Raw genomic sequence first — 46,321 nt, 5'->3', positions numbered from 1 at the left:
AGTATGCGTGGCGCAGAGTTTGCTGAACTGATGGCCTTCATGGCCATCGCGGATGAGCGAAGTTTTCGAGGTGCTGCCCTGAGGCTGAACATTTCGCCCTCGGCGCTAAGTCACAGCATGCGATCGCTCGAGCAGCGTCTGGGCGCCCGTCTCCTCCACCGTACGACCCGCAGTGTCGCGCCAACCGAGGCGGGGCAAGCCTTGTTGGAGCGTCTAAAACCGTCGGTCGCCGAGGTCGAAGATGCGGTGCGTGATGTCGGCGCTTTTCAGCAGCATCCACGCGGACTCGTGCGGATCAACATGCCGCGAATTGCGGCACAATTGATCGTCATGCCAAAACTGGCGGCCTTTCGCGCCGCCTATCCCGACATCCGGCTCGATCTCGTGATCGACGATAGCATCATTGATGTGATTGGGAGAGGCTTCGATTTCGGGATCCGGTCGGGCTCGATCGTTCAGCAGGACATGATCTCGGTGCCCCTCACCCCGGACCTCCGCATGGCTGTCGTGGCGTCGCCGGTCTATTTTGCTGAGCGGCCGCCACCGCAGTCGCCCACCGAGCTAAACGGTCACGCCTGCCTAACGTACCGTTGGTACGAAACCGGTGCCCTGCATCCTTGGCACTTCGATGGCCCCAAGGGGCCAGTGGACGTGATTGTCGACAGCGTCATGACCGCAAACGATACCGACCTCCTGCTCGACGGCGCCTTGCGGGGTTGCGGCATCGCACTTTTAGTCGAAAGCAGGGTCGAGAAGCATATTGCAGACGGATCGCTTCAACGCGTGTTGATGAACTGGTGCAAGCCTTTCCCGGGCTTCCAACTTTACTACCCCAGCAGACGCCACCTGCCTGCCGCCATGCGGACCTTCATTGAGTGGATAAAGCTGCGGTGATGATGGACAGCGAGACCGCGCCCGGTAACAAAAGCGGGCTCTTAGTCGCCGATCATCAATTGTCGCGCAGCGTCTCAACTACGGCAGAGACCCACCTCCGGACGCTCAAGCCCTTTCCCTCGTTTCCCAACTTCGGACGTTGGTTCATATTTAAGAACGATCGATTTCGAAGCCCAGTTATCCGCGCGCGAATGTCGTAATGGGAGAGAAGTGCGGAATGCCTGCTTCTGCAGTTGGAACAGGCGCAGGGCCGATGATCGTGCATGCGGAGCGGACGGCGACTTAGCGCCGTCAAACGCCGGTTAGAGTTTAAGAACCGACGCCCAGAAGCAGCAGCGGATTAATTAGTCGTCGAGCGGCGAAAATGTACGTTACCGCACTTGTCCCATCCCCCTGCCAATTTTCGACGACAGCGTGTTTCGAAGCCAGTCGCCAACGATTGCCACAAGGCGAGGCGATCCGAGGTACGGGCCCAACTTCGACGCCTCATCCGACGCGCCAGTGACTGCGCCTTCCTGGAACGAGTGGCCGAGCCCGTCCAGCATCACAACTCGAGCGTGAGGGTTGCTCGCCAAGGCGGCACGTGCTGCGGATGCGTCATCCACCACCGTATCCTTGGTCCCGTAGACCGCTAGAACGGGTATGTGCAGGGCCTTGAGATCGGAGGCCGAGCGTAATTTGCTTCCTTTCCAGGCATCTGGAACGTCGATCATCGCGAGCGCTTGTTCCGCCTGTGGTCGTGGGAATCCCGCTGCCTCGAACCGGTCGACAGCGTTTGCACGAAGGCGTGAGATCGTTGCCGCATCTCTGCTGTCCACGCGAGCCTGGAGCAAAGTCATAGTCGCATCCGCCGCCGGACCGACGAGGGTGTCACGGCCGCCAACAACCATCTTCATCATCTGCCTGTAAAGCCCCTTCCTGACGTAAGGCAGCCCGTCGCCAACATTGCCCGCCAGCGTCACCACGGCGGCAATGTCGGGATCGGCAGCCGCTGCCGCAGGCGCGATTACACCGCCCCCGCTATGGCCGACCAACGCAATGCGGCTGCCGGCGATATCCGAGCGATGGCGCATCGTCGCAATAGCGGCGGCAGCGTCCGCGGTTAGCCGCTCGGGATCCTCCTCATAGGTGCCGGTCGACTGCCCGACCCCGCGCTTGTCATATTCTAGAGCAGCGATGCCGTCGGCGGACAGTTGTTTGATTAGCTCGGCAAAGCCACCACGTTTATTGGGTCCACTCCCCTGAATCATCACGGCCAAGGGATAAGGACCCTTACCGTGGCCTGCCGGCAGGTAAAGCGTTCCCGCAAGAGTAACACCCGGCTCGGATGAAATGCGAACCTCGGTGGCGATCGGCCCGGGTACGGCCATGCCAGCACGGTTCGGCGACGGTTTGCCGACCTTTGCCTGTGATTGCGCCTCTACGCGGCCGGCGATGCCTGTCGCGAGAAGCGGGAGAAGGGCCGTTAATAGCCGTATGGGGGACCCCCGGAACGTATTGGTCATGGCTTTCATTATTGCTCCATCTCCTCACCGTGCAGCACGGCAGGTATGCTGTGCCAAAATCTTCCCACCGTTCGCTGCCGAACAACCGCTCGTGGCATTCTGCAGCCTTCCCCCCCCCGCTATAAAAACATATATAGATTTAGTGGCAAGGCGAAGCTGGCGCGGGCCAATTCATTCGAACTGATTTACAGATCCTTCGAGATTATTTGCGAAGGTGTGGCGTCAGCCTTTTAAAGACGTAGGGCGTCAAACCCTCATGAAGCGTAAGCTTTGTCGCTGAAGGTAGCCTGTCGAGCCGTAGCTTCCGCACCGAGCGCGTTCCGTCCACGTCGAGCCCTTGATCGGATACGACGCCAACATCAAAGCGCGGCAAGATGTACGGCCCATCTGCATCTCTACCGACAATGTAGGATATGGTTTGCTGATCGTTGAGCAGCATCTCGCCGTCGGTAAGCTTTATCGTGCCGCAGAAGTCATTTGCGAACAGGCCGTTCGCGCTGGCATCAACGACAGGCTTACGGAGGAAGACAAATAAAGCGATGAGTAAGACAGTGCCGGCTGCAACGCCGCCTATACTAATCCCACGTCGCATCGTCGCTCCCTTTCGCACGTCGGACGCTGTTCCTCTCAGCGCGTACACGGCTTCTGCGTTTCATCGACCCTCAGCGTCGAACCTCGCCACCCTCGCGTTAGCCACAGAACAACATATGTAGATTTAAGAGTCAAGTAGGTCCGCGAAGGTCCAGCCAGTCGCATGGATCGTAAAGGCTGCCTACAAGCTACCGAGTAGGCCAATCGCGCGAAGCACCTGCAAGAACTCGAATGTGCCACTGCGACATGGATACCACCGCCACAAACTCGATCGCCAGCTCCGCGACTTGCGCCCTCAATGACGACAAATCGAGCATCAAGACGCCCATGAACAGCGAGAGCGTGATCATTGCCGCCGCTATCAGCGTGCCGCACTTCACGATGCGCGGCCAGTCCCCCTCCACGAGCATCCACGCAAGGCAAAGGTGCGCCATGCCAAGCAGAAGCCACGTGATCAGCAAGACCGGGATGGCGCTGTTCTGGGACCAGATCAAATACAGGTTCGGCCCGTCGCTGGCGCTTGGGTCGCCGAAAGGCGGACCGTCCGCCGAGGACAGGAAGCCGACCGCCTGCTGGAACTGCAGAGCTGCCATCGGGATGAGTACTCCCAAGGCGAGCGCGTAGGTCGCAACAATCAGTCGCCCTTCGCTGTGCTTCCCGATTTCGCGCCATGCTGCGAACAGGCAACCGAGAGCGAACAGGAATGGACGCCGATCGTCGACCGCGGCTTCGAACTCCGCTTCCATGGCCATCGCCCACGTTCGGCGATCCGAGCCGAGAGACCGACTGGCCAATGACAGCAAAGCCCGCGACACTGCTAATGTCATGCGAAGGAGCCCTTGGTGAAGGTGACCGGACCGGCAGGTGTCGCCGTCCGCGCAAATGCCACGCCGGCATTCGTTAAACGGTACGCATGGCGAGCAGGACGGCCAGGGTGTTCCGGCTCCCGCCACTCGGCCTCGACGAGCCCCTGGTCGGTCATGCGGATCAGTAGCGGGTACAGCGTTCCAGACAGAAGCCCTGTTTCTTTCATTAGATCGTAGCCGTGGCGCCACAGTTGCGTGTGCGCCGACAGCGCCTCCAACAAGAGCAGCATTTGCTTCGATGGTCGACGATTACGGCCCATGTTCCTACTCAACCTAAGTAGAGTTATCTGTCAATCGCCCAGTAGGTAGTATCGACCCGTATCCACCTTTTCGACTTTGGTAAGTGCCTCCTAGCAGTCAGCCAGGGGATCTGTGGACCGTATGTCACGCAGCGCCCAGCTTCGCGAGATGCGGTAACGACGTGAATCGACCAATTTGACCCGTTTAAATGGCTGAACTTGGTCGCGGTCGGCCATCAAAAAGCGAAATGAACAAATGGCCGAAGTTTGGACACCGAAGCCCAATGAATAATCGATCGGGCGTTTTGTCCGATCCGACTATCTCGCGAGGGATGGTCGATCGAGGATGCGGACCCGTCCTCGAAACCTAGGGCTGGTGATAACAGTTGATAGCGTTCAAATCTCGGACTCGCTGGGCCTTCCTGTCGGAGACATTGCCGACGAGGCGCATGGTGCGCGGTCATTTTACCGCGGGGAGCAGATGTCGAGGAAGCCACCCATCGATTAGGCTTAAGGTGGCAGGATCGGAAATGGGCCATCCTTGGTAGTCCTTTTTGCCTTCTGTCGTGGACACCAAGGGTTTGAAACCATGTTCGACGTCAGGCATCTCGACGATTTTAGCATCGCCGTTTTTGATCAGCGCACGTCGCGCTTCCGGTATGCTGAGTGCACTGGAAACGACCGTGTCATCAGCCGCGTAAATCGCGAGTACCGGCGCACGAACTCGCGAAAGGACATCTGAGGCGGCAACGGTGTACAGCGATGTCGTCGCAGGCTCCGACAAGGTCTTCACCGCGCCTTCAGCCAAAGTTTGCTTCCATCCGCCAGCAACGAACGCCCGGACCACCCCCGCACGATCAGCCGCGATCATTTCCTGCGACCCTCCGTTTGTCAGCGCGTCGAGATATCTTCCGGTCGCGCGGATGACGCGTTCGGTTGCTTTGGCCTCCATCCCGGCCGCGGTCATTTTGACGCGCATGGCGTCAAGAAACATCACACCTCGCTGCCCAGCCGGAGCTGCGAGCATGACGATAGCAGCGACGGCTGGATCGTCGGCCGCCAAAGCGGGGGCAATGACCCCTCCCTGGCTCAAACCCAAGATGGCAATGCGGTTCGTATTGATGATGTCGTGCCGGGATTTGAGATAGGCGAGAGCTGCACGCGCATCACGCGTCATTGGCTCCATCGCATCAATGAAAGTGCCGGTGGATTTTCCAACGCCACGTTTATCGAAGCTAAGCGTAGCAATGCCCTTCGCGTGGAACTTCGCCTCCAACAGCGGATAGATACCGTGTGGCGATGCACCACCCCCACCCAGTAACAATACCGCAGGAGCAGGCGCCTTGGCGGCGGGAGGAATAAACAGCTCACCGGCCAGAACAACGCCAAGTTCGGATTTGATCCAAACCGACTGTGAAGCGCTTGTCGATGCGGGGGCATGGCCTGCCCGGACGGGCCCCACCAGTAGAACACATAGCGCGGACGCTGCAAATGCTAGCGGACGTCTTTTGGCGATCATCACAAGTCCCTCCCATTCGATTGGATAGAAGAAGTGGTTTCTCGAATACCGTACGGGATAGATGCGCCGAATGCGGTCGTCGCAGAACTGCGTCAGCGCATCCTAGTTGCTCACGACAGTTCCACAAACCATACAATTGGGAACGTCCGGAATGTAAAGGTAAGCAGTGCTACTGCTTTCAGTGGTCATGCCGGGTGGAGCAGGTCTGCGTGGACCACCTACTTGCGAGATCCACGGAAGATCAGCCAATTTCCAGCAACCAAGATGGCAAATCCGAACGCTAGGCTAAGCATCATCCCTTGACTTTTAGCTGCGTGACAAGGGTTGCCCGGTACAGGGCCGATTACATCTTCGGCACAGTCGCCGATGACGCTGAAGCCCACAAGCACTAGAGTGACAGCCGAGGCAATAACGGTCCATGCTTCTGCGGCTAAAGTTCGCACTATGCTAGCTCGCCACCAGCCGAACAGCGCTACAGGCACGCATGGCGCAAGCCAGACTAGTAAGACCCAAATTTCACTTCGCATCAGTGCTACTCGCTAAGGATCATGACAAAATTCTTAGGCCGCATAGTGAGGAAGCTGAACGAACAACGGATCTCAGGCAAGCGCTCAGCCAAGAGGATCGCACAATGAGGGCGCACGTTCTTCAGGCCAACGGCTTTCGGACAGCCCCACACTCCGACATTCACGGCGTCATCGCCGCTTCCACAAACCGAACGCGTGTTCAGGTTAGGGGACCGGCTTGATATCCGGCAAGTAATCGTTCGTGTCGACACGGGGGCATTGACGACGCCGGTCGCGGAAGTACGCTTACGACAAAGATAGGGAGATGATGGTGAAACATTGGCTCGGCATGATAGCGCTAACGCTTGGTCCCGCGTTGGCTGCAATCCCGGCCGTGGCGACCGACGCTCCCGGCTCCAATCCGATCATCCGCGATACCTTCATCGCCGATCCGGCACCCCTCGTTGTGGGCAACACGCTTTACCTTTACGTCGATCACGACGAGGCCAAGGACGGCGAGATGTTCAATATGAGCGAGTGGCTGGTCTACTCGACGACGGACATGAAGCATTGGAGCCCTCATCCTTCGATCCTGAAGATCAGTGACCTTAAATGGGCAAAAAAGGACGCGTGGGCACCGCAGGCCATCGCCAAGAACGGGAAATTCTATCTGTACGTACCCGCCGAGCATGACGATACCCACCCTGGCAAAGCCATTGGTGTTGCGGTGTCGGACACGCCGACCGGCCCCTTCAAGGACGCGCGCGGCTCGGCGCTGATCACGAACGAGATGACGCCCAAGGGCCAGCATAGCTGGGAAGACATCGATCCCACCGTGCTGACCGACACCGACGGCACGACCTGGATCGCGTGGGGCAACCGCGAATGCTATATCGCCAAACTTAAGCCGAACATGATCGAGCTCGACGGACCGATCCGGGAGATTACCCCGCCCTTCTACGTAGAAGGCCCGTGGCTGCACCGACGCGGTAACCTCTACTACCTCACCTATGCCTCCATGGACCCAGCGGCAAAGCTGGGGGCCAAACCCGGGGACGAACACGTGTCCTACGCAACGGCGCCGGCAATCACCGGCCCGTGGACGTTCCGTGGCGAGCTGACCGGACCGGCGAAGAGCAGCTTCACCATCCATCCCGGTATCGCCGAGTTCAAAGGCAGCTGGTATCTGTTCCTGCACAATGCTGCGCTGACGATCGGCGCTCAGAAGGGCGCGCTTGGACGTCGCGCAGTTACCGTAGAACGTCTCTATTATAATCCGGATGGCACGATGAAACCGGTCGTTCAGACCGAAGCCGGGGTGTCTGGCCCGCAGCTCAAGCGTAAGCGGTGAAGTGTCGCGGAGTTTACTGGCTGCACGCTGCCGATCCTGCGTTAATTAAGCGAATGGGGTAGTCTAAGATGACGCGATCTGGTTTGACCTTGCTTTGTGCCATGGCTGCGATGTCGGTCCCGGCCGCAGGCGCGCCACCGCGCCCTACGGCTGCTCGGGCCGCCTCGGATCGCACGTGGGTTGCAGCGTGGGGGTATGTCGTCTCGCCACCACCGCCCGGTCAGCAGCCGGCCCCTTTCACGCCTCCCGCCGGAACGGTCGTCCCACTTGGGCCTGCTTCGGCACCGGCCAGCCCGCCCACCCCGCCTCGGCTGCTTGAGAACCCGGGCGAGGTGCCGGTCGACACCGGCACTGGCGATCTCGTCAACGCGACCATCCGGCAGGTGGTCCGCGTCTCCGTCGCAGGAAGCGCAGTTCGGCTGCGGTTGTCGAACGAAGGCGGCGTGGACGTGCTTGCGATTGGAGCGATGCACGTCGGCCTTGCGGGGCCGGACGGATCGGTTCTGCCCGGCACCGATCACATCGTCACCTTCGCCGGTCTGCCTGGCACCAACATCCCGGCAGGAGCGCCGTTGCTGAGTGATCCCATCATGCTCCCCGTGAAGGCGCTCGATAGGCTGGCAATATCGCTGTACGCGCCGGGTCGGCTGCCGGTTCGTAACGTGCGAGCGCTGTGGCAGTATGTCGCCGGCCCGAGCGGCGACAGCGGCGCGATGCCGGTCTTGTCTAAGGTCCGCTTGGTGAACGCACCGGTCATCCTCACGCAAGTCGAGGTCGCACCTACTCAGCCGACGAGTGTAGTCGTTGCACTCGGTGACTCGATCACTGAAGGCTATGGCTCAACCAACAATGCCTTCCGCGGCTGGACCGATCGACTAGCCGAGCGATTGGCGGCGCGGCCGGGCCGACAACGCTGGGCGGTGTTGAATGCGGGGATCGGCGGCAATCGCCTGCTCGGCTATGGTGCAGGTCCTAATGCACTCGCGCGGTTCGACCGCGACGTGCTGAGCGTGCCTGGCGTGAAGGCCGTCATCTTGCTCGAGGGAATCAACGATATTGGACGCAGCTTCAGCCCCCGCGGAGCAAGCGATCCTGTAACGGCGGACGCCCTGATCGCGGCGGACAAACAGATCATCGAGCGGGCGCATGAGCAGGGTATCCGCGTAATTGGCGCTACGCTCACTCCGTACAAGAACGCTGGTTATGCCAGCGAACAAGGCGAGGCGGTGCGACAGGCGCTTAACAATTGGATCCGAAGTTCAGGGGCCTTCGATGGCGTAATCGATTTTGCGTCGTCGGTCGCTGACAAGACCGATCCCCTAGCCATCGCCTCTGTGTTCAACGACGGTGACAAGCTGCACCCCAACGACGCTGGCTACAAAGCGATGGCAGATGCGGCTGACCTGCAAGTTATTACCGGTATGTGATCGGCTAGCTCGTGTCCCGTACGCCCATATCGAATGGTGCGTAGTTCAGCGCTTTGTCCCCCTCGAGCATCGGACAAGACGTCGGCCGCTACCATTCACAATCGCAGATCACCTGACCCAGTTTCGGCCATTAGCGACCACTTTTCATGTTTCCAACTTCGGCCATTCGTTCATCTCGTTCGTACGGCCGCACTCAGTACGCTGAACAATCTTTTTGGCGGATTCGGGCGAGAAAACGGGGAGTCCGATCAGGGAACGTCGCAACGCGCAACCAGACCTCAAATCAAGGCGGCGTGGTCTGTTCCGTATCATCAAGAAGATGGCATGCGCTTTCTGGTTCGCGCCGAAATTTAGCGTGCCAACGTCCAATTTGGTCGCATCTGTCGACCAAGGGTCGACAATCGTCAGTTGCGGCAACGTCGCTTAGGTATTCTTGAGACGCGGCCGCGATCAGCGCGCAAGAAGCCGGATTATAAAGTCACACCAGATATACCGCGACCGTCATCACGTCCGAGCCCAACCCGAGTACGATGCCTTTCCGCTAGACATATCAATCACGAATGTGTCGCCGTTCCAGCGGCTGGCGTAATAGTTTCCGTCCGCCTCGAACACGCTGACGAAAGGCTCGCTGGTCACGGTCGCGTGATCGAAAGGATGCGTTCTAGAATCGGTCGTCCCGGCCTCAGCTGCGATCTGCCACATAGGCGCGCCACGTACGCCGCAGCGGAATACCTCGCGTCCGACAATCGCCGATACCGTCGGGTCGTTCGCATTGTCCGACAGAAAGACTACCAACTGTCCGCCGTCATCGAGAAGCACTCGCGTGTTGATGGTCCACCGCCCATCCGCGATCGCAGCCGCAACGTCCGACGACGTGCCGTGGGACGGCGCGGCATCGACATGGTGCGCCGGCGCCGTCGACTCACCGATACCCCACCCCTCCGCTTTCGCGGTAAATGAGGTACTGAGCGGCTGGCCCAGAGTGACGATCCGCATCTCGGCGGTAAACAGGACACCGAGTCCGGTGAGCGACACGAGCAGCGTTTCCCATGCCTGATCATCGCCACCCCGATCGTATGGATGGTCGCGAAGATGCTTGAGGTGGGATGTCGACGTACGATCTCCACCCTCGATCGTCGCGAGACCTTCCCCGATTAGCGCCTCGACGAACCATAGAACCAGATCCTTCCAGTCCGAACGATCCTCGACGTCGTTGAGTAAACGGGCAGGTGCGCGAGCCGTCTGGGTAAGTATGAACAGGGTGTCCTGCACAGCGTAGAGGAGCCGGTCACGTTCGGACGGCCCCCGCCCGGCAACGTCGGTACAATTGCCTTCGTCGGTATTCGAAGGCGGCTTCGTCACCTCACCCTCGCGCCGTTGGCGAACAAGCTCATGCAGCGCGAGCAACGCAGCTTGCAGGGCGTGGTCGAAAGGAAGTCGCTCCGTGTTGCCTTGCGGCTGATAGGTACTGGCGCCGTCGAGCGTCATGACATGGCTGTCGAATTGATCCAACCATTGCTCGTCGCCCGGTTCCAGGGCGTCCCTCAGGCGGAGCAGCAGTTCGGTCGTGACGGCTGCCTCATCGGGGATGAAACGGCGTAGGGCGGACTCCATTTCCGACAGGATTGCAGCGCCCGCAACGCTCATCGCTGTCGCCCCGGGATCACCGTCACGACATGACCCTTTTTATTGGTGATGATCCGAAGATCGGCGTCCCTGACAGGGCCCATAGGTCGCACGTCATCCACGATCGCAGCTTCGCCGATCCTCATATCCGCGGTTATGCGGCGACCACCAGCTTGACGAGCGTCCCGGGCTTCAGCGGCTCGTCAGCCGGAACGCCGTTGATGACGATGAAGCGTTCGCGCTTGCCGTCGGCGACCGCCATGCGCTGGCTCAACGTATCGATCGTGTCCCTTGCGCTAACGGTGACGATCCGGATGACCTTGCGACCCTCCTTGCCCTCGCCATATGGCAGGCCATCGAGCATGCGGAGGAACGCCGTATCCTGGGTGGTCGCAATCTCCGGCTTGCCGGTGGCCTTCGCCAGTGCCTCTGCGCGCTGCACACGATCGGCTCCATTCGGATGCGTCGATGCCCATGTCGGCGCAGACCGTGCGGTGCCGCTGGCCTGCGCCGTCAGTCCGGTCGACTCATCGAGCGCAGCCAGGATGTCGGCCGAGGCATAGGGCGAGTAGCCCGCAGCGGTTATGTAGCGGACGCCAAGCGCGTCCGCCTGATATTCCTGATCGCGTCCGTACTTCAGCGTGTACAACTGCGCCCCCGTGCCGGCGAGGCGGGTCGCAAGATCGCTTTTCGTAGCCAGGCTAACGCCACGAGCAAGGAGGCCGCCGATCGTCGCACGCGTGTTACGCGAGGCGGCGTGGCGGGCGGCAACATGGCCTATCTCATGGCCCATCACGGAGGCGAGTTCCGCCTCCGAGGTCATCAGTGCGAGCAGCTGACGGGTGACGTAGATGTACCCGCCCGGGATGGCGAAGGCATTCTCGACCGGGGAGTCTAGCAGAGTGACGGTAAAGTCGCTGCCTGCATTCGACAGGCCAGACTGGACCGCGACACGCTTGCCGACGCGTTCGACGAATGTCGTCTGCGGCCCCTTGTACGCACCGCCGAACTGCGCGAGCAGTTGCGGATGAGCCTGAGTGCCCTGCGCCTTGTCAGTCGGCGAAATTGAGCGGCCCGTGTTCTGGGCAGTGAGAGGGGCAACGGGCGCAAGCACGAATGCGCCGGCTAGCAGTACAGCAATGTGACGGCGGATCATGAAGCTCTCCCGGTTACGACGGTATAAAGCGACCCATACGCCGTTGTTCCGGATGAGCATCGATACCGCTCTGCACTGATCTAGCGATCGTCCCGCCAGTTGCTGCTAAGCGGGGGAGTATCGCTGTGGTTTCTGGACGAGGGTCCGAAGTTGCGGGGGAGGAAGACCGACAGTCAGAGACCCGAACGGAGAGAAAAGCGGACCGGCGGCTTCCGGCTCCATGGATTGGATAACTAGGTCGTGGTTGATCGGTTATCTAAAAACAATCCACACTAGGCCGATAATGGAAATGCCAAGCGTGATGCACGAAGCCGGAATTGCCAGAAACGCATATAGTGCGTTCGAGGGCTTTTGGGCCGGTTCTGTTACAAAACCGGCCTTAGCCTGTTTGAGAATTACCAATATATCATTGGGCTCATGCGCATAGTCCTCGGCCGCTATGACTAGCTTGCCGCCGCTGCGTTGCGGCATGACTATCGAACGCGCAGCGCTTTTACCGTTTAAACGCCGCAATACGGGCTCCCCCAAAGCCGACCAAGAATGGTAAAGCCTCGTACCCTGGAAGTTCAGTTCTACGCCACCGGTGGTCACCCTTAGCCAATCAGGACGAGCTAAACGACGAAGCGTGCGCACTTGAAGCCACACGAAGAGAAGTGCGATAGGTGTAAAAATCGCGAGAATAGCAATATCGGCTAGTTGTACGCGATCTTTTCTGACCAGCGCATAGCCATAACTTATAGCCAGGCGCGCAAAGGGAAGCAGAAATGCTACGAGCACAATAGCTTGCGGCAGAAGCTTCGGCCTGCATGCCTTGAGCGTCACGGCACGGTTTTCGGCGTTCATGAACGCCACCTACCTCATAGTGGTTGCTGAAACCTTCGCTCGAGGATCGTGCCGATGGATAGGGCTTGACCCATTCACCGATCCAAATGAACGAATGGCTGTATCGGGAGCCCGGATCGCCGGCATGAACGTCCAGGTTTGGACGAACACGCCCTACTCTACGGCTTCCACCAGACCCACAGGCGGATACTCACGAGCCATTTCCGCTTTCCCCATGTCTGCCATTCGTTCAGCTTCCAGCCTGCAGACGGGGCGCCGATTTTTGATCTCAAAGAGGCTTTGTACGCGCAAGCCATGCCGCCCAATGGTCATGCCTGAGTGACGAACTCGATCTCTCAGCGGAACGGAAAACGATCAAAACGATTTAGTCCCGGCACGGAGTTCGGCTGGTCGGCACGCTCCACGGAGGCGTGATGAAGCAGCGGGACGATTGGCATCTGACGGAAGCGCTCGATTACGAGCACGGACGAGCGGACCCTTTTGCCGCGGCTGTTCGGGCTACCCGAATGCCTATGGTTATTACGGACCCCGCGCAGACCGATAACCCGATCGTCTTCTGCAACGAAGCCTTTCAAACGCTGTCGGGCTATGACCGAAGTGAAATCATTGGCCGTAACTGCCGCTTCCTGCAGGGTCCCGACACCGATCGAGAGCAGGTGGCTAAAGTGCGTCGGGCAATCGACGCCCAGACCGACATTGCCGTGGACCTCCTAAACTATCGAAAGGATGGATCTGCGTTCTGGAACGCGTTGTATCTGAGCCCTGTACGCAACGACGCCGGTGAGGTTGTATTCTTCTTCGCCTCCCAGCTTGATGTTACTGAACGCGTCAAGGCGCAGACTATCATTTCAAAGCAAAAGTTATTGGTCGAGCAGGAAGTCGAGGCGCGCACGTCAGACCTGGAGGCCGCGTTAGATGCAAAAACTCTGCTGCTTCACGAAGTCGACCACCGGGTAAAGAACAACCTTACGATGATCGGTTCGCTCCTGCGTTTGCAGGCGCGTAGCATATCAGACCCCGCTGTTTCATCAAAACTTGAGACCATGCTCGAACGGGTCGATGCGCTGGCGACGGTGCATCGCCGTCTTTATCAGTCGGACGATGTCACCCGGTTCGATGTCGGGGCGTTTACCGAAAATCTTATCGGCGACGTCGTTGGTGCCAGCCGACGCGACGACATCAAGCTGGTTTCGAACATTTCGCAAATAGAGGTGCCGTCCAGTAAGGCGGCATCGCTTGGGTTAATCCTCAACGAGATAGCGACCAACGCCATCAAGCATGCATTTGCCAACGGGCGAGCCGGTACGATTTCTGTCCGCACCGCCCTGGAAGGCAATAATGCCCTGATCGAAATCACCGATGATGGCCATGGGCTAGCCAGCAATGACGTTCAGCCGGACGGCATTGGCAAGATGCTTATCTCCCGCCTCGCCAAGCAAGTCAGGGCCGACGTCATGTGGTCCGACGCCGCCCCCGGGGTTCGTGTATCTCTCTCATTCCCGGTGGACGATTAATGAGTGTACGTGCCCAACCGCCGTTGAATGTGCTGATCGTCGAGGACGAAGCTCTTTTGGCCATGGATATCGAAGCGATGATCGAAGACGCCGGTCACCGTGTCGTCGGCGAGGCCGCGTCTCTCTACGAAGTTGAAGACCTGGCAAGCGATCTCCATCCGGACCTGGCTTTTGTCGACATACAGCTTGCGAAAGGCACCAGCGGCCTGGATGTCTGTGCACTAATCCGGAAGCGATGGGCGGACGCGATAGTCGTCTTCGTCACTGCAAACCCACTTAAGATCCCAGCCGACTTTGCCGGTGGCCATGGCGTCATACCCAAGCCCTTCTCCCGGAATGGTCTGATGTCTGCAATGCGCTACATCGAAGAGGGTGTCTGCGATCCGCCGCCCGTATCCCCGCAGCCGGCGAGCTTCATTGCAGCACCCGCGTTTGCCGCAGAGTGGTCCCAGACTAGCCGCTGATTTCCGGTGATAACCGACAATCGCATGGCCTCACGAGGTGGGACGACAGATGACAGAAGTTCTACATAAATTCGATTACGTTGATCCATCAACGTCTTACCGCTAGGACGTTCCTGCTTTGGACCGTCAGCCACTCCCGCCTTCGCCTATTCGACCGCACGATGCCTCAGGTGTCGTACGCGAGGCTGTCGACGCATTTGCGTCCCGCCTCAACGAGCATGACCCCTTCGTTGCGGCGTTCGATCACTGCATTACGCCGATGGTCGTCAGCGATCCAACGCTACCGGATAACCCGCTGGTTTACGTCAATCGTGCGTTCGAGGCTCTGACGGGGTTCTCGGCGGTCGAGGTCGTTGGCCGGAACTGCCGTTTCATGCAGGGACCGTTGACCGATCAGGCCGACGTCCAACGCATGAAGGACGCAATTGCTCTCCGTAAGCCGATCGATATCGACCTCCTGAATCACCGTCGTGATGGCACGCCGTTCTGGAACCGCCTCATGGTCGCGCCCGTGCATGACGCGACCGGCAGCCTACGCTACTTCGTGGCATCTCAGCTCGATGTCACACTCGAGCGGCACGGGCTGTTGCAGTTGGAACGCGACCGCGACACGCTGAGTGCCGAGCTTGCGAAGCGCGAAGTTGCGCTAGCCGAACGAGAGGCCCGCCTGGCACTTGCGCTCGATGCTGGCGGACTGGGCACTTGGACCATCGACCTGCCAGAATGGCGGCTCAGCTACTCGCCAAGTTGCCTGACGAACTTTGGAAGGCCGGCCGGAGAGATATTATCGGCGGAAGGCTTGTTGGCTTGCGTGCACCCAGAGGATCGCGAACTCGTCAGATCTTCGCTGAACAGCGCTATCGAGCATGGCACGCGGTATAACGTCGAATACCGCATATTGACGCCTGAAGGCGAGCAACGCTGGATCCATTCCCAAGGCTCGCTGCAGCGCCGTGCGGATGGCACGCCGTTGGCGGTTTCGGGCTTTTCGAGCAATGTTTCAGCTCGCAAATTCGCCGAGGAGCAACGTTCGGTTCTGGCCCATGAACTGACACACCGCGTGAAGAACACACTTGCGACGGTCAGTGCCGTTGTCAGTCAGACGCTACGCGATGCTGGGTCCCTTGCTGAGGCTCGGGAAGCGGTGTCGGGCCGCATCGCTAGCCTCGCGTCTGCGCACGAACTGCTGCTCAAGGACGAGATCGAAGGCGCGGCAATCGGTGAGATTGTCGAGCGGGTGCTGGCGCCGTTCATGGACAGCAACGGTCGACGTTTTTCCGCTGTCGGCCCGACGATACGGCTGACCCCGGAAGTGACACTTGCGTTGTCGATGGCGCTGCACGAGCTGGCGACCAATGCGATTAAATATGGAGCGCTCTCGGTACCGGAGGGGCAGGTGAGCATACGCTGGGATCTGAACGGCAATGCAACGGAACGCCGGCTTACCTTCTCCTGGGCAGAGCAGGATGGACCTATCGTTGCCATGCCAACACGTGTTGGATTTGGTACGCGAATGATTGAGCGCGTCCTGTCACGCCACATCCGCGGCAAGGCGGAAATCCAATATCTGCCGGAAGGTGTTCGCTTCGCAATCGAAGCGCCGATCTAAGCTTTCGACCTTGTCTGACATTTATTAACCCCGTGGCGGGCCCATTGCGTGACCATATTGGTTAAGAGCTCAGCTTATCGGGATCTGTCATATGTGCCATGTGCTCGTCATCGAGGATGATTTCCTCATCGCCGATCACATCATCCAGCTGATCGAGCGGGCTGGCGGCACATCCTTTGATCAGGCTGCCTCGCAAGATGAGGCAATCGATGCTGCGAGATTAAGGCCTCCCTCTATCATCATGTCCGACGTCAATCTCTCAGCCGGTACCGGCCCTGCCGCGGTGGAAGCCATCATCTTGGAGCATGGGCCAATGCCCGTGATCTTCGTGACCGGCACGCGCGAAGCATGCCATGTAAGTCGGCCATCGATGATCGTTCTCGACAAACCGATCAACGAACAGGCTCTTATCGCGGCGTTCCAAAGTCTGGCGCCCGCCTGAGTCAGCAATCGCCGACGGTCAGTGAAGCAGTCGCCCCATCGGCCTTACCGGTAAGACCGGGTACTTCATCAAGTTGTCTCAGGTCACTGAACCCGCCACGTTCCTCACGATAGCGGACGATCTCGAACCCGTGCCCCGCTAGCGCCGGGATGGCGTCCAACTCCGCCGCACTCGCCGCGTTGACGTTGATCGGCATCTCGTTCCTCATAGCTCTTCCTCTTTCGTACCCTTGGTGACGGAATGTTGGAAAAGGGCTTTGCTATCGATGACCGCCCTAGCCAGCTAGGCGGAAGGTTTGATTGATGTCCGCCTTCGACGGATAACTGCTTGTTTGATAAAGAAGATCAACCATCGTGGAGGGGCTTTCCAGTATCCGTGCGTTTCACCCACTCGATCAGGAGAGGGTTCGGCATGGATCAGAAGAGTGCGCCGTTGGCCGATGCGTTGGTGGCGATCGAGAAGAGGCCGGTCATCGGATTTGGAGCGCCGGGCCACAACCAGGGTGCAGCCATTCCTGGCGGGATGAAGGCACTGCTCGGCAAGCGCGTTTTCCAAGCCGACGTGCTGACGCCGAAGGGGCTCGACGACCGTACCGAAGGCAAGCTGGCCCTTCAACGTGCGCACGAGATCGCGGCGGAGGCCTGGAATGCCGACTTCTGCCGGTTTGTAACCGGCGGATCCACCCAGAGTCTTCACACGGTTATGGCCTCGGTCGCCGGCCCCGGTGACACCATTTTGATCGCGGCGAATGCCCACAAGGCCGAGCGTACCTATGCGCTCGCGACGGGGCTCGATGCCGCCATCGTGCCGGTCCAGATCGACGGGGAATGGGACATCGAGCATGGCGTCGAGCCGCAAGCGCTTAGCGCCGCACTAGCAGCCAATCCGACTGCCAAGGCATTCATCGTCGTCAGCCCGACCTACTACGGCGTCACGAGTGACATAGCGTCGCTCGCTGCTGTTTGTCACGATCACGGCATCCCCCTCATCGTCGATGCCGCCTGGGGCGGTGCCTTCGCGTTCTGTGAGGGGCTTCCGGACGATCCGCTTACCAAGGGGGCGGATGCCGCCGTCTACAGCGCCCATAAGACGATGGGGGCCCTCGCGCAGGGATCGGTGATCGTCGCCAAGGGCGACCTGATCGATCGCCAGCGATTGTGGATGGCCTATGAGCTGTTCGAGACCACCAGCCCATCGGTACCGATCCTAGCAACGCTTGACGCGACCCGCCGAGATCACGCGTTGAACGGGGAGCAGATGTGGAACGGCATCATTGCGCTGGCGGAGAAGCTTCGGAAGAAGATTGCCGGTATCGCGCCGCTACGCGTGTTTGGTCGCGACGATTTGCCGGCAGACGCCGATCTGGACGTCACGAAGGTACTGATCGACGTCTCGGCGCTAGGCGTGTCGGGGTATGCCATCGACGATTGGCTCTACAAGCATCACCGGATCAGCATGGGGCTATCCGACGCCCGGCATATCCTGGCCGTTCTGTCGCTGGGCACAACCAAGTCCGATCTCCGCAAGCTCGTCGGTAGCTTGCAGGATCTCGTGAAGCGGCTCGGTTCCGATCCCTCCATCCTGCCGGCAATCTCGCCTGTGCCCGGGATCGGCACCCTGTCCGTCGACATGGCGATGCCCGGGCCTGCGGCACTCTACGGCCTAGCCGAGATGGTGGCCTACGAGGCGGCTGAGGGAAGGATCGCAGCCGAGATGATCGCGCCCGCGCCGCCCGGCGTCCCCCGACTGGTGCCGGGCCAGCGCATCACTGCTGCACACGTCGCATGGCTTGTCGCGAACCGTGATGCCGGGGCTTTCGTGATGGATCCGGTCGATCCCACAGAAGCGACCGTCAGGGTGGTTCAGAGCTGACGCAGCAACCGGATCGACATGCCAAATCTAACAGCAACTGCAATTAGGTGGACACGCAATGCAGACCGATACCGACGAACACTGGATGCAAATGGCGATAGACGTCGCGCGCTCCAAAGGGTCCGACCCCTCAGCCTCCCCGCTTGGATGCGTCATCGTGCTAGACGGGAAGGTGATTGCCGCCGAACGCAATCAGACCAAGGAGTTGCCTGACGCAACCGCTCATGCCGAGATGATGGCGATCCGTCGGGCTTGTGAGCAAACCGGAGAACTGGAGCTGCGCGGGGCAACGTTATACTCGACACTCCAGCCCTGCGGCCTGTGCACGATGGCATCGATCTGGTCGAAAGTCGGCCGCGTCGTTTACGGTGCTGGTCGCAACGATGTCCATCCGATGTATTTCGAGGCAAAGCACGTCGACACCCTCGGCTTCATCGGGGACGCCTATCGGGACGATATCGAGATCGAGGGCGGCTGCCTGCGCAGAGCGTGCGCTGAACTCTATTACGGTCCCGATGCTAACTTAAACGGAGAGGAACAGGCCAACCTATAAGCACACAGCATGTCATAGGCGTCGACTGTTTGCGGCTATCAGCGCTAGGGTAACACAAAGCCTCCCTGAAGCAGCCCCGACGACCCAAATGCGGACGTTCAGACCGTCATACACTCTTCCTAACTTCAGCCGTTCGTTCATCCACAGCTGGCAAGATGCGACAACGAGGACACGGCACAGTTGAATTTCACGCGGCCGACGAAGGAAATCCGGCGCGCTTTCCCTTGCCGACTGAGGGAGGTACGACTGCCGCAACAAGCGGAAAATGGGGACACGATGAGGTTTGAATATGTGGCCGCGACGGTGCTTGTTGCACTTGCTCCAGCAACGGCTTGGGCCCAGCCGAGCTCGGCGGATGCGCAGCTTAAGGCGATCTACGACGCTGAATGGGAATGGCGACAGAAGGAGCTCGCGCAGATTGCGGACGGCTTGCGCAGCAAGTCCGATGATCATTTCCCCGCCGTCGCCCCCGCTGACTGGGCGCGCCGGCGCACCTACTGGAGCACAGTTCTCGACCGCATCGCACGTATTCCCGCGACGCAACTTTCCTCCGAAGAGCGATTGAACGCCGCCGTCCTCAAGGAGTCGCTCCGCGGCGAAGTCGCGAACATCGACTTCCGCACCTACGAGGCGCCGCTCAACAGCGATTCCTACTTCTGGGGCGAAGTGAAGCCCTATGCCCCGCTCGAGAACGCCGACGACTATCGCCGCTACATTGGCCGGCTCAAGGATGTGCCGCGCTGGTTCGACCAGAACATCGCCAACATGCGCGCCGGACTGAAGCGCGGCTTCACGCCGCCACGCGTGTCGCTCGCTGGGCGCGATGCGACCATTGCCGCCTTCACCAAGCCGGGCGCCGACAACCCGCTCGCCGAACCGTTCACGGCAATGCCCGCTTCGATCTCGGCAAGCCAGCAGGCGTCGATGCGGGCAGAGGGACTGGCTGCGATCGATACCGCCGCGGCCCCCGCCTATGCGAAGCTCCTCGTCTTCTACCGCGGCACCTACCTGCCCGGCACGCGCACGACGGTCAGCGCCTCTGCACTGCCTGACGGCGAGTCGTTCTACAAAAGCCAGATCCGCGAATACACGACCCTCGATCTCACACCGGAGGCGATCCATCAGATCGGCCTCAAGGAAGTTTCGCGCATCGACGCCGACATGAAGACGACGATCGCCACCACCGGCTTCAAGGGCAGCTTCGCCGACTTCCTCGCCTTCCTGCGCAGCGACCCGCAATTCTACGCCCGAACCCCGGACGAACTGCTCGGCTTCTCGGCCTATGTGGCGAAGCGGATGGACGGTCAGCTGAAGGACGTCTTCACCACCCTTCCCCGTTACCGCTTCACCATCCAGCCGGTGCCCGACGCGATCGCGCCGGTCTACACCTCGGGTCGCGGTGGGCTCAGCGCATGCCTCATGAATACCTACGACCTGAAGTCACGCCCGCTGTACAGCATCGTTGCGCTGACGCTGCACGAATGTGTCCCCGGTCACAGCCATCAAGCTGCAATGGCATTGGAAGCCCCCAGCCGCCCCGCCTTCCGCCGCCAGACATATTTCTCGGGCTATGGCGAAGGTTGGGGGCTCTATTCGGAATGGCTCGGCACAAGGCTCGGCATGTACCGCACGCCGTACGAGGAATTCGGTCGCGAGACCTTCGAGATGTGGCGCGCCGCCCGCCTCGTCATCGACACCGGCATCCATTCGATGGGGTGGAGCCGGCAGCAGGCGATCGACTACCTCGCCGGACACACAGCGCTCGCGAAGCTCGACGTCGAGATCGAGGTCGACCGATACATCAGCTGGCCGGGGCAGGCACTGGCCTACAAGCTCGGGGAGATGAAGATGCGCGGGCTGCGCGCAAAGGCGGAGGGGGAATTGGGCGACCGCTTCGACCAGCGCCGCTTTCACGACGCCCTGCTCAACATGGGCTCAGTCCCCCTGCCAGCGATGGAGGCCGAGATGATGAAGTGGATCGCGGCAGAGAAATCACGCTGATACGGTCGGCTTCGCCTCGGGTGCTCGCAGCGCGAGGTCGAGCGCTATTGCGTTTCACCCGGGCAAGCGTGCCGCTACAAGATCGGCTATGCTGCCCGGCTGCGCGTACGGGAGAAGGCCAAGGCAATGGCCGGCAATCGCTTCGAAGTGAGGCATTTCGATGATGTACAGGAAGCCGGTGCGATGCCGCTGTCGATTTTTGCAGTGGATTGCCGAGGAACATGCGCACGCGGGCTTCCGGGCATGCACCTTCGAACTTCGATTGACGCCGACTCACTTCCGGACACTCCGGTGCCCATTTACGCTTCCCAACTTCGGACGGCGGTTCATCGTCAGAGAAGGTGTAGCGCCGCCTTTGGAAACAGCAGCGCGGATGGCTTAGGGATATCAGTGCCTTGTGGATCCAGAAACTCTTTTTGGTGGGCTCCTTCTCCACACATAAGAGTATTCCCGTCTTGTAAAATATCCGTCCAAAGCAGTGCCTACGTGATGCATCAGCCGTCAGCCAGGCAATACTGCGCTAGGAAATCGCAATGTCGCGGTAGCGCCCGCATTGTACTCGTTATTCCTCTGGAAAGATCTGCAAAGGAGGTTTGCAACTCCTGTTCCTTAATGATGCGCGCGATGCGATGATGCGCGCGGGGCTCGACGCCTTGCCCGAGCATGACTGAGACCCAGGAATCGATCCTGAACAGGTCGTCCTGTCCCTGCCAGGCGCCAGCGGTCTTCGTGAAGAGTGCGATCCGCCCAGCGAGGCTATCAGGAATCGTCATGTGGGCGCAGTCGCGCCAGAACGGAGAATCGTCACGTTGGGTGACGTGGTAATGGAGGATGATGAAGTCGCGCACATGCTCCCACTCGTGCCGGGACTGCGCGTTGAAGCGCGCCGCGAGTGCGACGTGATCGTCGCCCCGGAATGGGAACAGCTGTATCAGGCGGATCACCGCGTTCATGATCAGATGGATGCTGGTCGACTCGAGGGGCTCGATGAATCCCGCCGCCAAACCCAGCGCGATACAGTTTCGGTTCCAGGCCTGGCGTCGCATCCCGGAGCGGAAACGGAGCGGTCGCGGCTCGAACAGCGGACGGCCATCCAGAGCACCGATCAATGTCGCGTGCGCCTCGTCGTCGCTCATATGCGCGCTGGAATAGACGAGGCCGTTGCCGGTTCGCTTCTGGAGCGGGATCTGCCAGCGCCAGCCGGCATCGTGCGCGATCGCACGCGTGTACGGCACGGGGGGGGCGACCGTCTCCGTCTGCACGGCAAGCGCCCGGTCGGTCGAAAGCCACTCCGACCAGTCCTCAAAGCCAGTCCCGAGCGCGCCTTCGGTCAGAAGCGCGCGGAAGCCGGTGCAATCTATGAACAGATCGCCCGCGATCCGCTCACCCGATGCCAGGACGAGCGCGGCGATATCGCCCCCCTTGCCGTCCCGTTCGACCCGCTCGATGCGTCCCTCGACGCGGCGGACGCCCCAGGGTTCGGCCAGCGTGCGCAGGAAACGCGCGTAGGCGGTCGCGTCGAGGTGATAGGCGTAGGCCAGCGAATGCTGCTCGTCGTGACCGAAGAGGCCCGCGCCGGCAGCCTGCTGTTCGAGCGAATAGTCGCCGTACGCGCCACCGAACCCGCGTGCGCGTGCCTCCAGCCAGAAATGCTGGAAATCGGCGATCGCCACCGACCTGCCGACGCTGCCGAACGGATGGAAATAGCGGTCGCCGACCTGGCGCCAGTTCTCGAATGCGATGCCGAGCTTGAAGGTGGCTTGCGTGGCACGCATGAACGCCGCCTCGTCGATGCCGAGAAACGCGTGGAAACTGCGCGCGGTCGGTATGGTGGATTCGCCGACGCCGACGGTGCCGATCTCGTCTGATTCGATGAGCGTCACATCGACCAGGGGCCCGAGCTGGCGCACAATTGCCGCAGCCGCGATCCAGCCCGCTGTGCCACCACCCGCGACGACGACGCGGGTACGCTGTGCTTCGGAAAACTCGCTCATCGGTTCAGCCGGTGCAGCAGGTAGGCGCGCAACTGACGTGCGCCGGGCTCGTCGAGCGGTGCGAGCGGTCCGCGCGCAGGCGGTGGTAGATGCGCTGCAACCGCCTCCGCATCGCCGAACACGTAATGATCAAACATCGCGCGCCACGCGCGCTTCTCCTGCGCGGGCCGGTCGCGCAGGCTGAGCAGAGCGTGCAGCATCGTGTCCATCGGCGTATCCATGAAGGCGGGCGCCGCGTTCCACCAATAGTTCACGAGCACGTTGAAGTCGTCGAGTGCCTCGACATGGTGCCACCACAAAGCCGGATAGACGAGGACGTCGCCTGCCTCCAGATCCGCGACCGATCCGGCGGCAATCGCGGCCGCGAAGCGTGGATAAGCCTCAAGATCGGGCGCGGCGAAATCCACCATGCTCACCACCTGCCCTCCAGGAGTCGGCGCGAGCGGGCCCGGATAGAGGTTGGCGACCTGGTCCGGTGGGAACAGCGTGAAGCGTCGTCGCCCGACTGCGCAGACCGCCGCGTTGTTCGACATGTCATGGTGCGCGGACGCGATTGTGCGGTTGCCAATCCAGATGCTGGCGAGCGGCGGGTGGCGATCGAACACGTTGCCGTGCGGCATCAGGTCGTTCTCAGCGCGGAACTCGGGGAGATAGGTGTCGAGATCGGTGGAGCCGATATAATAAGCGGGTGCCTCGGCGTCGCCGAGATGACCGAGCACATGATCCAGGAATTCGCCCAGCGCGATCCGCTTGGCGGCGAAGTTCATTGCAGTCGCAGTCTCGTCATAATGAAAGCGTCCCCTGATTGCGGGATCGCCGACATAGCCAGTGACGGGACGGCCAGCGTCGAACCCGCGCAAATAGGCGGCAGCCTCTTGTGGCGACCTGCGTCCGGCCTGGACCAGCGGCCAGTCGGCGGCGAGCCCGCGCAGGATCACCGGCTCGTCGATTGCTATCAACGCCTCAAGATCGAGAACACCGGAGTGATCGATCTCGCGCACCCGTCGCGATACGTGCAATTTCTCAGCCATGAAGCTCATTCCGCAGCTTCCGATCGATCAGGTGTCGAAGGTTGCCGAGCGAAGAGGCAATCCAAAAGGCAGGACGCAAGAAGTCGTCGCGGTGGAGCCGTGCCAGGGTATCGCCGTCGAGAGCTGCAAGCCGCCCCGCATCGATGGTGAACCGTTCAGGAATATCGTACCGCCGCCCATCGGTAAGATCGAGTTGCAGCGTTGCGGGTTCGAGCAGGCCGGCCACCTCAAACGCCTCGAACATCGCCTTTTCGGTCTCCAGACCGACATAGATTCGCTGCAGCATCGCCGAGACGTGATCGAGCAATGGTGCGTTACCGCCGAGCTCGCGGAACACCGGTTCGCCGTTGCCGACGATGCGCGGATGGTCCGGGTCGACGTGGATCATCGGTTCGCCATTGGCGTCCACGCCAATCGAGAACGGACCGCGGGCCCGTGCCGCCGGCACATACCGCGCGTCCCACCGCTCGCCGTCGAGAAACAGGTTCTCGTCCGGATCGAGCCCCAACAGGACCGTTGCGAAGAGGACGCCGTGCTCGTCGCGACGCAGCAGGATCGCATAGTCGCGCTGCAGTTCCTCGAACTCGGCCGGGAAGACGCGCGTCTGGTTGATCGCATCGCCGAAGCGCGCGTGATGACCGACCGCGACACGCAGGTCGCGGTGGTCAACGTTGTTAAGCAATATCGGAGGGGCCATCAGATCATCCTAGACGAGGGAGGCCGCTGTCGTCAGCGGCCTTCTCGCCGCTTGGTCAGAAGCGGTATCGCGCTCCGACCAGATACCGGGCGGACCCTTCCGACAGGTACCAGATGTTGCTCTTGTCGCGGCCGTAGGAGCGCACGCCCTCCTCGGTGATGTTGATCGCTTCGAACCCGAGTGCAAAACGCGAGGTGAGGTCGAAGTTCACCGACAGGTCGAGCTGACCGTAGGGCGCGGTGAACACCGGATTGCGATCGCCACCGCGGTTGATGCCGCTGAGGAACTTGTCGCGCCAGTTGTACGACATGCGCGCCGAGATACCGTTCTTGTCGTAGATCAGCGTGGCGTTGGCGGTATCAGACAGACCGACCAGTGCGAACGTGTTGACGCTCGGATCAGCCGCGATGTCGATGCCGATGTTGCCGCGTACGAGCGTGTAGCTGGCTGCCACGCCGAAGCCCGTATCCCCGAGGAAATACTGCCCGGCGAGTTCGACGCCGTAGATGTGCGCGTCCTGGTTGTTGATGGGCGTATTCACTGCGAAGTTGAACAGCGGATCCTGCCCATTGGCGGTGATATCGTACTGGCCGAGGATCTGATCGACGAACCCCTGGTTCAACGCGCGGCTCTGCGTGTTGTAGTTTGCCGCGAACTGGGCGTTCGTCGTCGCGACGTTGCCCGCATTCTGCTGCAGTAGCGCCGTGTAGGTGAACAGGTTCACGTCGGTGATGTCGGCGTTGAACGTACCGGCGAGCTGCTCCCGCGCGGTACCCGAACGCGTCCCGGCGGTGCCCGAGGTGGGATCGCGCAGACCGAACAGGTTGCGGTTGACCACCGTCTGGCCGATGAAGTTATGGACCTTCTTGTTGAAGAAGCCCGCCGACAGGAACACGTCCTTGCGCGGATACCATTCGAGCGAGACGTCGATGTTGTCCGACGACAGCGGATCGAGATCGGTGTTGTGCGCCGTGCCGGTGGCAATGCCACCGATCGCGGTCGGGCGGCCGGGACCGGCGACGTTGGTCGAGGCGAACAGGTCGCCATAGCCTGCACGCGAGATCGTCTTGCTGTACGAGGCGCGGGCGAAGAGGTTGTCGACGACCTCGAACTTGGCATCCACCGACGGGAGCCAGTTGCTGTAACCGCCACGCGACGACAGCGTCTGCCGATCAGCGGTGTTCAACACGAAGAAGTCGTTGTCGGCAGTCCAGACTACCGCGGTCGGCACCGGCTGGAGCGACACCGCACGCACCTTGGTGTTCTCGTACCGAACGCCGGCAACCAGTTGCGCATTGTGATCAAACAGCTTGCCGTTCCAGGATCCCTGGACATAGCCCGACCAGATGTTTTCGCGGACGCGATTGTCGTCGTTCGCGTCGATGTTGTCGGCGTGGTTCACGCCGTCGTTCGTCACGCCGAGATAATAGTCGTGCAGCGTGTTGTAGAGCTTCGTCGCGTCCTGCGTACGGAATGCCACCAGCGTATTGGTGTCCGGATTTCCGTCGTTGTGCTCGAACTTGCACACGTTGCAGAACTGGAAGACCTGACCGGGCGCGAGCCGCGCGATGTCGGGCGGCAGCGAATTGCCCCAGTCACCCAGGACCTGGCGCGTGTTGTACTGCGTCTGGCGCGTATTCGTGGTGCGATAATCAGCACCTGCGTCGAGGCGGAGCTGATCGTTCAGTGCCCATCCGGCGTCAGCGCGTAGTTCCTTGACCCGCTGCGTCTGATTGGACGCGAACTGACGCTGTACCGCGCTCGACAGATCGCCGAGATCGATCACGCCGTTGCCATTGCCCTTGATGAAGGACTGGCCGTTGGGCGTTGTGCTGGCCGAACCGTCGTTGATCGCGATCGTCTGCTGCGGGAAGCCATCCTTGCCGAGCGTCAGCGAATGTGCGGCGACGACAGGCGCGTTGAAGGCAACGGTGGTCGACGTCTGACCATTGGGATTGTCAGGTGAGCTGTCCGCCCGACCGATATGGCCGTCGATCGCCAGTGAGAAGCGCTCGGTCGGCTTCCATTCGATGTTGCCGCCGAAATCGTACAGCTTGTTCTTCTGCGCGCGATACGCCTGCTCGAACGCCTCGTCCTTCACGCCGTTGATCGTTTCAGACAGGAAGCTCGTCGTCGCGATGCCGTTGCTGGCGTCGTCGAACGTGACCACGCCGAACGGGCGATTGAACCAGTTGGACTGGGTCGAGCGACGTTCCGACTGGCGCAACTGCGCATAGAGTCCGTCTGCAGTGAAGGTCAGCGTGTCGGTCGGACGGAATTGAATGACGCCCGACCCGTTGATGCGCTCGCGGCTCGCCTCGGAGAAGTGATAGCGCGAGTCGTTCGGCACGGAGACCAGCACGTTGCCGTTGGTCGGACGGTTGTTGATCACCGTCTGACCGTTGACGAAGCCGTTGCCGGGATTGAGGAAGTCGGTCAGCGACCGGATGTTCCAGTTGTCCGGCGCGACGCTGGAGAAGCTGAAGTTGCGCTTCTGGTAGCTGCCGAACAGCGACACGCCGAAGCGCTGGTTGGGATCGCTCCAGCTGGCGGTACCCGAGACTTCGGGCGTCACGCGCGCGCCGCAGTCGAAACAGTCTGACGAGCTGTTGTCGTAGCTGCCCTTGACGCCGAGCGAGCCCAGCAAACCCGTGTCCTTGGAATCAAGCGGACGACGGCTGACGACGTTCACGGCCGCGCCGATGCCACCCGAGGGTATAGCAGCGCGGCCGGTCTTGTAGACCTCCAGCGTCTTTACGCCTTCGGAAGCGAGGTTGGAGAAGTCGAACGAACGACCGAAGCCGCCGGCACCGTCACCGCCCTGATCACCGCCCACCGCGACGATGTTCGATGTCGCGAGCTGACGGCCGTTGAGCGTAACGAGGTTGTACTGCGCGCCGAAGCCGCGAACCGTGACGGTCGAGCCTTCGCCGTTGCGGCGATCGATCGACACGCCGGTAATGCGCTGCAGCGATTCCGCGAGATTGGTGTTGGCGAACTTGCCGATGTCTTCCGCGCTGATCGCATCGACGACGCCGAACGAGTCCCGCTTGATCGCGATCGATCGTTCGAGCGAGGCGCGAACGCCGGTCACGACGATCTCGTCGCCGGGGGCCTGGTCGGGCATCGCGTTAGTCGCAGTAGCGCCGGTCTCAACCTGCGGAGCGCCTGGCGACGTATCCGCTTGTGGCGTGCCCTGCTGTGCCTGAACGGCCGGTGTCGGATCTGGAGCGGCCTGCGCATTCGCCAAGCCGGGCATCGTCAGCCCCGCCACCAACGCGAATACCGACGTCGAGCGCGCGAACGCTGACGGAATAGAACCCCTCATACTCATCCTCCCTGACCGGCATGTCCCTACCGGTGTATGATTCTGGCGGTGTAACCCCGCGTTCCTCAACCGTGCTGCCGTCCGACATCGATGTCAATCAGCGCGTGACATCGACGTTCAGCATGCGCGGATTTGTTTCAAGGTGTGTCAAAAGCAGCACGGCCAGACGCAAGGCGCCGGTCAGTCAGACCGACCGTGCCTTCCGAGATCATCGTCTGCGCGTCCGTTGCGAGTTTGAGCGCATACGCGCCGCCCTTCAATCGCCAGCCGGCCCCTTCCCATTGCGCCAACGCACGCGGATCAGCGGTGATCTTCACGTTCCTGGTCTCGCCAGCGGCCAGCGTCTGACGTGACCAGCCGACCAACCGAGGCGCTCCGCCGTCCGGCAACGTTGCGTACAGTTGAGGTACGGCGGTGCCGGTGCGTGCAGTCTGATTGGTGACGGTAAACGTCACTCTGGCGTTGGTCCCGCCCGAAAACCGTGTGTTGCTGATCCTCGTGCTGGCATAACTCAGCCCAAAACCGAACGGAAACAACGGTGTATCCTTGCGTGAGGCATACCAACGATACCCGACGTTCGCCCCCTCCTGATAGGTGACGGGATAGGCCGGAAGCAGGCTGGCATCTCCGGCGCCGGCATTGGCCGAGGCATCGTTGCTGGTCGCGCCAGTCGGCGATGTGATCGGCCGAGGGCGAGGGAGTTGCTCGATGTTCCGCGGGAAGCTGATCGGCAGACGGCCTGACGCATCGACCTCGCCGAACAACACGCGCGCGATCGCCTCGCCGCCACGCTGGCCCGGATACCAAGCTTCGACGATCGCCGGCACCCGCGTGGCCCACGGCATCAGAACCGGTCCACCGGTCTCCAGCACGACGATGGTACGTCGATTGGCGGCGGCGACTGCGTCGATCACCGCATCCTGATTATCAGGTAGCGACAAGGAGGGCGCATCCTGCGCTTCGGTCTGCCAATGCGTTGCAAACACGATCGCGAGGTCGGCGGCGCGGGCCGCCTTGGCGGCGGCGACCGCGTCGGTGCCGTCGACGAACGTCACCTGCGCGTTCGGCGCCAGAGCCCTGATGGCACGCAGCGGCGATGACGAGTGATAGGTTATCCGGGCGAACGAGGCTGCCGCGCCACTTTTGAGCGGGATCTCGATCGGCACGCCGCCGACGGAGCGAACCTGGGACGAGCCGCCCCCGGACAGCACGCCGACGTCGGCATGACCGCCGATGACAACGATCGATCGCACGGTCTTGGCAATCGGCAAAAGATCCTTCTCATTCCTGAGCAAAACGATACCGGCCTCGGCGGTACGCTGTGCGATCTTGGCGTTAGCGGCATAGTCGATCGGCTGTGCGGATGTGGGCGTGGGATTGTCGTAAAGACCGCTGGCGATGACCCCGGTCAGGATGTGGCGTACCATGTCGTCAAGCCGTGCCGTCGAGACCCGCCCGGCAGCGACGGCGTCCGCAAGCGGCGTGCCGAAATAGACTTTGGCATCTAGTTCCTGTCCTGACTCCTGATCGAGCCCTGCGTTGGCTGCCTTCTCAGTGGAGTGTACGGCACCCCAGTCGGACATGACGAACCCTGGATATCTCCAGTCTCCGCGCAGGACGTTGGTCAACAGGAACTTGTTCTCGCAAGCATAGTCGCCGTTGATGCGATTGTACGCGCACATCACCGAACCCGGCTTCCCATCCGCAATCGCGATTTCGAACGCCAGCAGGTCGCTTTCTCGTAGTGCCGTCGGATCGATCCGCGCGTCGAGAACGGCTCGCCCGGTCTCTTGGCTGTTCAGGACGAAATGCTTGATCGTCGAGACGATATGGTTCGACTGGACGCCTCGGATCGACGCCGCGCCCATGACGCCTGTCAGCAGCGGATCTTCGCCGAGATACTCGAAGTTCCGCCCGTTCCAGGCATCACGCGTCAGGTTCACGCCGCCCGCAAGCAACACGTTGAAGGTCTTCGCCCGCGCTTCGCTGCCAATCATCGCGCCCCCGGCATAGGCGATGGCGGGATCGAAACTCGCGGCAGTGGCAAGGCTTGCGGGAAGCGCAGTGGCCACATCGCCCTTGCGCTGCTCAACCTGATTGGCAACGCCCAGCGACGCATCGCTCTCACGCAACGTCGGTATACCCAGACGGGGGACTCCGGGCACGTAACCGGCGGACGGAATCATGTCGGATGTCATCGGCTTCGCCATCGGCGGAAATATGCCGTGCACGTACAGCAGCTTTTCGGCCCTGGTCATCGCCTTTACCAGAGCGTCAGCCCGGTCCGCCGCGGTTCTCGTCGTGTCGCGCCAGATTTCCGACGTCCTGGCGCCCGTTCCGCCAGCCACCTTGGAAGCTGAAGCTTTTGCAGACCCCACCCCTGGCTGAGCCTGCGCCGAAAGCGCCATCGGCGCGACGCTCAGCAGCGCGCAGGCGATGCGCGGAAATCCCGTGCTCATCGTAGATATCCTCCCATGCCGCATTTTCCCGAGCGGCTTGGCAGCGTGATCGCCAACTCCGACATCGATGTCAATGCGAAGCACGATGCCTTCGTCATACATTGCGCAGCAGCCCCGCCTTGCTAGGATGAGGCGTGAACACCAGCAGCATGCCCCTTGCGCCCGCTACCGGCGAACAGCGCGCGACACTGCTGTTCCAGCTTTGTATCGGCGTTTATTTTCTCGGCGGATTCCTCAACTCGCTTGTCGGATTGCTGGTGCCCCGGTTGCGGATGATCGAAGGCCTGAACCACACGCGCTCGCTGCTGGTGCAGTTCGCGTTCCATTCAAGCTATCTCCTCTTCGCCGTGCCGATCACCGTGCTGGTGGTGAAGTTCGGCTACATGCGAAGCATCGCGGCGGGACTGGTCGTCATCGCGCTGGGTTGCGGCCTGCTGGCTGTCTCGCTCGGGTCGCTTGGGTACATGACGGTTCTACTCGCGCTCCTCGCGATTGCCGGCGGCGTTACTTTTCTGCAGATCGCCGCCAACATAGTCGTCCCGGTTGTCGAACCGGCACGCCACGCCGTCTCGCGACTGACCTTGCTGCAAGGCTTCAACTCGCTTGGTACCGTACTGGCGTCCCTGGCAGGATCCGCGCTGCTGCTCGGGACGGGTAGGCAACGATTTGGTGACCTGGCAGACCACATACGAGTCGTTCTGCCGTTCCTTGCGGTCGCGCTGGTAGCACTTGTGCTTGCCGCAGCCTTTATCAGCCGACGCGACCTGCTGCCCGCGTCCTCAACGCCGCGTCGCGTGCCGCTCTCTGGCATCGTCGCCGTGTTGTCGAACCGGCGCTTGCTGGCAGGTGGCGGCGCGATGTTCGCCTATGTCGGCGCCGAGGTCACGATCGGCACGCTGCTCGTGGAATATCTGGCGATGCCCGACATTCTGGACGTCTCGCCGGTCGCGGCGGGGCAACTCGTAGGTCTGTACTGGACCGGTGCGCTGATCGGCCGACTGGTAGGCGCCCGCTACCTCACCCGCTATGGTGCGACAACGATGCTGCTCGGTTGCGCGATCGCCGCCGTCGCGCTCGTGGCGATCGCGATCGGCCTACAGGGGCTCTTGGCCGCCACGGCGCTGCTCGCGGTCGGACTGTGCAACGCTATCATGTATCCGACGATCTTCGCGCTTTCGCTGCCCGACGATCACTCCACCGCGACCTATGCCTCGATGCTGTTGTGCATGGTGGTCGTCGGCGGTGCCATCATCCCGTTGCTGACCGGTGTTGTTGCGGACGCGGTCGGCTTGACGATGTCATTCATCCTCCCAGGCGCCTGCTACATCATCATAGCGGCGTTCGCGTGGTGGCGGCACCGAACATGGGATTTATAGCAAGATGATGCCGCCGGTAACCATCAAGGATGTCGCGCTAGCGGCGGGCGTGTCGCCCAAGACCGTTTCGCGGGTGATGAATGCGGAGGCGCATGTTCGGCCAGCGGTGCGGGATCATGTCCTGCGCGTCGTCGCGGAACTAGACTATCGCCCGAACGCCTACGCCCGCAGCCTGTCGAGTTCGCGGTCCTACCTTATCGGATTGTTCTTCGACGATCCGGCATCGGGGTACGCTGCAGAGGTACAGCTGGGCGCAATGGCCCGCTGCCGCCATCACGGCTATCATCTCGTCGTCGAAAGGATCGACCGCGACGGGCCCGAGACGCTCGACGAGGTATCGAGAACGTTGCAGGCCTTGCAGCTCGCCGGGGTCATTCTAACCCCGCCGATCTGCGACTGGTCCGATCTCACCGATCTGCTCGATCAACGCGGCATCCCGGTCGTGAAACTGAATTCATCACGAACCGGCTCATCGGCCGCGGTGATTCACATCGACGACTACCAGGCCGCGCGCGATATGACCGATCACCTTATCACGCTGGGGCATCGCGACATTGCGTTCGTTCAGGGGATCGTATCGCACGATGCGGCTGGCAAACGACTGGCGGGCTTTTGCGACGCGATGCGTTGCGCTGGAATCGGCATTAGAGATGCCTGGATTCAAGCCGGCGACTTTAGTTTCAGGTCGGGCATGGCGGCCGGCGACGCGATCCTCTCGACCAACGACCATCCCAGCGCCGTGTTCGCCGCCAACGACGAGATGGCTCTGGGTGTTCTGGTCAGCGCCGCGCACAGGAACATTGCCGTACCAAAGGCCCTCTCCGTCGTCGGCTTCGACGACGCGCCTATTTCTCGCATGGCGTGGCCTCAGCTGACCACCATTCGTCAGCCCAATGCCGTTCTTGCAAGCGTGGCCATCGATATCCTGGCCGATCCCTCGTACCAACAGGCAGGCGACCGGCCCGCGCGATCGGTTCAGGTACCATATACGTTTATCGGGCGCTCAAGTTCGGGGCCGGCTTAATATACGGAAACAGGCTAACCGAAAGCAGCTCCAATATTTAGGTGTTTGTTACCGTCAACTAACCTTATGGTTACAGTGGTTCACTTATGGGCCCCGATCTGAAGCAAAGACCAACAAGCGGACACTCGCGAACTCTTCCCGGCTCTCCGACTTCGGCCGTCCATTCATTTCGCCGCGGTGGTTTGATTGCCGATATTTACCACCAGTTCTGCCGGAAATGCAGACAGTCCGCATGCACTCTAATTACGCCACTTACAGTCAAAACTATACGTTCCGGCCGCTTCGGGATCCGTCGCCAGAACGCGGTGCGTTTCTCCATTGAAGACGTTTTTCACCTGCAGATAGCGGGCATTTGGCCGAATGATCTCAGCCAACCGGTCGTAAATGCCCCTGCCGCCCCCACGGTAGTTATGATAGAAGGCCACATGCTCAAGACAAGAATGAAGCGGGTCGCCGATCGCGGCGATCACGCCGTGCGGCGCCTTGCCGAGATCGAAGCCTCGATCGCGGACCTTTCCAACGAGGATCTGCTCGATTTGGCCGACATCTTCAAAGCCGAACCCCGCTCACCAATCGGAGATATGGCGTTCCTTGAAATGGCGCGGCGGAACATCAGTTTTTGAAGACCGGTCGGGAACGGGTTGGCAGAACCATGGGCCCTCCTGAAGTACGTCGCTCAAACCCAACGATCTCCCGCACCTTTTCGCGACATGATGGAGCGAAGGCGCAGCGATGGTAGCGATTGGAACCCGGGTCGATGAGACTGGCACCCTAATACGAGATGGCGGGGCCTTCTATCTTCGCCGCGATGTCGGTGGCCGCTACGAGCTGGAATTGAATCGTACCCCCGTAGATCTGGTAGAAAAGCGCGTCCGGCTTATTGGCACATTGGTTGGGCCAGGTCTCGTAAACGCCAACGGCGTTGCGCCAGCTTAGCCGGTCAAGAACTCCTGGCTCAGTCGTCAGCCACTGGGCGCAATTCTGATTCAACCTGACTCATTGCCGTTGCGCACAAACCACGAACAGCCATCATCCTAGTCATGGAACAACAGATCATTCACGCCTGCGGTCATGAGCAGGGCCATTATCTCACAGGCTACGACAGCCAGAAGGAACGCAAAGCCAAGTGGCTTAAGACGACTACCTGTCGAGACTGTTTCGTTGCAGAAAAGCGGGCTGATGAGGTCGCCGCGGCAGCGTTAAGCAGCGCAGCTGTCTCACACCTTGCTCTTCCACCGCTAACCGGCACCGATCGGCAAATCGGCTGGGCGTCGACGATCAGGACCAAGCGGCTCGCAGCGCTATTCAGCTCGAACAGCGACGCCGACTGTAACGCATGCCTTCGGGTCACTGACGCCAAATGGTGGATCGATTGCCGCGATCTGGCTGACGTCGATCTCATGGCAGCCGCGAACCGAGCGTCAAGCATGCAAAGCGTGCCGACGCTCATGCCATCGACTACGAATCCCACAATTGCCCTCTAGAGGCATAGGCCGAACCCCCGATCCACGCCGGTAAGCCAGACGCATCCTATGTGTGCAAGCAGGGTCTAGACCTCGTGAATGAGGTGTTTCATTTCGCTGCTACCGACCCTGTTTGAACGGGATTTGTGTTCAAACCACATGCTCGCTCAGGGTATACCCAGACTGACATAGAGGCCTGATAGGTTAGGCACGATGCCAGAGCTCGCATTGTGTCACATCTCTTAAAGTGGCATAGGCTATTCAGAAGCATTGAGGAGGAGCGCCGCGATGGCTACGCAGTCCATAGACGTTAAAGTTGCCAGTAACGGTCGGATGATTCTGCCAGCATCGGTTCGCAAGGCGATGGGGCTCCACGGAGATGCGAAGGTCATTTTGACGGTTGAGGACGATCAGGTCCGTCTGTCGCCGATCGGTCACGGGGTTTCTCGCGCTCAGGCGCTTTATCGAGAGCATGCCAAGCAGGCCCGAACAATCGACGACTTCCTATCTGATCGCAAGGCAGAGGCCGTCACCGAGGCAGGCGAGTCTTCGCATTCGGACCGGCAGGGAGATCCGGTATGACATCTGTTGTAATGGATGCATCCGCAGTGCTGGCGCTAGTTCGGGATGAACCAGGCGCCGACAAGGTCACACCTCACATCGGACGAGCAGCGATTTCCGCCGTCAACCTGCAGGAGGTTATCAAGGAACTTCTGCTTGGTGGTTTGGGCGCAGCCACCATCCGCGAGATCTTAGACGAGCTTCGTCTCGATGTACGTCCTCACGACGTGGAGGCCGCGTATGCGGCCGCTGAGCTGCACACTCAAACGAAGGAGTTTGGGCGCGGCCTTGGTGATCGCTCCTGTCTAGCGCTTGCGATCCTACTTGGCGTTCCCGCCCTCACTGCAGATCGCGAGTGGAAGAAGGTAAAGGCCAAAGGGCTCAAGATGGAGCATATCCGCTAGCAGCCGTCGCCAAAAGCGGTCAGCTAAGGATTCCCGTTTTCCCGTGTCGTTTAGGCAATTTCGAGAAAATCGATTTGGGAACAGATTTCGAGAAAACGGCACCCAACACCAGTGCTTTTCAGGGCGTTGAGCTGGGGATTCCCCACTCGACCTTCCCTTTTGGGAAAGGTCAGAATGACGGAATCGCCCACACCGAGATGCATGCGGCCTCAAGCGCTGGTGGCTCAGGACAGGTCAACGGCGCACGATGGCAAAACTGTACGCACCGAGCCGCTGTCGAACCCACGTGCCCGGCCCCAGGCCGCAGCTGCTACTCTACGGTTGACCCCGATCTTGCTGTAAACGCGAGCAACGTGGTTGCGGACCGTGTTGCCGCTGACGTTCAGCGTACGTGCCATCGTCTTGTCGTCCATACCCTCGCAGATCAAGGCCAGCACTTCGCGCTCGCGTACAGTAAGGTCGTTCAGTCCCGATGGAGCGCTAATGCGCGTTGGTTCGGACCGGAGCGTCAGATTATCCAATATCGCATGGCTGAGCCACTTGGATTCCGTAATCGTGGCCTCGATCGCGGCAGCGAGATCGCGCTCGTCCATTCTACGTTTGGTGACGTCTTGAAACGTCCAAAGCACATAGGTCTGCTCGCCAACTGTGACACTGGCCTGTGAAACGAGGCATTCGAGACGCTGGCCGCATTTGGTATGAACCGCGCCGGATGCGATCCCCGATGGCCAGAGGTCCACGTCATAGATCGAACGTCCTGCCAACTCATCTGCCTGATACCCAGTCAGCGAGCATAGGCTTTCGTTTGCCACGTTCACCACGTTGTTGGCGGCGTCGACTATCATCATACATGCCGACGAGTTCGCAAATGCTGCCTCGACACTCGTTCGATACCGAGCATGGTACGGCTCGCTCTCCCGCCACGCTTCAATATCAGTGAAGGTAAACAACATGCAGGGCTGACCGGCGACGGTCACGGGCTGGCCTGCCACGATCACGCGCCGGGTTGTGCCGTCAGGCATTGCGAGATCCGCCAAGGTCTGTGGAATGGTTTGCGCCTCGACAAGTGCGCGCTTCACGAGATCGGCGTTCACTACCCCGTCGAGGATATCCCGCTCATATATCGATCGCCGCAGCCAATGGTCGTCAGCGCTGTTCGTCAGCGTGAGGAAGCTACGATTGACGGTGACGTAGCGGAGATCGCGCAAGCTGCAGACGATGGCCGGAGCCGGATTTTGCTCAATAAAGCATTCGTATTGTGTGTCGCGATCGCGCGCGTTCGACACCCGCCCCGTCGAAGGCTGGTGGGGTCGCGTGAAGATATCTATGCAGGCGTTTGTCATCGTCGTTCCTCGTATAACGAAGATACGGCAAAATCATCGCTTGGATTAAATGAATATCACGTCACCTAAGGAGTGACCCATTTTGATACTTGGCGGTCACAAGTATCATGATCTGTAGGACAGATTGGTATGCGCGTCAGCATAGCTAACCAAATACTATTTCGGATGTATTGGCTATAGCTAGGGAAGTGATAGGTTTGGCTCGCCGCTCTAATGGTAACTAGGATTGGCTAGCTGTGTAATCTTAGTTTACGCCAATAGGTAATGAAACCGGTGTGGAAGACAGACCGCCTTTGACAAATTTCGTCAAACTTACCCGCTAAGCATGACACCCCACAGACGCGCTACATCCGCCCCATAATCGATGGCAGGGGTCGCAACGCTACGGTGACTATGCCGAATGCACCAAGGTTGAGGTGCTTCTGCACTATGTTAACTTTTCGTTTCGCTGGGTAGGGACATGCAGGAGAGTACAAAAATGCGTAGTACCAGCAACAGTGCGAGCACCGAGCGAGATTCCAGCAACCGCGCTTACAACGCTGCGCGCGCAGAGTGGCATAGCCACCGCGCTTCGATCTCAACAGATAACAGCACTAAGAGACTGCACGAGAGGTTTGCGTTGCTTTATCGCGCGCGTGCCGAAGTAGGGAATGCCGATACTGCGACATCTTCCGAGTTTTGATAAATTGGTATTTTGGTACGCGATAAGCTGGCAATTATATCAGAAACCTTTAGACGATCTTGCTGGTTTTGCGCTGGGGATCAGCAGATCGTTGGCCATACCGGTCTGACTGCATGACTCCTGAAACAAGGGGCTTTCATGGCACAGCATCGCAGTCTTTCCCGGATCGGGCTTGTTGGCGTCGGCATCGCGACGGTGTCGCTCGCGGCCTGCGTCAATCCGTCAGCAAAAATCGCGACCTCACTCGAGGGATATGGCTTCCAGCCCGCGCAGTCGCAGTGCGTCGGCGACCGGCTCGAGGCAAACTTATCGCTTAGGCAGCTGCAGCAACTCGGTCGCGCCGCCAAGGCGTCGCGCGAAGGCGATACGACCCCAGGCCGCCTGACGGCCAGCGACTTCGTTCGCGTGTCTGGGCAGGTCAAGGATCCCAAGGTGCCGCTTGAGGTCGGCAAGGCAGCTGCTGCCTGTGGCATCCTGACCGACCCCGCATCACCGCTCTAAGTCAGTCCTATGGACATCGCCCCGGCACGGGCGATGTCCCGATCCTTCGTACTGCAATGCATGCCAATTGCCTATAAAAGGCCAGCTATTTGCCATGCAGGTCTGCATTGCGGCGGTACCCACTACTCGTCGTCCGAGGATCTTACGCGGGTATACGCCGAGAAACTCCGTACGTAATCAAACCGCCTTTTTGAGCGGCTCCGGCAATTTGTTGTCCGGAAGCATGTTGCGCAAATGCTGGTGCACCATTTGCTTGTTGAACGGCTTGGAGATGAATGTGGCCTTTTCGGGCATCTCGCCCGCTTTTGGTAGAACATGACCGGATGCGATGACGATTTCGATCGCCGGCCAGCGATCGGCGACATGACGCGCCAACGCAAAGCCGTTGGTTTCGCCGGGCATGTCGACGTCAGAGAACAGCAGTACGATACTCTCCCAGTTGGTGGCTAAGACGCGCTTCGCCTCGTCGCCGTCCATGGCTTCGTAGAAGCGAAATCCGGCGTCTTCGAGAATGGCAGTCGTATCCATCATGATGAGCGGATCATCATCGACAACGAGGGCGTAGGGTACGGTTGAAAGGGTCATGGAGCCCTAACTCGCCCGCCATATGCCGAGTTGCGGCGCGCGAGGATTTACTGGTCGATTTCCTCAAAATGCGACTGCGGCATGGCCGTATCCACGGGCCATGCCGAGGGTCGTTTGCAGGCTGTTAACCGAGTAGTTTTGTCACAATAGCCATCATAGCCTACTGACACTAAAGGACTAAAAAAACGCAGCGTCCAACGTCGTAAGGCCCGTTGAGCACGCGAACGGAGTGACGTGTGCGAGATATCCAGGAAGAAGCGCGGATCGTCCGCGAGCTGACGCGCGGCGATAGCGGATCTGACCCTTTTGCCTCGGCCGTGCGGGCAACGCGCATGCCGATGATCATCACCGACCCCCGGTTGCCCGACAATCCCATTGTGTTTGTGAACGACGCCTTTGGGAAGCTGACTGGTTATGCCCGCAGCGAGATCATGGGGCGCAACTGCCGGTTTCTGCAGGGACCGAACACGGACATGGCCGACGTCGGCCGGGTGCGGGACGCGATACGCGTCCGGGAGTCGATCGAACTCGACCTGCTGAACTACAAGAAGGACGGCACACATTTCTGGAACCGGTTGCTGGTTTCACCCGTGTTCAACGACGACGGGATGCTGCTCTATTTCTTTGCCTCGCAGTACGACGTCACTCTCGAGCGCGAACGCCTCGTCAATCTTCAGCTTGATCGCGATGCCCTAGAAGCAGAGGTGGAACGCCGCATTGCCGAGCTTCAGGAGAGTGAGCAGCGACTTCAGTTTGCCCTTGATGCCGGCCGCCTGGGATCCTGGAGCATCAATCTCGATACGTACCGGCTAACGGCATCTGCCGAGTGCAAGAGGATATGTGGTCGTGCCCCGACCGATCCTTTGACCCTCGACGAACTGCGAGAGTCGATCCACCCGGAAGACCGGCAGATGCAGATCGATGGCATAGAGCGTGCCGTACGCGACCGATCGCTGCTGGACCTGGAGTACCGCTTGCGGACGCCGGCAGGTGAGGAGCGCTGGGTACAGATCCGGGGACAGGCGAGCTACCGCGCCGATGGAACACCGTTGGCAATCGTCGGGACGACCCAGGACGTGACCGCACGGAGGCGCGCTGAGGAGCATCGGACCCTCTTGGCTAATGAGCTAAGCCACCGGGTGAAGAATACGCTTGCGTCCCTGCAGGCGATCGTCTCGCAAACGATGCGCCGGGCGACCTCTGTGCAGGAGGCCGGCACGACGCTGGAAGCACGCATCCACGCGATGTCCGCAGCGAACGACTTGCTGATCAGTGGCAGGTTCGAGAGCACGTCCCTGCGTACGCTAATTGAGCGCACGCTTACCCCCTTCGGGGTGGAAGACGGTCAACGGTTCAAGCTTTCCGGTGAGGACCTTCAGCTCCCGCCGCGCCTTGTGGTCGCATTCGCCCTTGCCCTCCATGAGCTTGCAACCAACGCCGCTAAGTACGGTGCGCTATCGACTGCCGATGGGGTAATAGATCTGAGCTGGAAGGTCATGGACGGCTGGCAGCCGCATGATCTCCACCTCACCTGGGTTGAGTCAGGAGGCCCACCGGTCGAACCGCCAACGCGAACCAGCTTTGGCACACAGCTGATTCAGCGTGTTTTGGCGCATGAAACCGGCGGAACGGCGAAAATCTCTTACCTTCCTGGTGGGGTGGTGTTCGAAGCCGTCGCACCGTTGGTCGACAGCGCCGACAACGACAACGACAACGAGCAGCAGGATAGAGCCGAAAAAAGAAACTGAGGCTTGGCCACCCTCAGTGTCCCATCTCAGCCTAATTCACAGCATACGGCTGATAAGACTAGATATTTCATTGAGATAGTTGGCAAAACGATGGTGGGTAAACCGCGCCGCTGCCCAAGCATTTCTGTTTATATGCAATTTTGACAGTGAAAAATCATCGACGGCCGGTCAGGGATGTAGTCTGCAACTACTAGGCAATCACGCATCGATACCATCGTGTAACATCACCTGTTCCGCTATGGAGCCGGGGTGAGACCTGATAATCCCGAAGACCACGAAGCGCTATGGACGGGGCTTGGCGAACCCGAAACTGCTCAGGATCTGGTGGACGCGCTTGCGGAGCTCCGGCTTCTGGCGATCCGGTTAGACCTAAAAGTCGTCGGAGCCATCGTTAGCAGCGCGATCGGTATGGTCCCACTCACAACGCATTGAGCTAGCGTCGTTCGCTTTGTCTAAAAACCTTCAGAAAAGTGCGACGGCCCGTCCCCACAGGGTAGCAAGGACGGACCGGCCACAGCCGGAGGACGACTGCGGCGAGGCATAAACGCAAACCGCAATGTTAGTTTCCTAGTGCAATACCAGTTTGTCTCGGCATCCGGGTAGCGTTCTATCCCGGTTTAGTACGTCGGTTTGTCGTCAGATCTTCGTTTTGTCGGGAAACCGCCTCACGTCTGCGTGTTTTGTCCCCACCAGATAGGAGGAAGCCGTTGAATACCCCGATCCATGATACGCCTTCCGACGTTGCGGCGATCGACGGTTGCGTGGTTGTATCGGGACCTGGAGGGGTCGCTGTAACCTTGTCGGCAGATGCGGCAGAAGAAACGGCAAATCGCCTTCATAAATCTGCAACCGAGGCTCGCAATCAGCGGAACACTGACCCAGCGCTGTCCGACACGCCGGAATCGTGAGTTGGCGATGCGCCGAATAATTTACATCAGTAGATCGCTGGTTGACGGAGATCCCGATGCGATAGCTGGTATCGTGGCAGGCTCAGTCGCCTGGAATACCACAGCCGGCATCACGGGGATGCTTTGGTCGGATGGCGCGAACTTTGCGCAAGTAATCGAGGGCGCTTCTGATCAGATTGAATTGACCATGGAGCGTATCCGCCGCGATCCCAGCCATACTGACATTACGGTCTTGTTGGACCGATCGATCCTATCTCGCCAGTTCGGTAACTGGTCGATGCGATGCGCTGGTGACGATGAGGCGAGCGCGCATGGCACCAGCTTCATGATCGGCTTTGCAATGGGCGAACGCACCGCCGCATCGAAACGATTGTATGAAATCATGCTATCTAGCCATGCTGGTAACGTGGGGTAGGGAACAGAACCACGCGGCTACGGTTTTGAGTGCGACCGGCGCGGTTTCCCCCCTGCCCTGCCGGAAACGACGCCCCGCTGCTGCTCCCGCAGCGGGGCGCCTCCCAATCCAAGTTGTTGGGTAGCGTGGCATCGGTGTTCCCACAGAGAGCACCTCTTACCGACATTCTCTTCCGCGTTGATTGCCTCTTGCTCTAGCGGTGGCAAATGCCGGTATCGATGGCGAGATGGCGGCTTGGACGGCCAAAGGCGTTCGGCTCTGATCGAGTTTGCTACCGCTCGACTGCTCTCAAAATAGCATCGATTCTGAGAACGCTCCGGCCTTCTCGATCGCCGTCCCTCATTGGGAACGCCGAGATAAGGCCGAAACGGCAATCTTGTCCTTTGCTCGCCTTCGCTGACCCCGTTAGAAGCCACCCCCTCGATAAGGGAGAAGAGAGTGATGCTTGGCAGAATAGTTGGGGCGACTTTGATGATGACAGCTTCGCTCCCGAGCGAGGCACAGGTCCCGCCTCCGCCGTCATTGCCAGGGCAAGACACGCTGGGTGAACAACTCGTTCGCTCAATCGAGACGAAAAACATAGCGGCTTATGGCACACTGCTGTCAGATAACGTGTCGGTATTCGAGGACGGCAAACAGGTAGCACGTAACAAGGTAGAGTGGCTGAACACGTTTGGGAAAAAGCTCTCAGCCAAAGGGGTCGCCTTCAAAATGTCCCCAGGCTTTTCGTCTTCCGGACGCCTCCTTTTTCTTGAATATTTTAACTCGGCAGGCAGCTGGGGCAGCGCTGTTCCTACACATTGTTGCTGGTCATACGACGCAGTTGCCTATGACGTTGCCGGCGGCAAAGTGACTTCCATACGGCGTCTTCGCGGAGGTGATACCAAGCTGGATGATCGTGGCCTGCCCGCGAAATAACGGCAGCTATGCAGTCCGGCCCCTGTAAGCTGCCGGACTGTTCTACACCAACACAGCCATTCCCAAAAATCGATCCTTACGGGAAAGCCACGCCGTTCCGCGTGCCGTTCTCGAAAAGGAAGGCTGGTTAGCTGGAGCGGTGACCTAACCGCCAGGCAAGGAGCCGGATGAAAGGTTCCGGATCGTCCAGGCGGAACGCGACCCGCACGAACGGACGTCGCTTCTTCAGAAGCGAGCGACGATGCAGAGGGCGATCCAACCGCAGCATGATGTTGGGCCAGGCAAGCAGCGCCGCATTAAGGGTCGCGGGATCGCGTACGTCCTCACCGGTGAAGCCGCCTTCGATGGCAACGATCGCATCGAGCGGCACAAGCTGGTCGATCAGGAAGCCGGCCCGCACGCGCACACCCTCGGGTGTCAACAGCACCGGCCTGAACCTGAACGACTTGATGAGCCCGACGAGGTATACGAAGCCCACGTCACTCAGCACGAACATGACCTGCGTGGCGGTGCGGCTCCAGTGCCCGACCAGCAGATGATAGACGGCTATTTCGATCGCCGACAGGATCAGCAGCGTTGCACACATCGGCGTCAGGTGCCTGTGATAGGCGAAAGCACGGGCGTACGCCGGAATATCTGCCGGTCCGCCCCAGCGGAACAGCGCCATGTGGATTACCGTCATCTCCGCCACGGCCAAGCGAACCAGCGCCGGCGGGAATAACCCGGACGCGGCTGATACCCATCGCTCCTTCCGGTCGGTGCCTTTCCTGCCCACCGCTTGGCACGCTCGGGCCGTTGCCCAGGCGACATGACCCAGAGCGACGGCTGCCATCGTCACCACCAGGACCGGCGTCTCAAACAGCGCATCCCGCATCGCCGATGGCGAACCAAGCCAGACGGTGACGCTGGCGCCGGCCAGCACGCCCAAGACGGCACTCCATGCCGGCTTTCCGGCTGATCGAGCGATCAGCGACAGCATCAGCGTGTCCGCGACTACCCACAGGAACAGCAATAGCGCTGCAAACGGATAGGCGGTCGCCAATGGCGTTCGTACCGCCATTCCAGCCAGCGTGACGATGATGACGGGTGCGATGCTTGCGGCAATATATCGGCGACCAACGCCGTCACTGGTCTGGGCTACCATAGAGACCCCCGTTCGCCTGCGCGACGACCGAATGCTGGTCTGGCGCCGCGTTGCCCGTGCTTATACGCCGAATTTGCGAGCGACCGCCAGCGTCACCATCTTCTCAGAACACCCTTTCTGACCAGATTTGAGAACGTCTCTGCCGTTCTCTTTTCCCGATCGTTCGCGAGTAGGTCCCATTGGGGGGCGTTGGCCCCGAACTCGGATCGATAGAAACTACACAAAGGTATGAGCCTAGGAGTTAGCGCCTTTCGCCACATAATGGTGAGCGTCGTTTGCATCTATTCCTCCCCCTCCTAAGGCCGACGTGTGTTACTGGGGTGGCACACATCTTGCTAACCCGAAGCACGACCCTCGCGGACAGGCGCGGGCGTCTACGGGAGCAGGATATGATACCGACCAACACAAGCAGGGTTTTTGCGGCTGGACTGCTGATTGCATCCCTTTCGATCGGAGCCGTGGCTGCGCCACCGCGCACCAGGACAATAACCGACGACTACAGAGCACGATATGACGGGCGTCGTCATGTTTACTGTATCAAGTTCTTTGCTGAACTACCCGCCGCCATGCCTCAACCCGGCCCATCCAGAGATATATGCAAATCACAGGCTGCTTGGGCCAAAGAGGGGGTCCGAGTAAGCCGCGCCGGTCGATTTACGCCGTCCTAGTAAAGGTCCTGACGCGGCAAATGCTATGAGAGAGATTGGGGGGGGCACGCAAAGCTTCGATATGCTAGAATCTGAGCGGCTTAGCTGCCTTCCCAAAATTCGGGCTCTTTTGCACCGCCCGTGTCAGGTTTCTTGAAATAGCATCCTTTTCGAGAAAGACCACAGCGTCAGCCAACGTCCGCTAACGCTATCTGCCCCTCACTCGGGACGGGCCACTTTCCTTCTTCACAGTCCCGTCCGGCGATCAGATATGTGGAAAACCCAGTCGCAATCATGACTGTTCGACAAACAGGTGTTTTTCGGACGGTTTGTTCTCGATCCTCGCAAAACGCCGTGTGTTTTCCGACAGGGCTGATCGCCGCTTGCCTTCCCTATAGCAGGCATTCGTCAAGCGCTTTGGCCGAGGTCAGTCCGGTAGCCCGTCTGACACTATGGACAATACATCCTCTAGCAAGGCTGCGGCCAGAGTATTGCCCCGCTAATTTGCAAGTTGCAGCGCCCATGCAACCACGCCTCCTAACGCTTTCGGATCTTGATTGGTCAACTCCATACCTGAATTAGCCGCGATGAACCGCATGCATAAACCATAAATCGGGAACCTCCGCGCCGTATGCGCACATGCGAAGTGGCGCAAATGTTTTGCTTGATCTAGTTTAGTGACCGGTTTCTTAATCTAGAATAACTACATGCCATGACCGGTGATCAAAGACGGCGGAAAACAGCTATGGCGATCCTTGCAGTGCGGCAAGTGCGCTGCCAGTTATTTCCATCGGAGATATTTGACGAACATGCATGGACAATGCTCCTGCAACTTTTCGTCAACTTAGCAGATAACCAAACGACGACGGAGAATATCTTGGTCCACAACGTCGGCGTATCAGTAGGCGTGGGACAGCGCTGGATAGCACATTTGGTAAAGGATGGGCAGGTTGTCTCGCGCGAAAGTGGTGATGATGTTGCGCTAACCGGCGACGCTATTGGGCGGATGCGAAGCTTTCTTGATCTTGCTGCGAATGAAGCACATGAAATCGAAGCGAATTAGATGAAGCGGTGACATTGAACTGCGAAACGGTTGAGCCCGCTGGCCGACCTTCGAGAAGTTAAAGGGCGGGATCAGAACGTGGCGTAAGTCGTTACAATATCAGCCTTTTGCATAAGGGGGTTGGTGTGGCAGATCACGTTTTGGAATACGAAAGTGCACGAGCCGCTGGTGCTAACGCCGCCAGCAACGAAAAATTGGGGTATGACGATTGTCCCTATGATGAAGATCATGAGCCAGTTCTAAGGGCCATGTGGCAGGACGGATTTTTGACGACGAAGTTATACGGAACGGGATGATTTCAACGCGTCACGATGGGACCCTGGCGACCTAGCAAGTAAGGAAGCCGCCCCGGATCCCGTAAGCAGGCCGTCTGCTTTCCTCCTCTTACCTGCCATTCCTGAACACGCATTTGCGTTCGTTCCAATGGCTATAAGGACCGCCGCATGCGGGCTCGCCACACCGATCGGTACGCTGTCTCCGTTTGGCTACCTGCCCTGATTGGCGGCAGCCTATCGTGGCTGTGGTGGGATAACCCAGCGCCAAACCCTGTCATGCTATTGGCGGGCATCTTTTAGCTGCTATGCGCGGTCGCGGTACTTATCCAACGAACGCGCGAACCTGAGACGGGACGGTAAGACGTCGCTATGCGTCGGGTTTCACCCAAAGCGGCCTGACCGCTTTCCTTCCCATCCCGGACATTCCCGAAATTCGATCCCACGCGAGAAAGGCGGATCGGGCTAGAACGCCCATATCTGGACACCCGGGCATGCGATCCAAGCTCCCTATAAAAGCCACTCGTTCAGCGCATCTTTCTCGGTTTGGAGTTGCCCAATATGCCCCAACCTGCTGCCCCAACTTTCACTGTCCCATGAAAGTCGTCGTGCAAACTAACTTAAATCAAGTTCTGTTCGGCAACCTATGGTATAAATCATAAATTGCTGACCGATCGCGGCCCTTGGCAACTGAGAGACGCAATGCTCCCGCCAATGTTACGGGAACCCTGTTTTGATCTCGGAAATTGACCCTCATGGTCTGATTGCGAAAAGCCTATC

Annotated in this window: 39 protein-coding genes and 1 pseudogene; 23 read left to right on the top strand and 17 right to left on the bottom strand. The window is 59.9% G+C overall.

The window, feature by feature from the left end:
• A partial coding sequence (locus C8J42_RS18775) for a LysR family transcriptional regulator (protein WP_207897182.1) occupies window positions 1–894 on the top strand: 894 nt, incomplete at its 5' end.
• Between the two features lie 371 nt (window positions 895–1,265).
• Here the strand turns inward: C8J42_RS18775 and C8J42_RS18770 are convergent.
• The 5 genes from C8J42_RS18770 to C8J42_RS18750 form a co-directional block, all read right to left on the bottom strand.
• Complete coding sequence (locus tag C8J42_RS18770) at window positions 1,266–2,408, bottom strand: alpha/beta hydrolase (protein ID WP_133021347.1); 1,143 nt, start codon at window positions 2,406–2,408, stop codon at window positions 1,266–1,268.
• Between the two features lie 193 nt (window positions 2,409–2,601).
• Window positions 2,602–2,991: a hypothetical protein gene (locus C8J42_RS18765; RefSeq protein WP_133021346.1), complete on the bottom strand. Its 390-nt coding sequence runs from the start codon at window positions 2,989–2,991 to the stop codon at window positions 2,602–2,604.
• 187 nt (window positions 2,992–3,178) lie between these two features.
• Complete coding sequence (locus C8J42_RS18760; protein ID WP_165895564.1) at window positions 3,179–3,742, bottom strand: hypothetical protein; 564 nt, start codon at window positions 3,740–3,742, stop codon at window positions 3,179–3,181.
• A gap of 71 nt (window positions 3,743–3,813) precedes the next feature.
• Window positions 3,814–4,086, bottom strand: a complete 273-nt coding sequence (locus tag C8J42_RS18755) for a PadR family transcriptional regulator (RefSeq protein WP_082452849.1) — start codon at window positions 4,084–4,086, stop codon at window positions 3,814–3,816.
• Window positions 4,087–4,555: 469 nt separating this feature from the next.
• The gene (locus C8J42_RS18750) at window positions 4,556–5,614 is read right to left on the bottom strand and encodes an alpha/beta fold hydrolase (protein ID WP_243644616.1); all 1,059 of its coding nucleotides are present in this window, start codon (window positions 5,612–5,614) and stop codon (window positions 4,556–4,558) included.
• A gap of 834 nt (window positions 5,615–6,448) precedes the next feature.
• Here C8J42_RS18750 and C8J42_RS18745 point away from each other — a divergent pair.
• Both C8J42_RS18745 and C8J42_RS18740 read left to right on the top strand, forming a co-directional pair.
• Entirely contained in the window at window positions 6,449–7,471 is a 1,023-nt protein-coding gene (locus C8J42_RS18745) for a glycoside hydrolase family 43 protein (protein WP_243644615.1), read from the top strand.
• Between the two features lie 332 nt (window positions 7,472–7,803).
• Window positions 7,804–8,898, top strand: coding sequence for an SGNH/GDSL hydrolase family protein (locus C8J42_RS18740; RefSeq protein WP_133021342.1), 1,095 nt, complete (start codon window positions 7,804–7,806; stop codon window positions 8,896–8,898).
• A gap of 504 nt (window positions 8,899–9,402) precedes the next feature.
• Here the strand turns inward: C8J42_RS18740 and C8J42_RS18735 are convergent.
• The 3 genes from C8J42_RS18735 to C8J42_RS18725 form a co-directional block, all read right to left on the bottom strand.
• On the bottom strand, window positions 9,403–10,545 hold the full coding sequence (locus C8J42_RS18735) for a hypothetical protein (protein ID WP_133021341.1): 1,143 nt from the start codon (window positions 10,543–10,545) through the stop codon (window positions 9,403–9,405).
• Between the two features lie 133 nt (window positions 10,546–10,678).
• The gene (locus C8J42_RS18730) at window positions 10,679–11,680 is read right to left on the bottom strand and encodes a M48 family metalloprotease (protein ID WP_133021340.1); all 1,002 of its coding nucleotides are present in this window, start codon (window positions 11,678–11,680) and stop codon (window positions 10,679–10,681) included.
• 252 nt (window positions 11,681–11,932) lie between these two features.
• Window positions 11,933–12,523, bottom strand: coding sequence for a hypothetical protein (locus C8J42_RS18725; protein ID WP_133021339.1), 591 nt, complete (start codon window positions 12,521–12,523; stop codon window positions 11,933–11,935).
• A 413-nt stretch (window positions 12,524–12,936) separates the two neighbouring features.
• On the opposite strand from C8J42_RS18725, the gene C8J42_RS18720 reads away from it, so the two are divergent.
• From C8J42_RS18720 to C8J42_RS18705, 4 genes are all read left to right on the top strand, one after another.
• Complete coding sequence (locus C8J42_RS18720) at window positions 12,937–14,037, top strand: histidine kinase dimerization/phosphoacceptor domain -containing protein (RefSeq protein WP_133021338.1); 1,101 nt, start codon at window positions 12,937–12,939, stop codon at window positions 14,035–14,037.
• Entirely contained in the window at window positions 14,037–14,501 is a 465-nt protein-coding gene (locus C8J42_RS18715) for a response regulator (protein ID WP_120298915.1), read from the top strand. The genes C8J42_RS18720 and C8J42_RS18715 overlap by 1 nt, the downstream gene beginning before the upstream one ends.
• 118 nt (window positions 14,502–14,619) lie before the next feature.
• Entirely contained in the window at window positions 14,620–16,110 is a 1,491-nt protein-coding gene (locus tag C8J42_RS18710) for a PAS domain-containing protein (RefSeq protein WP_133021337.1), read from the top strand.
• Between the two features lie 91 nt (window positions 16,111–16,201).
• A complete protein-coding gene (locus C8J42_RS18705; RefSeq protein WP_133021336.1) occupies window positions 16,202–16,552 on the top strand; it encodes a response regulator in 351 nt (116 codons plus the stop codon).
• Window position 16,553: 1 nt separating this feature from the next.
• Here C8J42_RS18705 and C8J42_RS18700 read toward each other — a convergent pair whose 3' ends face one another.
• On the bottom strand, window positions 16,554–16,760 hold the full coding sequence (locus C8J42_RS18700; protein ID WP_243644613.1) for a helix-hairpin-helix domain-containing protein: 207 nt from the start codon (window positions 16,758–16,760) through the stop codon (window positions 16,554–16,556).
• A gap of 203 nt (window positions 16,761–16,963) precedes the next feature.
• On the opposite strand from C8J42_RS18700, the gene C8J42_RS18695 reads away from it, so the two are divergent.
• The 4 genes and pseudogenes from C8J42_RS18695 to C8J42_RS20570 form a co-directional block, all read left to right on the top strand.
• Complete coding sequence (locus C8J42_RS18695) at window positions 16,964–18,424, top strand: aminotransferase class V-fold PLP-dependent enzyme (protein ID WP_133021335.1); 1,461 nt, start codon at window positions 16,964–16,966, stop codon at window positions 18,422–18,424.
• Between the two features lie 58 nt (window positions 18,425–18,482).
• A complete protein-coding gene (locus C8J42_RS18690) occupies window positions 18,483–18,977 on the top strand; it encodes a nucleoside deaminase (protein WP_133021334.1) in 495 nt (164 codons plus the stop codon).
• A 276-nt stretch (window positions 18,978–19,253) separates the two neighbouring features.
• Entirely contained in the window at window positions 19,254–20,978 is a 1,725-nt protein-coding gene (locus tag C8J42_RS18685) for a DUF885 family protein (protein WP_133021333.1), read from the top strand.
• A gap of 81 nt (window positions 20,979–21,059) precedes the next feature.
• Window positions 21,060–21,116 (top strand): annotated as a pseudogene (locus tag C8J42_RS20570) (hypothetical protein); the annotation flags it as partial.
• Window positions 21,117–21,472: 356 nt separating this feature from the next.
• On the opposite strand, the gene C8J42_RS18675 reads toward C8J42_RS20570, so the two are convergent.
• The 5 genes from C8J42_RS18675 to C8J42_RS18655 form a co-directional block, all read right to left on the bottom strand.
• Window positions 21,473–22,972 carry a tryptophan halogenase family protein gene (locus C8J42_RS18675; protein ID WP_133021332.1) on the bottom strand — a complete coding sequence of 500 codons (1,500 nt, stop codon included), beginning with the start codon at window positions 22,970–22,972 and terminating at the stop codon, window positions 21,473–21,475.
• A complete protein-coding gene (locus C8J42_RS18670; protein WP_133021331.1) occupies window positions 22,969–24,003 on the bottom strand; it encodes a cupin-like domain-containing protein in 1,035 nt (344 codons plus the stop codon). The genes C8J42_RS18675 and C8J42_RS18670 overlap by 4 nt, the downstream gene beginning before the upstream one ends.
• The gene (locus C8J42_RS18665) at window positions 23,996–24,700 is read right to left on the bottom strand and encodes a SapC family protein (protein WP_133021330.1); all 705 of its coding nucleotides are present in this window, start codon (window positions 24,698–24,700) and stop codon (window positions 23,996–23,998) included. The genes C8J42_RS18670 and C8J42_RS18665 overlap by 8 nt, the downstream gene beginning before the upstream one ends.
• Window positions 24,701–24,755: 55 nt before the next feature.
• The gene (locus C8J42_RS18660; RefSeq protein WP_133021329.1) at window positions 24,756–28,028 is read right to left on the bottom strand and encodes a TonB-dependent receptor; all 3,273 of its coding nucleotides are present in this window, start codon (window positions 28,026–28,028) and stop codon (window positions 24,756–24,758) included.
• 137 nt (window positions 28,029–28,165) lie between these two features.
• Window positions 28,166–30,487 carry a beta-glucosidase gene (locus C8J42_RS18655; RefSeq protein WP_243644612.1) on the bottom strand — a complete coding sequence of 774 codons (2,322 nt, stop codon included), beginning with the start codon at window positions 30,485–30,487 and terminating at the stop codon, window positions 28,166–28,168.
• Window positions 30,488–30,621: 134 nt separating this feature from the next.
• Between C8J42_RS18655 and C8J42_RS18650 the strand changes: the two genes are divergently transcribed.
• The 7 genes from C8J42_RS18650 to C8J42_RS18620 all read left to right on the top strand — a co-directional run bounded on the left by C8J42_RS18650 (window position 30,622) and on the right by C8J42_RS18620 (window position 35,315).
• A complete protein-coding gene (locus tag C8J42_RS18650) occupies window positions 30,622–31,863 on the top strand; it encodes an MFS transporter (protein ID WP_243644611.1) in 1,242 nt (413 codons plus the stop codon).
• A 4-nt stretch (window positions 31,864–31,867) separates the two neighbouring features.
• On the top strand, window positions 31,868–32,887 hold the full coding sequence (locus tag C8J42_RS18645; RefSeq protein ID WP_347812421.1) for a LacI family DNA-binding transcriptional regulator: 1,020 nt from the start codon (window positions 31,868–31,870) through the stop codon (window positions 32,885–32,887).
• Window positions 32,888–33,192: 305 nt separating this feature from the next.
• Window positions 33,193–33,510, top strand: a complete 318-nt coding sequence (locus tag C8J42_RS20565) for a hypothetical protein (RefSeq protein ID WP_243644610.1) — start codon at window positions 33,193–33,195, stop codon at window positions 33,508–33,510.
• A 109-nt stretch (window positions 33,511–33,619) separates the two neighbouring features.
• A complete protein-coding gene (locus tag C8J42_RS20560) occupies window positions 33,620–33,823 on the top strand; it encodes a DUF5818 domain-containing protein (RefSeq protein WP_133021328.1) in 204 nt (67 codons plus the stop codon).
• A gap of 104 nt (window positions 33,824–33,927) precedes the next feature.
• Window positions 33,928–34,371, top strand: a complete 444-nt coding sequence (locus C8J42_RS18630) for a hypothetical protein (RefSeq protein ID WP_133021327.1) — start codon at window positions 33,928–33,930, stop codon at window positions 34,369–34,371.
• A gap of 267 nt (window positions 34,372–34,638) precedes the next feature.
• Window positions 34,639–34,932, top strand: a complete 294-nt coding sequence (locus C8J42_RS18625) for an AbrB/MazE/SpoVT family DNA-binding domain-containing protein (protein ID WP_093396655.1) — start codon at window positions 34,639–34,641, stop codon at window positions 34,930–34,932.
• Window positions 34,929–35,315, top strand: coding sequence for a type II toxin-antitoxin system VapC family toxin (locus C8J42_RS18620; RefSeq protein WP_107962593.1), 387 nt, complete (start codon window positions 34,929–34,931; stop codon window positions 35,313–35,315). The genes C8J42_RS18625 and C8J42_RS18620 overlap by 4 nt, the downstream gene beginning before the upstream one ends.
• A 224-nt stretch (window positions 35,316–35,539) precedes the next feature.
• Here C8J42_RS18620 and C8J42_RS18615 read toward each other — a convergent pair whose 3' ends face one another.
• Window positions 35,540–36,658: a LuxR C-terminal-related transcriptional regulator gene (locus C8J42_RS18615; protein ID WP_133021326.1), complete on the bottom strand. Its 1,119-nt coding sequence runs from the start codon at window positions 36,656–36,658 to the stop codon at window positions 35,540–35,542.
• A gap of 820 nt (window positions 36,659–37,478) precedes the next feature.
• On the opposite strand from C8J42_RS18615, the gene C8J42_RS18605 reads away from it, so the two are divergent.
• The gene (locus C8J42_RS18605; protein ID WP_133021324.1) at window positions 37,479–37,841 is read left to right on the top strand and encodes a hypothetical protein; all 363 of its coding nucleotides are present in this window, start codon (window positions 37,479–37,481) and stop codon (window positions 37,839–37,841) included.
• Between the two features lie 177 nt (window positions 37,842–38,018).
• Here C8J42_RS18605 and C8J42_RS18600 read toward each other — a convergent pair whose 3' ends face one another.
• Complete coding sequence (locus C8J42_RS18600; RefSeq protein ID WP_133021323.1) at window positions 38,019–38,426, bottom strand: response regulator; 408 nt, start codon at window positions 38,424–38,426, stop codon at window positions 38,019–38,021.
• A gap of 236 nt (window positions 38,427–38,662) precedes the next feature.
• Here C8J42_RS18600 and C8J42_RS18595 point away from each other — a divergent pair, with 236 nt between their 5' ends.
• The 3 genes from C8J42_RS18595 (at window position 38,663) to C8J42_RS18580 (ending at window position 42,415) form a co-directional block, all read left to right on the top strand.
• Window positions 38,663–40,174, top strand: a complete 1,512-nt coding sequence (locus tag C8J42_RS18595; RefSeq protein ID WP_133021322.1) for a PAS domain-containing protein — start codon at window positions 38,663–38,665, stop codon at window positions 40,172–40,174.
• 807 nt (window positions 40,175–40,981) lie between these two features.
• Window positions 40,982–41,497, top strand: a complete 516-nt coding sequence (locus C8J42_RS18585) for a BLUF domain-containing protein (RefSeq protein ID WP_133021320.1) — start codon at window positions 40,982–40,984, stop codon at window positions 41,495–41,497.
• A gap of 438 nt (window positions 41,498–41,935) precedes the next feature.
• Window positions 41,936–42,415 carry a hypothetical protein gene (locus C8J42_RS18580; RefSeq protein ID WP_133021319.1) on the top strand — a complete coding sequence of 160 codons (480 nt, stop codon included), beginning with the start codon at window positions 41,936–41,938 and terminating at the stop codon, window positions 42,413–42,415.
• Window positions 42,416–42,542: 127 nt separating this feature from the next.
• On the opposite strand, the gene C8J42_RS18575 is transcribed toward C8J42_RS18580, so the two are convergent.
• Window positions 42,543–43,559, bottom strand: coding sequence for a hypothetical protein (locus C8J42_RS18575; RefSeq protein WP_133021318.1), 1,017 nt, complete (start codon window positions 43,557–43,559; stop codon window positions 42,543–42,545).
• Window positions 43,560–44,918: 1,359 nt separating this feature from the next.
• Here C8J42_RS18575 and C8J42_RS18570 point away from each other — a divergent pair.
• Window positions 44,919–45,269 (top strand): hypothetical protein, encoded by a 351-nt coding sequence (locus C8J42_RS18570; RefSeq protein ID WP_133021317.1) that lies wholly within the window; start codon window positions 44,919–44,921, stop codon window positions 45,267–45,269.
• Window positions 45,270–46,321 lie beyond the last annotated feature (1,052 nt).

This window comes from Sphingomonas sp. PP-CE-1A-559 (genome assembly GCF_004340965.1).
Lineage (GTDB): Bacteria > Pseudomonadota > Alphaproteobacteria > Sphingomonadales > Sphingomonadaceae > Sphingomonas.
The sequence above is the reverse complement of the archived record's forward strand: the minus strand, read 5'-3'. Positions and strand labels throughout refer to the sequence as shown.

Coding starts and splice junctions, on each gene's coding strand:
- C8J42_RS18760 (WP_165895564.1), bottom strand. CDS start 3,742: ATGGCCATGGAAGCGGAGTTCGAAGCCGCGGTCGACGATCGGCGTCCA.
- C8J42_RS18615 (WP_133021326.1), bottom strand. CDS start 36,658: ATGACAAACGCCTGCATAGATATCTTCACGCGACCCCACCAGCCTTCG.
- C8J42_RS18700 (WP_243644613.1), bottom strand. CDS start 16,760: ATGAGGAACGAGATGCCGATCAACGTCAACGCGGCGAGTGCGGCGGAG.
- C8J42_RS18675 (WP_133021332.1), bottom strand. CDS start 22,972: ATGAGCGAGTTTTCCGAAGCACAGCGTACCCGCGTCGTCGTCGCGGGT.
- C8J42_RS18695 (WP_133021335.1), top strand. CDS start 16,964: ATGGATCAGAAGAGTGCGCCGTTGGCCGATGCGTTGGTGGCGATCGAG.
- C8J42_RS18720 (WP_133021338.1), top strand. CDS start 12,937: ATGAAGCAGCGGGACGATTGGCATCTGACGGAAGCGCTCGATTACGAG.
- C8J42_RS18770 (WP_133021347.1), bottom strand. CDS start 2,408: ATGAAAGCCATGACCAATACGTTCCGGGGGTCCCCCATACGGCTATTA.
- C8J42_RS18705 (WP_133021336.1), top strand. CDS start 16,202: ATGTGCCATGTGCTCGTCATCGAGGATGATTTCCTCATCGCCGATCAC.
- C8J42_RS18725 (WP_133021339.1), bottom strand. CDS start 12,523: ATGAACGCCGAAAACCGTGCCGTGACGCTCAAGGCATGCAGGCCGAAG.
- C8J42_RS18655 (WP_243644612.1), bottom strand. CDS start 30,487: ATGAGCACGGGATTTCCGCGCATCGCCTGCGCGCTGCTGAGCGTCGCG.
- C8J42_RS18630 (WP_133021327.1), top strand. CDS start 33,928: ATGGAACAACAGATCATTCACGCCTGCGGTCATGAGCAGGGCCATTAT.
- C8J42_RS18665 (WP_133021330.1), bottom strand. CDS start 24,700: ATGGCCCCTCCGATATTGCTTAACAACGTTGACCACCGCGACCTGCGT.
- C8J42_RS18685 (WP_133021333.1), top strand. CDS start 19,254: ATGAGGTTTGAATATGTGGCCGCGACGGTGCTTGTTGCACTTGCTCCA.
- C8J42_RS18605 (WP_133021324.1), top strand. CDS start 37,479: ATGGCACAGCATCGCAGTCTTTCCCGGATCGGGCTTGTTGGCGTCGGC.
- C8J42_RS18570 (WP_133021317.1), top strand. CDS start 44,919: ATGACCGGTGATCAAAGACGGCGGAAAACAGCTATGGCGATCCTTGCA.
- C8J42_RS18755 (WP_082452849.1), bottom strand. CDS start 4,086: ATGCTGCTCTTGTTGGAGGCGCTGTCGGCGCACACGCAACTGTGGCGC.
- C8J42_RS18745 (WP_243644615.1), top strand. CDS start 6,449: ATGGTGAAACATTGGCTCGGCATGATAGCGCTAACGCTTGGTCCCGCG.
- C8J42_RS18600 (WP_133021323.1), bottom strand. CDS start 38,426: ATGACCCTTTCAACCGTACCCTACGCCCTCGTTGTCGATGATGATCCG.
- C8J42_RS18620 (WP_107962593.1), top strand. CDS start 34,929: ATGACATCTGTTGTAATGGATGCATCCGCAGTGCTGGCGCTAGTTCGG.
- C8J42_RS20560 (WP_133021328.1), top strand. CDS start 33,620: ATGGTAGCGATTGGAACCCGGGTCGATGAGACTGGCACCCTAATACGA.
- C8J42_RS18750 (WP_243644616.1), bottom strand. CDS start 5,614: ATGATCGCCAAAAGACGTCCGCTAGCATTTGCAGCGTCCGCGCTATGT.
- C8J42_RS18585 (WP_133021320.1), top strand. CDS start 40,982: ATGCGGCAGAAGAAACGGCAAATCGCCTTCATAAATCTGCAACCGAGG.
- C8J42_RS18660 (WP_133021329.1), bottom strand. CDS start 28,028: ATGAGGGGTTCTATTCCGTCAGCGTTCGCGCGCTCGACGTCGGTATTC.
- C8J42_RS18715 (WP_120298915.1), top strand. CDS start 14,037: ATGAGTGTACGTGCCCAACCGCCGTTGAATGTGCTGATCGTCGAGGAC.
- C8J42_RS18625 (WP_093396655.1), top strand. CDS start 34,639: ATGGCTACGCAGTCCATAGACGTTAAAGTTGCCAGTAACGGTCGGATG.
- C8J42_RS18765 (WP_133021346.1), bottom strand. CDS start 2,991: ATGCGACGTGGGATTAGTATAGGCGGCGTTGCAGCCGGCACTGTCTTA.
- C8J42_RS18645 (WP_347812421.1), top strand. CDS start 31,868: ATGATGCCGCCGGTAACCATCAAGGATGTCGCGCTAGCGGCGGGCGTG.
- C8J42_RS18575 (WP_133021318.1), bottom strand. CDS start 43,559: ATGGTAGCCCAGACCAGTGACGGCGTTGGTCGCCGATATATTGCCGCA.
- C8J42_RS18730 (WP_133021340.1), bottom strand. CDS start 11,680: ATGATCCGCCGTCACATTGCTGTACTGCTAGCCGGCGCATTCGTGCTT.
- C8J42_RS18670 (WP_133021331.1), bottom strand. CDS start 24,003: ATGGCTGAGAAATTGCACGTATCGCGACGGGTGCGCGAGATCGATCAC.
- C8J42_RS18690 (WP_133021334.1), top strand. CDS start 18,483: ATGCAGACCGATACCGACGAACACTGGATGCAAATGGCGATAGACGTC.
- C8J42_RS18735 (WP_133021341.1), bottom strand. CDS start 10,545: ATGAGCGTTGCGGGCGCTGCAATCCTGTCGGAAATGGAGTCCGCCCTA.